General features: G+C 69.9%; 61 protein-coding genes, 1 tRNA gene and 1 pseudogene (2 of these 63 cut by a window edge). 34 read left to right on the top strand and 29 right to left on the bottom strand.

Annotated elements, in window-relative coordinates; translation table 11 throughout:
- Positions 1–68, bottom strand: the start of a protein-coding gene (locus tag VET29_RS06085) for a MarR family winged helix-turn-helix transcriptional regulator (protein ID WP_324915706.1). Its footprint begins 415 nt before the window's first position; only the first 68 of its 483 coding nucleotides appear in the window; its start codon is at positions 66–68; the stop codon falls past the left edge of the window.
- Positions 69–132: 64 nt separating this feature from the next.
- Here VET29_RS06085 and VET29_RS06080 point away from each other — a divergent pair, with 64 nt between their 5' ends.
- Both VET29_RS06080 and VET29_RS06075 read left to right on the top strand, forming a co-directional pair.
- Entirely contained in the window at positions 133–1,653 is a 1,521-nt protein-coding gene (locus VET29_RS06080) for an LLM class flavin-dependent oxidoreductase (RefSeq protein ID WP_324915704.1), read from the top strand.
- Positions 1,654–1,786: 133 nt separating this feature from the next.
- Positions 1,787–3,043, top strand: a complete 1,257-nt coding sequence (locus tag VET29_RS06075; protein ID WP_324915702.1) for a GGDEF domain-containing protein — start codon at positions 1,787–1,789, stop codon at positions 3,041–3,043.
- On the opposite strand, the gene VET29_RS06070 is transcribed toward VET29_RS06075, so the two are convergent.
- From VET29_RS06070 to VET29_RS06060, 3 genes are all read right to left on the bottom strand, one after another.
- Entirely contained in the window at positions 3,005–3,910 is a 906-nt protein-coding gene (locus tag VET29_RS06070; RefSeq protein ID WP_324915700.1) for a LysR family transcriptional regulator, read from the bottom strand. The genes VET29_RS06075 and VET29_RS06070 overlap by 39 nt on opposite strands.
- Before the next feature lie 574 nt (positions 3,911–4,484).
- The gene (locus tag VET29_RS06065; RefSeq protein ID WP_324915698.1) at positions 4,485–5,330 is read right to left on the bottom strand and encodes an SDR family NAD(P)-dependent oxidoreductase; all 846 of its coding nucleotides are present in this window, start codon (positions 5,328–5,330) and stop codon (positions 4,485–4,487) included.
- Entirely contained in the window at positions 5,330–6,067 is a 738-nt protein-coding gene (locus tag VET29_RS06060; RefSeq protein ID WP_324915696.1) for an SDR family oxidoreductase, read from the bottom strand. Before VET29_RS06060 ends, VET29_RS06065 begins: the two co-directional genes overlap by 1 nt.
- Positions 6,068–6,231: 164 nt before the next feature.
- On the opposite strand from VET29_RS06060, the gene VET29_RS06055 reads away from it, so the two are divergent.
- Positions 6,232–7,038: an alpha/beta hydrolase gene (locus VET29_RS06055; protein ID WP_324915694.1), complete on the top strand. Its 807-nt coding sequence runs from the start codon at positions 6,232–6,234 to the stop codon at positions 7,036–7,038.
- Here VET29_RS06055 and VET29_RS06050 read toward each other — a convergent pair.
- From VET29_RS06050 to ybaK, 3 genes are all read right to left on the bottom strand, one after another.
- Complete coding sequence (locus VET29_RS06050) at positions 7,021–8,301, bottom strand: deoxyribodipyrimidine photo-lyase (protein WP_324915692.1); 1,281 nt, start codon at positions 8,299–8,301, stop codon at positions 7,021–7,023. The genes VET29_RS06055 and VET29_RS06050 overlap by 18 nt on opposite strands.
- On the bottom strand, positions 8,298–8,654 hold the full coding sequence (locus VET29_RS06045) for a hypothetical protein (RefSeq protein ID WP_324915690.1): 357 nt from the start codon (positions 8,652–8,654) through the stop codon (positions 8,298–8,300). The genes VET29_RS06050 and VET29_RS06045 overlap by 4 nt, the downstream gene beginning before the upstream one ends.
- Before the next feature lie 246 nt (positions 8,655–8,900).
- Complete coding sequence (ybaK, locus tag VET29_RS06040) at positions 8,901–9,377, bottom strand: Cys-tRNA(Pro) deacylase (RefSeq protein ID WP_324915687.1); 477 nt, start codon at positions 9,375–9,377, stop codon at positions 8,901–8,903.
- Positions 9,378–9,624: 247 nt separating this feature from the next.
- Here ybaK and VET29_RS06035 point away from each other — a divergent pair, with 247 nt between their 5' ends.
- The 4 genes from VET29_RS06035 to VET29_RS06020 all read left to right on the top strand — a co-directional run bounded on the left by VET29_RS06035 (position 9,625) and on the right by VET29_RS06020 (position 12,054).
- Complete coding sequence (locus tag VET29_RS06035; RefSeq protein WP_324915685.1) at positions 9,625–10,224, top strand: ArsR/SmtB family transcription factor; 600 nt, start codon at positions 9,625–9,627, stop codon at positions 10,222–10,224.
- On the top strand, positions 10,214–10,927 hold the full coding sequence (locus VET29_RS06030) for an SRPBCC domain-containing protein (RefSeq protein ID WP_324915683.1): 714 nt from the start codon (positions 10,214–10,216) through the stop codon (positions 10,925–10,927). Before VET29_RS06035 ends, VET29_RS06030 begins: the two co-directional genes overlap by 11 nt.
- Positions 10,924–11,742, top strand: a complete 819-nt coding sequence (locus tag VET29_RS06025) for an alpha/beta hydrolase (RefSeq protein ID WP_324915681.1) — start codon at positions 10,924–10,926, stop codon at positions 11,740–11,742. The genes VET29_RS06030 and VET29_RS06025 overlap by 4 nt, the downstream gene beginning before the upstream one ends.
- 126 nt (positions 11,743–11,868) lie before the next feature.
- The gene (locus VET29_RS06020) at positions 11,869–12,054 is read left to right on the top strand and encodes a hypothetical protein (protein ID WP_324915679.1); all 186 of its coding nucleotides are present in this window, start codon (positions 11,869–11,871) and stop codon (positions 12,052–12,054) included.
- Positions 12,055–12,153: 99 nt separating this feature from the next.
- Here the strand turns inward: VET29_RS06020 and VET29_RS06015 are convergent, their stop codons facing one another.
- Entirely contained in the window at positions 12,154–14,877 is a 2,724-nt protein-coding gene (locus VET29_RS06015) for an alpha-amylase family glycosyl hydrolase (RefSeq protein WP_324915677.1), read from the bottom strand.
- A 175-nt stretch (positions 14,878–15,052) separates the two neighbouring features.
- Positions 15,053–16,624, bottom strand: a complete 1,572-nt coding sequence (locus VET29_RS06010; RefSeq protein WP_324915675.1) for a Na+/H+ antiporter — start codon at positions 16,622–16,624, stop codon at positions 15,053–15,055.
- Positions 16,625–16,677: 53 nt separating this feature from the next.
- Here VET29_RS06010 and VET29_RS06005 point away from each other — a divergent pair, with 53 nt between their 5' ends.
- The 3 genes from VET29_RS06005 to VET29_RS05995 all read left to right on the top strand — a co-directional run bounded on the left by VET29_RS06005 (position 16,678) and on the right by VET29_RS05995 (position 19,127).
- A complete protein-coding gene (locus VET29_RS06005; protein WP_324915673.1) occupies positions 16,678–17,667 on the top strand; it encodes an LLM class flavin-dependent oxidoreductase in 990 nt (329 codons plus the stop codon).
- 9 nt (positions 17,668–17,676) lie between these two features.
- A complete protein-coding gene (locus VET29_RS06000) occupies positions 17,677–18,375 on the top strand; it encodes a GAP family protein (RefSeq protein WP_324915671.1) in 699 nt (232 codons plus the stop codon).
- A gap of 347 nt (positions 18,376–18,722) precedes the next feature.
- Entirely contained in the window at positions 18,723–19,127 is a 405-nt protein-coding gene (locus VET29_RS05995; RefSeq protein WP_324915668.1) for a helix-turn-helix domain-containing protein, read from the top strand.
- On the opposite strand, the gene VET29_RS05990 is transcribed toward VET29_RS05995, so the two are convergent.
- Positions 19,128–20,342 carry a GGDEF domain-containing protein gene (locus VET29_RS05990; RefSeq protein WP_324915666.1) on the bottom strand — a complete coding sequence of 405 codons (1,215 nt, stop codon included), beginning with the start codon at positions 20,340–20,342 and terminating at the stop codon, positions 19,128–19,130.
- A 977-nt stretch (positions 20,343–21,319) separates the two neighbouring features.
- Here VET29_RS05990 and VET29_RS05985 point away from each other — a divergent pair.
- The gene (locus VET29_RS05985; protein ID WP_324915664.1) at positions 21,320–22,234 is read left to right on the top strand and encodes an SDR family oxidoreductase; all 915 of its coding nucleotides are present in this window, start codon (positions 21,320–21,322) and stop codon (positions 22,232–22,234) included.
- A gap of 470 nt (positions 22,235–22,704) precedes the next feature.
- Here VET29_RS05985 and VET29_RS05980 read toward each other — a convergent pair whose 3' ends face one another.
- The 5 genes from VET29_RS05980 to VET29_RS05960 all read right to left on the bottom strand — a co-directional run bounded on the left by VET29_RS05980 (position 22,705) and on the right by VET29_RS05960 (position 26,615).
- On the bottom strand, positions 22,705–23,709 hold the full coding sequence (locus tag VET29_RS05980; protein ID WP_324915662.1) for a helix-turn-helix transcriptional regulator: 1,005 nt from the start codon (positions 23,707–23,709) through the stop codon (positions 22,705–22,707).
- Between the two features lie 215 nt (positions 23,710–23,924).
- Entirely contained in the window at positions 23,925–24,359 is a 435-nt protein-coding gene (locus tag VET29_RS05975; protein ID WP_324915660.1) for an ATP-binding protein, read from the bottom strand.
- A gap of 57 nt (positions 24,360–24,416) precedes the next feature.
- A complete protein-coding gene (locus VET29_RS05970; protein WP_324915658.1) occupies positions 24,417–24,800 on the bottom strand; it encodes an STAS domain-containing protein in 384 nt (127 codons plus the stop codon).
- 799 nt (positions 24,801–25,599) lie between these two features.
- On the bottom strand, positions 25,600–25,815 hold the full coding sequence (locus VET29_RS05965) for an AarF/UbiB family protein (RefSeq protein ID WP_324915748.1): 216 nt from the start codon (positions 25,813–25,815) through the stop codon (positions 25,600–25,602).
- Between the two features lie 203 nt (positions 25,816–26,018).
- Entirely contained in the window at positions 26,019–26,615 is a 597-nt protein-coding gene (locus VET29_RS05960; protein ID WP_324915656.1) for a type 1 glutamine amidotransferase domain-containing protein, read from the bottom strand.
- Between the two features lie 138 nt (positions 26,616–26,753).
- Between VET29_RS05960 and VET29_RS05955 the strand changes: the two genes are divergently transcribed.
- Together VET29_RS05955 and mug are read left to right on the top strand one after the other, a co-directional pair.
- The gene (locus VET29_RS05955; RefSeq protein ID WP_324915654.1) at positions 26,754–27,611 is read left to right on the top strand and encodes a LysR family transcriptional regulator; all 858 of its coding nucleotides are present in this window, start codon (positions 26,754–26,756) and stop codon (positions 27,609–27,611) included.
- A 17-nt stretch (positions 27,612–27,628) separates the two neighbouring features.
- A complete protein-coding gene (gene mug / locus VET29_RS05950; protein WP_324915652.1) occupies positions 27,629–28,171 on the top strand; it encodes a G/U mismatch-specific DNA glycosylase in 543 nt (180 codons plus the stop codon).
- Positions 28,172–28,476: 305 nt separating this feature from the next.
- On the opposite strand, the gene VET29_RS05945 is transcribed toward mug, so the two are convergent.
- From VET29_RS05945 to VET29_RS05920, 6 genes are all read right to left on the bottom strand, one after another.
- On the bottom strand, positions 28,477–28,788 hold the full coding sequence (locus VET29_RS05945) for a hypothetical protein (RefSeq protein ID WP_324915650.1): 312 nt from the start codon (positions 28,786–28,788) through the stop codon (positions 28,477–28,479).
- Between the two features lie 32 nt (positions 28,789–28,820).
- Positions 28,821–28,970, bottom strand: coding sequence for a hypothetical protein (locus VET29_RS05940; protein ID WP_324915648.1), 150 nt, complete (start codon positions 28,968–28,970; stop codon positions 28,821–28,823).
- Positions 28,961–29,527 (bottom strand): tyrosine-type recombinase/integrase, encoded by a 567-nt coding sequence (locus tag VET29_RS05935; protein ID WP_324915646.1) that lies wholly within the window; start codon positions 29,525–29,527, stop codon positions 28,961–28,963. Before VET29_RS05935 ends, VET29_RS05940 begins: the two co-directional genes overlap by 10 nt.
- Positions 29,524–29,727, bottom strand: a complete 204-nt coding sequence (locus VET29_RS05930) for a hypothetical protein (protein ID WP_324915644.1) — start codon at positions 29,725–29,727, stop codon at positions 29,524–29,526. Before VET29_RS05930 ends, VET29_RS05935 begins: the two co-directional genes overlap by 4 nt.
- Before the next feature lie 93 nt (positions 29,728–29,820).
- Positions 29,821–29,893, bottom strand: a tRNA-Arg gene (locus tag VET29_RS05925).
- Between the two features lie 37 nt (positions 29,894–29,930).
- The gene (locus VET29_RS05920) at positions 29,931–30,767 is read right to left on the bottom strand and encodes an NAD(P)H-binding protein (RefSeq protein WP_324915642.1); all 837 of its coding nucleotides are present in this window, start codon (positions 30,765–30,767) and stop codon (positions 29,931–29,933) included.
- An 86-nt stretch (positions 30,768–30,853) separates the two neighbouring features.
- On the opposite strand from VET29_RS05920, the gene VET29_RS05915 reads away from it, so the two are divergent.
- The 7 genes from VET29_RS05915 to VET29_RS05885 all read left to right on the top strand — a co-directional run bounded on the left by VET29_RS05915 (position 30,854) and on the right by VET29_RS05885 (position 36,234).
- Entirely contained in the window at positions 30,854–31,546 is a 693-nt protein-coding gene (locus tag VET29_RS05915; RefSeq protein ID WP_324915640.1) for a helix-turn-helix domain-containing protein, read from the top strand.
- 72 nt (positions 31,547–31,618) lie between these two features.
- Positions 31,619–31,951, top strand: coding sequence for a metalloregulator ArsR/SmtB family transcription factor (locus tag VET29_RS05910; protein ID WP_324915638.1), 333 nt, complete (start codon positions 31,619–31,621; stop codon positions 31,949–31,951).
- On the top strand, positions 31,948–32,667 hold the full coding sequence (locus VET29_RS05905; RefSeq protein WP_324915636.1) for a DUF4440 domain-containing protein: 720 nt from the start codon (positions 31,948–31,950) through the stop codon (positions 32,665–32,667). Before VET29_RS05910 ends, VET29_RS05905 begins: the two co-directional genes overlap by 4 nt.
- Before the next feature lie 13 nt (positions 32,668–32,680).
- A complete protein-coding gene (locus tag VET29_RS05900) occupies positions 32,681–33,328 on the top strand; it encodes a hypothetical protein (RefSeq protein WP_324915634.1) in 648 nt (215 codons plus the stop codon).
- A 49-nt stretch (positions 33,329–33,377) separates the two neighbouring features.
- Complete coding sequence (locus VET29_RS05895) at positions 33,378–34,298, top strand: ATP-binding cassette domain-containing protein (protein ID WP_324915632.1); 921 nt, start codon at positions 33,378–33,380, stop codon at positions 34,296–34,298.
- Complete coding sequence (locus VET29_RS05890) at positions 34,295–35,503, top strand: ABC transporter permease (protein WP_324915630.1); 1,209 nt, start codon at positions 34,295–34,297, stop codon at positions 35,501–35,503. The genes VET29_RS05895 and VET29_RS05890 overlap by 4 nt, the downstream gene beginning before the upstream one ends.
- Positions 35,504–35,586: 83 nt before the next feature.
- Positions 35,587–36,234: a response regulator transcription factor gene (locus VET29_RS05885; protein ID WP_324915628.1), complete on the top strand. Its 648-nt coding sequence runs from the start codon at positions 35,587–35,589 to the stop codon at positions 36,232–36,234.
- A 326-nt stretch (positions 36,235–36,560) separates the two neighbouring features.
- Here the strand turns inward: VET29_RS05885 and rpmG are convergent, their stop codons facing one another.
- Positions 36,561–36,725 (bottom strand): 50S ribosomal protein L33, encoded by a 165-nt coding sequence (rpmG, locus tag VET29_RS05880; RefSeq protein ID WP_324915626.1) that lies wholly within the window; start codon positions 36,723–36,725, stop codon positions 36,561–36,563.
- Positions 36,726–36,903: 178 nt separating this feature from the next.
- On the opposite strand from rpmG, the gene VET29_RS05875 reads away from it, so the two are divergent.
- A complete protein-coding gene (locus VET29_RS05875) occupies positions 36,904–37,296 on the top strand; it encodes an ASCH domain-containing protein (RefSeq protein WP_324915624.1) in 393 nt (130 codons plus the stop codon).
- Here VET29_RS05875 and VET29_RS05870 read toward each other — a convergent pair.
- Positions 37,291–37,932, bottom strand: coding sequence for a histidine phosphatase family protein (locus VET29_RS05870; RefSeq protein ID WP_324915622.1), 642 nt, complete (start codon positions 37,930–37,932; stop codon positions 37,291–37,293). The genes VET29_RS05875 and VET29_RS05870 overlap by 6 nt on opposite strands.
- A gap of 64 nt (positions 37,933–37,996) precedes the next feature.
- Here VET29_RS05870 and VET29_RS05865 point away from each other — a divergent pair, with 64 nt between their 5' ends.
- The 7 genes from VET29_RS05865 (at position 37,997) to VET29_RS05835 (ending at position 46,116) form a co-directional block, all read left to right on the top strand.
- Entirely contained in the window at positions 37,997–38,314 is a 318-nt protein-coding gene (locus tag VET29_RS05865; RefSeq protein WP_324915620.1) for an EthD family reductase, read from the top strand.
- 55 nt (positions 38,315–38,369) lie between these two features.
- Positions 38,370–39,188 carry a 3-hydroxyacyl-CoA dehydrogenase family protein gene (locus VET29_RS05860; protein ID WP_324915618.1) on the top strand — a complete coding sequence of 273 codons (819 nt, stop codon included), beginning with the start codon at positions 38,370–38,372 and terminating at the stop codon, positions 39,186–39,188.
- Between the two features lie 10 nt (positions 39,189–39,198).
- The gene (locus VET29_RS05855; protein WP_324915616.1) at positions 39,199–40,371 is read left to right on the top strand and encodes a GNAT family N-acetyltransferase; all 1,173 of its coding nucleotides are present in this window, start codon (positions 39,199–39,201) and stop codon (positions 40,369–40,371) included.
- 42 nt (positions 40,372–40,413) lie between these two features.
- On the top strand, positions 40,414–41,103 hold the full coding sequence (locus tag VET29_RS05850; RefSeq protein WP_324915614.1) for a response regulator transcription factor: 690 nt from the start codon (positions 40,414–40,416) through the stop codon (positions 41,101–41,103).
- Complete coding sequence (locus tag VET29_RS05845) at positions 41,103–42,494, top strand: HAMP domain-containing sensor histidine kinase (RefSeq protein ID WP_324915746.1); 1,392 nt, start codon at positions 41,103–41,105, stop codon at positions 42,492–42,494. Before VET29_RS05850 ends, VET29_RS05845 begins: the two co-directional genes overlap by 1 nt.
- 579 nt (positions 42,495–43,073) lie before the next feature.
- On the top strand, positions 43,074–44,372 hold the full coding sequence (locus tag VET29_RS05840) for a S1C family serine protease (RefSeq protein ID WP_324915612.1): 1,299 nt from the start codon (positions 43,074–43,076) through the stop codon (positions 44,370–44,372).
- 184 nt (positions 44,373–44,556) lie between these two features.
- Entirely contained in the window at positions 44,557–46,116 is a 1,560-nt protein-coding gene (locus tag VET29_RS05835) for a thiamine pyrophosphate-dependent enzyme (protein ID WP_324915610.1), read from the top strand.
- On the opposite strand, the gene VET29_RS05830 is transcribed toward VET29_RS05835, so the two are convergent.
- Positions 46,109–46,714, bottom strand: coding sequence for a disulfide bond formation protein DsbA (locus VET29_RS05830; protein WP_324915608.1), 606 nt, complete (start codon positions 46,712–46,714; stop codon positions 46,109–46,111). The genes VET29_RS05835 and VET29_RS05830 overlap by 8 nt on opposite strands.
- 137 nt (positions 46,715–46,851) lie before the next feature.
- On the opposite strand from VET29_RS05830, the gene VET29_RS05825 reads away from it, so the two are divergent.
- Together VET29_RS05825 and VET29_RS05820 are read left to right on the top strand one after the other, a co-directional pair.
- Positions 46,852–47,529 carry a response regulator transcription factor gene (locus VET29_RS05825; protein ID WP_324915606.1) on the top strand — a complete coding sequence of 226 codons (678 nt, stop codon included), beginning with the start codon at positions 46,852–46,854 and terminating at the stop codon, positions 47,527–47,529.
- A 7-nt stretch (positions 47,530–47,536) separates the two neighbouring features.
- Complete coding sequence (locus VET29_RS05820) at positions 47,537–48,589, top strand: HAMP domain-containing sensor histidine kinase (protein WP_324915744.1); 1,053 nt, start codon at positions 47,537–47,539, stop codon at positions 48,587–48,589.
- A gap of 90 nt (positions 48,590–48,679) precedes the next feature.
- On the opposite strand, the gene VET29_RS05815 is transcribed toward VET29_RS05820, so the two are convergent.
- Entirely contained in the window at positions 48,680–49,810 is a 1,131-nt protein-coding gene (locus VET29_RS05815; protein ID WP_324915604.1) for an FAD-dependent monooxygenase, read from the bottom strand.
- A 106-nt stretch (positions 49,811–49,916) separates the two neighbouring features.
- On the opposite strand from VET29_RS05815, the gene VET29_RS05810 reads away from it, so the two are divergent.
- From VET29_RS05810 to VET29_RS05800, 3 genes are read left to right on the top strand one after another with little or no spacing between them, the layout of a single operon-like run.
- Entirely contained in the window at positions 49,917–50,828 is a 912-nt protein-coding gene (locus VET29_RS05810) for a TetR/AcrR family transcriptional regulator C-terminal domain-containing protein (protein WP_324915602.1), read from the top strand.
- Between the two features lie 19 nt (positions 50,829–50,847).
- Positions 50,848–51,342 (top strand): molybdenum cofactor synthesis domain-containing protein, encoded by a 495-nt coding sequence (locus VET29_RS05805; protein ID WP_324915600.1) that lies wholly within the window; start codon positions 50,848–50,850, stop codon positions 51,340–51,342.
- Positions 51,342–51,509 carry a hypothetical protein gene (locus tag VET29_RS05800; protein WP_324915598.1) on the top strand — a complete coding sequence of 56 codons (168 nt, stop codon included), beginning with the start codon at positions 51,342–51,344 and terminating at the stop codon, positions 51,507–51,509. The genes VET29_RS05805 and VET29_RS05800 overlap by 1 nt, the downstream gene beginning before the upstream one ends.
- A 516-nt stretch (positions 51,510–52,025) precedes the next feature.
- Here the strand turns inward: VET29_RS05800 and mscL are convergent.
- From mscL to VET29_RS05780, 4 genes and pseudogenes are all read right to left on the bottom strand, one after another.
- Positions 52,026–52,448 (bottom strand): annotated as a pseudogene (gene mscL / locus VET29_RS05795) (large-conductance mechanosensitive channel protein MscL); the annotation flags it as partial.
- 97 nt (positions 52,449–52,545) lie between these two features.
- Entirely contained in the window at positions 52,546–53,160 is a 615-nt protein-coding gene (cpaB, locus tag VET29_RS05790; RefSeq protein ID WP_324915594.1) for a Flp pilus assembly protein CpaB, read from the bottom strand.
- Between the two features lie 85 nt (positions 53,161–53,245).
- Positions 53,246–53,605 carry an FmdB family zinc ribbon protein gene (locus VET29_RS05785; RefSeq protein ID WP_324915592.1) on the bottom strand — a complete coding sequence of 120 codons (360 nt, stop codon included), beginning with the start codon at positions 53,603–53,605 and terminating at the stop codon, positions 53,246–53,248.
- A gap of 100 nt (positions 53,606–53,705) precedes the next feature.
- A complete protein-coding gene (locus VET29_RS05780; protein WP_324915590.1) occupies positions 53,706–54,314 on the bottom strand; it encodes a 5-formyltetrahydrofolate cyclo-ligase in 609 nt (202 codons plus the stop codon).
- A gap of 24 nt (positions 54,315–54,338) precedes the next feature.
- Between VET29_RS05780 and VET29_RS05775 the strand changes: the two genes are divergently transcribed.
- Positions 54,339–55,223: the 5' portion of a UTP--glucose-1-phosphate uridylyltransferase gene (locus VET29_RS05775; RefSeq protein ID WP_324915588.1), read on the top strand. 42 nt of this gene lie beyond the right edge of the window; 885 of the gene's 927 nt are visible here — the first part of the coding sequence; it begins with the start codon at positions 54,339–54,341; its stop codon lies off the right edge, out of view.

Genomic DNA, 55,223 nt, shown 5'->3' with positions numbered 1-55,223 from the left:
GTCGCCTTGATGTACGCGCGGAAGACCACGCCAAGGGTCCAGCCGAGGTCGCCGTCGAGTGCCGTCACCCGGCCAATGATAGCCCTCAAAGAACGTCTGCACGACAGAACATCTGCGTGGCATACTGTCGGCATGCCAGATTACGGCCACTCACTCGAGTTCGGCGTGTTCCTCCCGCCCGCCGCCGACCGCTTCGGCGAGGCGCTCCGGATGGCCCAGGCCGCCGACGTCCTCGGCCTCGAGCTCGTCAGCCTGCAGGACCACCCGTACCAGGCGGCGTTCCTCGACACGTGGACCTCGCTGTCGGTCATCGCCGCCGCCACCACGAACGTGCGAGTCTTTCCCAACGTCGCCAACCTGCCGCTGCGCCCGCCCGCGGTCCTCGCCCGCGCCGCCGCGAGCCTCGACATCATCACGGGTGGCCGTGTCGAGCTGGGCCTCGGCGCCGGCGGGTTCTTCGACCCCATCGTCGGGATGGGCGGCCCGCGCCGCACCCCGGCCGAGGCGGTCGACGCGCTCGCCGAGGCCATCGAGGTGATCAGGGCACTGTGGACCCCGGGCCGCGGTGTCCGGTTCACCGGTGAGCACTACTCGCTCAAGGGCGCGCATCCCGGCCCGTTCCCCGCGCACGACATCGGCATCTGGCTCGGCGCGTACAAGAAGCGGATGCTCCGGCTGACCGGCCGGTTGGCCGACGGCTGGCTGCCGTCCAGCCCGTACGCGCCGCCGGACCAGCTGGCCGGGATGAACCAGGTCATCGACGACGCGGCCGAGGAGGCCGGTCGCTCGCCCGCCGAGGTCCGCAGGCTCTACAACATCGGCGGATCCTTCACCGGCAACGGTTTCCTGCAGGGCCCGCCGAAGGTGTGGGTCGAGCAGCTGGCCGAGCTGGCGCTGACCGAGGGCGTCAGCGGGTTCGTGCAGATGGTCGAGACCGAGGACGACCTGCGGCGCTTCGCCGAGGAGGTCGCGCCGGGCGTGCGGGAGCTGGTCGAGCAGGAGCGGACCCAGGGGCCGCGCCCAAAAGCCCTGGTCGCTGAGCCGGTCGTCGAGCGACTCGGCGTGCTCCCGACCCAGGACGACGGCACCCGCCTGTCCGTGGAACGCCTGTGGGACGAGGAGAAGCGCCCGTCCGGCCCGGTGCCCGACCCGGCCACCGTCTACTCCGCGGCCGGTCGTGCGGGGAGCCAGCAGCTGGTCGACATCCACGACCACCTGCGTGCCGAGCTGTCCCGGGTCCGGTCGCTGGTTCGGCAGGTCGCCGAGGGCGTGGTCGACGTGGGCGCGGCCCGCTCCGAGATCAACACGATGACGATGCGCCAGAACAACTGGACCATGGGCGCGTACTGCGAGAGCTACTGCCGTCTGGTCACCCTCCATCACACGATCGAGGACACCTCGCTGTACCCGCAGCTACGGGACGGCGACCCGCGTCTCGGCCCGGTGCTCGACCGGCTGACCGAGGAGCACCACGTGATCCACGACGTGCTGGAACGCGTCGACGCCGCGCTCGTCGCGACGGTGGCCGAGCCCAGGCGGATCGAGGACCTGCGGGCGGCCGTCGACCTGCTCACCGACACGCTCCTGTCGCACCTGTCCTACGAGGAGCGTGAGCTCGTCGAACCGTTGGCCCGCATGCCGATGCGGTACTGACTCACTCGATTGGAGTCACGACACGTGATCAACCGCCCGTTACGGTGATACCTCCATTGCAAGGGGGAACGTAACGGTGGGTGCGATCCGGCTCTCGCCACGCCGGTGGCAACTGTGGCGCAGTCCGCGGCCCGTGGTCGGGCTGATCCTGACCGTCGAGACGCTCGCGGTCGCGGTGGCGGCGGTCAGCGTCACCGCGGTCCCGGTCGCCCGCGACCACTGGCTCTGGTGCGGCCTGCTGCTCCTCGGCTCGGCGGTGCACCTGGAGGCGGTGCGTGGCATCGACCGGATCCGGGACGTCGGCGAGGGTTCGGTCAACCTGCTGTCCGTGTGGCTGTTCGCCGGGGTCCTGCTCCTGCCACCGCCGCTGCTGTGCGGGTCGATCGTGCTCGGCTACCTGCACTCGCTGGCTCGGGTGTACCGGTTCCGGGTGCTCGTCCACCGCAAGCTGTACTCGCTCGCCACGCTCGTGCTGGGCGCGCTGGCCGCCTACTGGGTGCTGCACGCGGTCGAGCCCGCGACCGAGCCGTTCGCGACGACGCTCGACGGTCCGGCCGGGCTGCTCGCCCTGGCCGGCGCCGGGCTCGCGTACTGGCTGATCAACTACGGGCTCGTGGTCACCGCGATCGTGCTGACGAACCCCGACCGCCCGCTGCGCTCCTCGCTCGGCCCGGCCACCGACCAGCTGATGCTGGCCGGCGCCGTGGGCATGGGCGCCGGCCTCGCCGTGGTGATGATCACCCGTCCGTGGTGGACGCCGCTGCTGACCGTGACCGTGCTCGCCCTGCACACCGGCCTGCTGATGCCGCAGTTCCGCGCCGCGAGCCGCAACGACGCGAAGACCGGCCTGTTCGACGCGGTGTTCTGGGCGAAGCTGGTGAGCGACGAGCTGGACCGGGCACGGCGGACGGACGGCACGCTCGGCGTGCTGCTGCTCGACCTCGACCACTTCAAGCGCGTCAACGACGCCCACGGGCACCTCGCCGGGGACATGGTCCTGCGCGGGGTGGCCGACGCGATCCGGCGCACGGTGCGTGGGCGTGACCGGGTCGGCCGGTACGGCGGCGAGGAGTTCGCGATCGTGCTGCCCGGGGTGGGCGCCGACGACGTGCGCGCGACGGCCGAGCGGGTACGCGCCGCGGTGGCCGCGACGGCCGTGACCGTCGTCGACTTCGACGGCGAGGAGAAGGTCGTCACAGGCCTGACCGCGTCCGTCGGCGCGGCCGTCTACCCCGCGCACGGCGGCGACCGGACGGCATTGCTGCTGGCCGCGGACGCGGCACTGTACGTGGCGAAGACCGCGGGCCGGGACTGCACGCGCGTGGCGGGTTTCCCCACGGCTCGCGGGCCGCTACGTTTCGCCGGCCACCACCCGGACCAGGTCCCGTAGCCAGCGCTGCGCGGGGTCGTCGTCGAGGCGTGGGTGCCACGTCATGAGGTACGGCATGGGCTCGACCTCCGGTGGCGCCTTGACCACCCGCAGGTCCGGGTTGTCCAGTGTGGACACCAGGCGCGTCGGCAGGGTCGCCACGAGCCGGGTGTCGGGGACGGCCAGCACAGCGGCCGTGTGGTAGGGCACGGAGAGCGCGGCGATGCGGTGGCGGCCGAGTTCGGTCAGCCGCCTGTCCACCGCGGACTGCTCACCCTGCAGGACGTCGACCATGATGTGCGCGGCGCCGAGAAAGTCTTCCAGTGAGAGGGTTTCCCGGTCGGACAGGGGGTTCGACGCGGACATCAGGCAGACGAACCGCTCGTCGAACAGCAGCTCGCTGCGTAGTTCCGGATGGGTCGACACGGCCGCGAAGGCCAGATCCACGAGCCCGTGGGCGACGTCGTCGAACACGCCGTTGTGCCACTGCCGGAAGATCATCGACGCCCCGGGCGCCTCATGGAAGAGCCGGCGCGAGAGCCCGGGCCCGAGGACCGAGGTGGTGAAGTCCGTGCCCATCAGGCGGAAGCTGTCGGTCGCGGCCCGCGGGTCGAACCCCTCGGTGCCGAAGAGGACCTCGAGCCGGGGAAGGATGCCGGCCAGCTCACGCTGGATGCGTTCCGCACGCGGCGTGAGCTGGTAGCCGTCCCTGGTGCGCACGAGCAGTTCGTCGTCCAGCGTCCGCCGGAGCCGCTGCAGCGCCCGGCTGGTCGCCGGCTGCGACAGCCCGATCCGGTCCGCCGCGCGGGACACGTGCCGCTCCTCGAGCAACGCGGCCAACGCGACCAGCAGGTTCAGGTCGACACGCTGCAACTGGGTGGTCCGCACGACGGGCATTGTCGGTCCTCACCGATAGTCTGAAAGCCAGGGGGACCCCCTGACCCGCACGAACGGACTGTTCGTACGGTCTGGGCTGGGGGACGCCGGTGGCTTTGCTGAGCCGGTTGCGCGGCTGGATGGCGCCGAGGAAGTCGAGTCCCGTGCATGAGGAGGGGTCGACTCGTCCGGGCTGGCTCGTTCTTCGAGTCGTGCGAACGGACTGTTCGCCGGACCCGCGCGCCCAGGTCCGCGGGGGAGGGGTTGGCAACGGGGCTGGGTCTTCCGGGCTCGGTTGTCCGAGTCGCGAGATCGGTTTGTTTCCTGCCTGGTTCGCCTGTGCGCCCTGGGAGCGGGCCGGATTGGCCCAGGCCTGGTTCTTCGAGTCGCACGAACGGACTGTTCGTGCGACTTGTGCGGGTGAACCAATTGCCAGTTGCCGCTTCGATGGGCAGATCTGTCGGTCCTCACGGGTAGCGTCGAAACCGGGGGACCCCCCTGGCCGCGCGAACGGACTGTTCGTGATGTGCGGCACGGCGGCGGCACGCGGAGGCCCGGGCGGAGGCACGGCGATGGGGCCGGGCGCTCAGGCCACCGGGTGCAGCAGGTCATCCAGGCCGATGCGGCGCAGGAACTCCGACCGGACTCGGTCGGCGACCGCGTTGACGACCGCCGCCCCGTCATCCGACGGGTCGATGTGGACCCGGAACGGGCGACGCCCCTTCGGCAGATCAACCACCCGCACGATCGCGCGTGCCACCTCGGCGACATCCGCGTCCGCCGGTTCCAGCGCGGCAAGCGCGGCCCCGACCTGGTCCATCAGCCCCGGGTAACGAGGCTCGTACTCCGCGGCCACCGCGGTGTCCGACGGCGTCCCGCTGTGCGCGAAATGGTTGGTACCGCCCGTGAACGCCCCCGGCACGATGATCGACGTCTCGATGCCGAAGCGGGTCAGCTCCAGCGCGTAGCTCGACGCCAGCGCGTCCATGGCCGCCTTCGCCGCGAAGTACGGGGCCAGGTACGGCGGCGTGCCACCCCGCGTGCTGGAGCTGCCGACCCACACCACGAGCCCGTCGCCGCGGGAACGCATCGCCGGCAGCAGCCTGCGGTTGACCCGCTGCGCCCCGAGAACGTTGGTGTCGTAGAGGGACGCGTACTGCGCCGGCGTGAACGCCTCGGCCGGGCCGGTGACCATGTGCCCCGCGTTGTGCACGATCACGTCCAGCTCCGGCAGGTCCAGGGCGTCGACCGACTCGTCGGACGTGACGTCCAGGTCGACCGGAACGAGGCCGTGAGCGCGAGCCTCGTCGGCCTCCGGGCGCGAGTCCGCGTGCCGCATTCCCGCGTACACGGTGTGCCCCGCGTCCTTCAACGCGTGGGCCGTCAGCGCGCCGAACCCGCTCGACGCCCCGGTGATCAGGATGCTGGCCATCAGGCGATACCTCCGTTCGCGTACAGGACCTGGCCGTTGACCCACCGCGCCGGCCCGGCGAGGAACGCCACGACCTCCGCGATGTCCTTCGGCTCGCCGAGCCGCTCCAGCGGCGGCGCCGCGGCCAGCCGGTCGACGGCCTCCTGGGTGTTGTTGTCGAGGAACAGCGCGGTCGCCGTCGGGCCGGGTGCGACCGCGTTCACCGTGATGTCCTTGCCGCGCAGCTCGCGGGCGAGGATCAGCGTGATCGTCTCGACGGCGCCCTTGCTCGCGCCGTACGCGGTGTAGCCCGGCTGGCGGAGCCGTGTCACGGTGCTGGAGAAGAAGATGATCGACCCGCCACGCCGCAACCGGCGGGCCGCCTGCTGCGCCACGACGAACGCGCCCCGCACGTTGGTGCGGTGGATCCGGTCGAACTCGTCGAGCGACAGCTCGACCAGCGGGGTCCCCGGGTTCATCACACCGGCCGCGTTGACGACCACGTCGACACCGCCGAACTCCTGCTCGGCGCGGTCGAACACCGCCGACACCGCCTGCTCGTCCGCGATGTCCGCCTGGATCGCGATGGCCCGGCCGCCCTTGGCCGTGACCTCCTCGACCGCCGCCTGGGCGTCCGCCGAGCGTCCCGCGTAGACCACGACGAGCGCGACGCCGTCCGCCGCCAGCCGTGAAACCGTTTCCCTGCCTATGCCTCGTGACCCACCGGTCACGATGGCCACTCGTTGTGTTTCGTTCATGCCACCAATGTGCCCCGCGTAGGACTATGTGTCCAATGCAACCTCACGATGCCGACTATGCGTCGGGTGCATTGTGCGCCGCATGAGACCATGGCCCGCACACGCTGCCTGGCCGCGTACGTTGACCGGGTGTCGATCGAGAGGTGGGCCGTTCGCCGGTGGGCATGATCGCGACCTCGACCCATGGCTCCCCGGCGGACCCGGCGGTGCTGCTCATCGCCGGCAGCGGCTCGTCGATGGACTGGTGGGAGCCGGACTTCTGCGCACAGCTGACCGGCCGGTTCGTGATCCGGTACGACCACCGCGACACCGGGGAGTCACCCGGCTCCCCGCCGGGCCGGCCCGGCTACACCGGCTACGACCTGGTGACCGACGCGCTGACCGTCCTCGACCAGGTCAGCGTGACCGCCGCCCACGTCGTGGGCATGTCGATGGGTGGCGCGCTGGCGCAGGTCCTGACACTGGACCACCCGGACCGCGTCCTGTCCCTGACGTCGATCTCGACCACGGCGAGCCCCGGTGACTCCGACCTGCCCGGCATGTCGGAGTCGCTGGCCGCCGCGTTCGCCGCGCTGTCCGAACCGGACTGGACCGACGACGACGCGGTCGTCGCGTACGTGGTCGAGGCCCAGCGCGCGATGGCGGCGGAACCGTACGACGCCGAGGAGGTCCGGGCCATCGCCCGCATCGCCGTGTCCCGCACCGGCAACAACGAGTCGAGCCAGAAGAACCACCACGCGACCGACGGGGGCGCCGGCCCGTGGCGGCACCGGCTCGGCGAGATCACCGTGCCGACCCTCGTCCTGCACGGCGACGAGGACCCGCTTTTCCCGCTGCCGCACGGCGAGGCGCAGGCCCGTGAGATCCCCGGCGCGCGGCTGGTCGTCCTCCCACACACCGGACACGAGTTCCCGCGCCGCAACTGGCCGCTGGTGGTGCCGGAGATCCTGGCGCTAACCGCGGGCGGCTAGGAACCGGGCGCGGCCCTCGGCGAGGTCCACGATGGGCACCGGATAACCGTTGCGTGCCTTGGCGGGCAGCGTCCACGGCCGGCGCACGTCCGTCACCGAGGACAGTTCGGGGACGTAGCGCCGGACGTACTCGCCGTTCGGGTCGAAGCGTTCGGCCTGCCGCAGCGGGTTGAGCACCCGGTTCGGGCGGGTGTCGGTGCCGGTGCCGGCCACCCACTGCCAGTTCAGCTGGTTGTTGGCCAGGTCGCCGTCGAGCAGGTGGGTGTAGAAGTGCGCCGCACCCGCCCGCCAGTCCAGGTACAGCGTCTTCGTCAGGAACGACGCCACCACCATGCGCGCGCGGTTGTGCATCCAGCCCTCGGCGAGCAGCTGTCGCATGCCGGCGTCCACGACCGGGATGCCGGTCTCGCCTGTCTTCCAGGCGTCCAGCGCGTGGTCGTCGTCCAGCCAGCGGTCGCCGCGGGGGCGGTAGTCCTCGTGTGCCACGGCCGGCCGGGCGGCCAGCACCTGGTGGTGGAAGTCCCGCCACGCGAGCTGGCGGACGAACTCCGGCGCCCGCTCCGCACGCCGTGCCAGCTCCGCCGCGGAAAGGCAGCCCAGGTGCAGGTACTGCGACAGCTTGGACGTGCCGTCGACGGCCATCATGTCGTGCTGGTCCACATAGGACTCGGCGGCGGTGGCCAGCCACGACGTCATCCGCCGGCGGGCCGCGGTCTCGCCGCCACCCTGTGCGGGCGGCACGTCGCCGGCCTCGACGCGAGGGAGCGCGATGCGTTTCGGCGTGCTGGCCGGTGCCCGCCGGTCGTAGTCGACCCACTGCCGGTGGTACGCGCCGAACACCGCGAAGTGATCCCGGCCCGACGGGGTGATCGCGCCGGGCGGTACCACGGTGTGCACGTCGTCGTGCACGACGAGCTCACAGGTCAGGGCGTCTTCCAGCGCCTGTTCGCGGCGCCGGGCGTACCGCGAGGAGTCCCCGGCGATGTGCACCCGCGTCGCGGACACCTCGGCCGCCACCCTGCACGCCTCGGCGACCGGGTCGCCCTCCCGGGTCACGAGCCGGCCGCCCCGCTCGCGCAGTGAGCTGTCCAGATCGGACAGCGCCTCGTCGAGGAACCGCGTGCGGCGCGGGGAGAACGCGGTGACGGCCCTGTCCCGCACGAACAGCGGCACGACGTGCTCCGCGCCCCGGACCGCGGCGGCCAGCATCGGGTTGTCGCGCACCCGCAGGTCACGGGTGAACACGGCAACGGTCGTGGTCACTTGCGTGTCGTGAGGGCCGACAGCGCGCACGCCAGGCCCCAACCACCCGCGACCGCGAGGATCTTCTTCTGCTCCGGCCTACCCGCCAGGGCTCGGCTCAGCACCACGGCGTCACCCACGTCCGACGCGACCCGCACCCCGATCGCCAGCCGCATGGCCTTGCGCGACGGCGCCACCGCCATCGCGATGCCCGAGGCGAGATCCCGGGCGGCGAGGGTACGAACGACCGCGTCCAGGTCGTGGTCGCCATGGCGCAACCCGGACGGCTTGAGCAACAGCGCCGGCTTCACGAGCACGGCGACGCCATACGCGGCGGTGGCCACGCCGAGCAGGCGGGACAGCGTGAATCTCATCAGACGACTCCTCAGGTGGGATCCGCCCATCCTCGCCGAAGTCCACCAACCCCGCATCGCCAACCGGACGAGCCCGCGTCGTCAGCCGGCGGGCCTGCATCGTCAGCCGGCGGCCCCGCGTCGTCAACCGCCGAGCCGGCATCGTCACTGTCGAGCCTGCGTCGCCAGCCGTCGAGCCGGCATCGTCACTGTCGAGCCTGCGTCGCCAGCCGTCGGGCCCGCATCGTCAGCCGGGAGCCCGCGTCGTCAACCGGCGATGGGGGCCACCGTCGCCTGCGCCAGCCCGATCAGGTCCGCGGGCGCCACCTCGATCTCCAGCCCACGCCGCCCTGCACTGCAGAAGATCGTCTCGAAGGCGTTCGCCGAGCTGTCGACCACGACTGGCAAACGTTTGCGGTGACCAAGCGGCGAGATACCGCCGGCCACGTACCCGGTCGCGCGCTCGGCCGCGGTCACGTCCGCCATCCTGGCCTTCTTGCCACCCGCCGCCGCGGCCAGCGCCTTCAGGTCGAGGTGCCCGGCAACCGGCACGACACCGACCGTGAGCCGCCCGTCAACCTCCGCCACAAGCGTCTTGAACACCCGCTCGGCAGGCAGCCCGAGCAACTCACTCGCCTCAGTCCCGTAAGAGTCCGAACGAGGGTCATGCGTGTACTCGTGCACCCGATGCGCCACCTTCTGCCTGACCAGCAACGCCGTGGCCGGCGTCCCCTTACCCGCCATGCCCCGAGAACCTAGCCGACACCCCGCGAGTCCCGCGTTCGCACATAGCGAGTCCCGCGTCCGCGCACACCGAACTGCGGTTTCGTGCCGATCTTGGTCGGACCGGGATGCACGAAACCGCAGTTCGGTGTGTCCGAGTGCGGGACTCGCGGTGTTTGAACGCGGGACTCGCGACCTGGGGCTTGGGCGCCGCGCCGACAAGATGGACTGTCTTGACAAGAGATGTTGTCGGTGGGACTGTGTGCGCATGTTCGACGTCGCGGTTATCGAGGATCCGGCGGTCGCCGGGGTGTCGCTTGATCCGATGCGGGCGAAGCTGCTCGCCGCACTGACCGAGCCCGGCTCGGCGGCCACGCTTGCCGCGCGGGTCGGCCTGCCGAGGCAGAAGGTCAACTACCACCTCCGCGCCCTGGAGAAGCACGGCCTCGTCGAGCTGGTCGAGGAGCGTCGCAAAGGCAACATGACCGAGCGGGTGCTGCGGGCCACGGCGTCCTCGTACGTCATCTCGCCCGCCGCGCTCGCCGACGTCGCCCCCGACCCGGCCCGCTCGCCCGACCGCCTGTCCGCGCGCTGGCTCCTCGCCATCGCGGCAAGGCTCGTCCGGGACGTCGGGGCCCTGGTCACCGGGGCCGACAAGGCGAAGAAGCGCGTCGCGACGTTCGCGATGGCCGGCGAGATCCGGTTCGCCAGCGCACGGCACCGGGCCGCCTTCGCCGAGGACCTCGCTGCGGAGGTCGCCACGCTCATCGGTCGCTACCACGACGAGCATGCGCCGGGCGGCCGCACACACCGCCTCGTCGTCGCCATCCACCCGAGCCCCGGCGGGGAGGCGAACGATGGGGCATGAGTTCGAGACCGTCGACGAGCTGCACGTCGACGCCACGCCGGACCAGGTCTGGGACGCCGTCGCGACCGGCCCCGGCATCGACTCCTGGTTCATGGGCCGCAACGACGTCGACCCGGGCCAGACCATCCGCACCGCGTTCGGCGACTACACCCCCGAGCACCCGGTGACCGCCTGGGAACCCGGTCACCGGCTCGCCTACGGCACCGACCGGGTCGCCTACGAGTTCCTCATCGAGGGCCGGGACCGGGGCAGCACCGTCCTACGCATCACCGCGGCGGGCTTCCTGCCCGGCGACGACTGGGCCGACGAGTACGACGCGATGACCAAGGGCCACGCGATGTTCTTCCACACCCTGGCCACCTACCTGGACCACTTCGCCGGCCGCACCGCCACGCCGGTCACCGCGTTCGGCCCGTCGATCACCGACTGGCCGCGCACCAGGGGCAGGCTGATGACCGCCATCGGCCGCGACGGCGACCGGGTGCGGTTCGCGCCCAAGGGACTGCCCGGGATCGACGGCACCGTCTACTTCGAGAACGACGACACCGTCGGCATCCGCACCGACGACGCGCTGTACCGGTTCCTGCGCGGCTTCCGCGGCCCGGTCATGGCGTGCCACCACATCTTCGGCGAGACGACCGGGACCACCGAGACCACCGAACAGGCCTGGCAGGCCTGGCTGAACACAGAGGACCTGACATGAGCACCGTTGTCTCCGCAGACGGCACGAGGATCGCCTACGAGGTCACCGGCGACGGTCCGCCGCTGGTCATCGTCGACGGTGCGATGTGCTACCGCGACTCCGGCCCGTCCCGCCCGCTCGCGGCGGAGCTGGCCGCCGACTTCACCGTGTTCGCCTACGACCGCCGTGGCCGTGGCGACTCGCCTTCGGAGCGGAGCTCGCGGAGCGACCATTCTGATGTCGAGTCGCCGGCCCGCGAGATCGAGGACGTCGAGGCGCTGGTCAAGGAGGCCGGCGGCACGGCGTACGTGTTCGGCGCGTCGTCCGGCGCGGTGCTGGCGCTGGAGGCCGCCGACAAGGGCGTGGGCGCGACGAGACTGGCGATGTACGAGCCGCCGCTGATCGTCGACGGCACCCACGCGCCGGCCCCGGAGGCCGCGCTGGCCGACATGCGGCGGCTGGTGGCGGAGGACCGCCGAGGCGACGCGGTGGCGGCGTTCATGCGGTCGGTCGACGTCCCGGGCGCGATCGTCGCGATGATGAAGCTGTTCCCCGTGTGGAAGAAGCTGAAGGGCGTGGCACACACGCTGCCCAACGACCTCGTGCTGTTGGAAGGCCTGCGGCAGGGCAGGCCGCTGCCGCCCGACCGCTGGACGACCACGACGATGCCGACGCTCGTGGCGGACGGCGGCAGGAGTCCCGAGTACATGCGCAACGGCGCGGCCGCGCTCGCCGTGGTGCTGCCGAACGCCACCCACCGGACGATCCCCGGCCAGACGCACATCGTGAAGGCGAAGGCACTGGCGCCGGTACTGAGGGACTTCTTCCTCGGGTAAGGCACCTCAGCCGCCCCCTTACCCGCGGCGTAAGGCCGGGTCGTAGGTGATCTGCCGATGCCGGGGTGCCCACCTCAGGACGAGTCTTCTCTGTGTCAGCACAGAAGACCGGACGAGGAGAGCAAGATGAACTGGGCACCCGAGATCCTGCAGGCGGAGATGGACTACCGAGTCGAGCGTGCCCTGGGTGACCGGCGCACGACGCCCGAGCAGCGCCGCGCGGCACAGCAGGCACACCCGTCCTGGTGGCGCAGGTACCGCGCCAACCACGCCACCCACCACGACGAGACGGGCGACTCCCGGGCCGCCTGAAGGGCCCTCACGACGTCCGACGTCGCGAGGGGCACGCGTTCTCGTCCGTAACGGGGGAAGGGCCCGCGACCACACCGGTCGCGGGCCCCTCGGTTTCTGTCAGGTGGCCGGTTGGCTCGGGTAGACCGTCGGATCACCCTGTTTGAGCCACACGGTCGGGTGATCGATCGGCAGGAACGACCGGTCGCCGCCGGGCTCGCGCGTGTCCGGCACCGCGTCACCGCTGGGCAGATGCATGATGAAGTTCACCGGCCTGGTGTCGTCGGCGAGCGGGATCTCGTAGACCGCCCAACCGTTCTCCACCCGCGCCAGCGGCCACGGCTTGTCCCACGCGACCTGCGCGAGCACCGCGGGGTCGACCGCGTCGCCCCACAGGTGCAGGCCCCACTGCCCGTAGTCACCCGCCGGCCGGAAGTACCTCAGCTCGGTGACCTCGAGCGGGGGACCGGCGTACCGGACGGTCCTCACCTCGGACCGCGCCCCACCGAGCGAGGCCCGGTACGCGACCGTGGTCCCCGGCGCCAGGTTCAACGCGCCGAGGTCGTCGAACACCGTGTACGCGGGCGAGGTGTCGTCGCGGCCGATGAACGTCCACGGCCCGCCGCCCACACTCCGCTCGAACGACACGACGTTCGACGACTTCTCCGGGTCGGCGGTGGCCCGTACCTCGACCGTCCCACGGATGCCGCCACCCTCGGCGGGCGCCTCGATCGTCAGGCGGGGCTGGGGCACCCGGCCGCGGACCGTGTTGCTCGACCGCGTGTGGTTCCCGTTGTCCAGCACCACCGCGCGGTACTCGACCGGCGTGCCAGGAGCCAGGGTGGACACGTCGTGGAACACCCGGTACGGCGCGTTGTCGTCCGTGCCGATGGACTGCCACCGCCCGTTCACCCTGGCCTCGAAGGAAACCTCGTACAGCGAGGAACCGGCGACGGACGCGTCGACCTCGACCCGCCCCTGCTGCGTGGGCACCGGCGCGGCGAGGGAGATCGCCGGTGCGCTGGGTGACCGCGGGATCCGCCCGTCGAGTGCGTAGACCACAGTGGACAGTGCCGGCACGGTGACGGTCAGCCTCCCGCCCCGCCCGGAGGTCAGCCGGCCCGGCCCGGCACCGTAAACCCTGCCGTAGGAACGGTTGCTGGTGTAGGTGGGCACCGAGGCGGTCGCCGACGCCTCGCTGTTGTTGAGCGCCACCACATACTCGCGCTGTTGCGACCGGTCGATCCGCGAGAACGCGTACACGCCTGCGGACGGCGACGAGAGCCGGCTCTGCTGCACGCCGTCCCGCAGGGCCGGATGCCGCTCTGTCACCGACGCGAGCGAGGAAATGGCCTGGTAGAGCGGATGCCGCGGGTTGAAGTTCGCGACCGCGTGGGTCGAGCCGGTGCCGAGCAGGTCGTCGTCCAGGTACTCCGGCACCCGCGAGGCGAAGAGCGTCTGCCGCGCGTCCTGGTCACCGCCCGGCCCGGTGAACCCCTGCTCGTCGCCGTAGTAGATGACGGGGTTGCCGCGCGAGAAGTACATGAGCTCGTGCCCGAGCCGGTCCCGCCGCACCCACTCGGCGTCCCCGGCCCCGGGGTTGTCCGCGACGACGAACCCGCCGAACCGGCCCATGTCGTGGTTGCCGAGGAACGTCGGTAACTCGTAGACGTTCGAGTCGGCGTCGGTGTACCAGTCGTCGTCGGCGAAGAAGGACGCCAGCGCGTCGGTGGGTCCCCCGCCGGAGGCGAACTGGCGCGCCGCGGCCTGGAACGGGAAGTCGAGGACGGACTGCATCCCGTCGGTGGTCGTGAAGTGCGAGGTGTAGCTCCTGGTGGTGTCGAAGACCTCGCCGAACATGAAGAAGTCGCGCTTGCCGTGCGCGGCGGCGAACTTGAGGATGCGCGGGCCGAACTGCCGCCAGAACTCGTCGTCGACGTGCTTCATGGTGTCGATCCGGAAGCCGTCGATGCCGAAGTCGGCGATCCACTTCTCGTAGATGTCGACCATCCCGTCGACGACGCGGGGGTTCTCGGTGAACAGGTCGTCGAGCCCGAAGAAGTCGCCGTACTGGGAGTCCTCGCCGGTGAAGGTCGTGTCGCCGCGGTTGTGGTAGAGCGTGACGTCGTTGAGCCAGGCCGGAACCTTGAGGTTCTGCTCCGCCGGGTCGAGGACGGGGGTGTACGGGAAGGAGGTGGCGGGGTCGAGCGCCGGGAAGGACCTGCCGCCGGCGTAGTCGCGATCGTCGAAGACCCGCCCGTTGGACCGGTAGGGAGAGACGTCCTTGGTGACGTAGGGCCGCCGCGCCCCCTGGGTGTAACCGATGACGTCGGCGGTGTGGTTGGTGATGATGTCGAAGTAGACCTTCATCCCACGACGGTGCGCGTCCTTGACCAGTGCCGCGAGGTCGTCGTTGGTCCCGAGGTGCGGGTCGATCTGGGTGAAGTCCGTGATCCAGTAGCCGTGGTAGCCGGCGGAGGGCCCGTCCTCGAGCTGCACGGCCTTGTTCTTGAAACTGGGCGTGAGCCAGATGGACGTGGTCCCGAGTCCCTGGACGTAGTCGAGGCGGTTGCGCAGCCCCTTGAGGTCCCCGCCGTTGTAGAACCCCTTCCTGGTGGGATCGAACCCGGAGACGAGCGGGTCGTCGGGCAGCCCACCCCGGTCGTTTGCCGTGTCCCCGTTCTCGAACCGGTCGGCCATCACGAAGTAGAAGTTCTCGTCGGTGACCGGTCCCCGCAGGGAATGGCGGGCCTGCGGTCCCCGGTCCGCACCGGCCGGCACGGCGGCCATCCCGGCGGCGACGAACGAAGCCAACAACACGACCGCAAGACGACGGACTGACATCAGCGGGCCCTCCATTGGGTGCGCAACCAGCGCGCAGACGATAACCGCGCCCAGGCACGGCCTGACAGCGCCAACCAGACGAAATGTCAGTGCTCCCCGGTAGCGTTGAAACCGGGGGACCCCCTGGCGGACGAAAGTCCCATTCGTGCAAGCTTCACCCGATCGTGTCCGGCGGTTACTCGATCGTGGTCGGTGGGTTGTTTCGGTACTCCTCCGCGTCGAGCACCGCCTGGAGCCGCAGCAGGACCGCGTCGCTGATGATGTGCTCGTCACGCAACCGCACCACGGCCGCCCGCTTCACCGGCAACAGGGCGTCCCGCAGCGAGTCCATCTCCACCCGCTCATCCGGCTCGTCCGCATCCGCGGCCGTCTCGCCCGACAACCGCGACAGTTTCGCCTGGTAGTCCGCCGCCAGCCGGTCCGCCGCCACCGCCGACACCCCCAACCGCGCGGCCACCTCCGGCAGCGCCAGCAACCCCGCCTCCACCGACCGCCGCGTCGCGAGGGCGTACTCCTCCTCCAACCGCTGGTCCGCCGGCAGCCGCGCCCACCGCAGCACCGCCGGCAGCGTCAACCCCTGCACGACCAGCGTCACCAGGATCACCCCGAACGTCACGATGATCAGCTCGTTGCGGTGCGAGACCGAGGCGGGCACGGCCAACGCCGCCGCCAGCGACACCGCGCCGCGAAACCCCGACCACGCGATCGGCAGCCGCGCCCGCGCCCCCACCCGCCGCGCCCGCTGCGCCGGCCGCCGGTCGAGCGCCCGAATCACGTACGGCGTCGTGTAACTCCAGACCAGCCGCGTCACGATCACCGTCCCCGCCACGGCCAGCGCCATCCACACCGCGTGCGACAGCGCCCCGCCCACATCCCGGATCGCGCCGTTCAGCTGCAGCCCCACCAGCACGAACAGCGCGCCGTTCAGCAGGAACGTCGTGACCTGCCAGAACCCGTACGTCTGCAGCCGCGTCCGCGCCGTGATCACCCGCGGCCCGTACTGGCTCAGCGTCAGCCCCGCGACCACCACCGCGAGCACCCCCGACGCGTGGATCTCCTCCGCCAGCAGGAACGCCAGGAACGGCGTCAGCACGCTCAGCCCCGACTCCGCCACCGTCACCCCCTGCATCAGCCGGTGCGCCGCCCGCCGCATCCACGCGACCGCCAGCCCGACCGCCGCGCCGCCCAGGTACGACAGCGCGAAGTCGCCCAGCGGCCCGTACCACGTCAGCTCCCGCTCCCCGGTCGCGACGGCCACCGCGATCGCGAACACCACCAGCGCTGTCCCGTCGTTGACCAGGCTCTCCGCGCGCAGGATCGTCAGCTGCCGGTGCGCGAGCCGCCCGGCCACCGCCGCCACCGCCGTCGCGTCGGTCGGCGCCACCACCGCGCCGAGCACGAACGCGACCGGCCACGGCAGCCCCATCGCGTGCCCGACCCAGGCCACTGTCAGCACCGTGCACAGCACCAGCACCACCGACGCCAGCACCACGACCCGCAGGTTGGCGCGGATGTCGCTCAGCGACGTGGTCAACGCCTCCCAGTACAGCAGCGCCGGCAGGAACAGCAGGATGACCACCTCGGGGGCGAGATGGAAGTCCCGCAGCGCCGGCGTGAGGCTCAGCAGCACGCCCGCGACCAGCAGCACGATGGGCAGCGGCAGCCCGGCCCGCCTGGCGAGAGCCGTCGCGACGAGGATCGCGGCGACGACGAGCACGAGGAACACGAGGCCATGTGAGTCGTACACGGGCACAACCGTAAACGGGAAGAAACCACCGCCCGGCGAGGTTACTTGACTGCGTGACCCCGCTTTCCGTGCTCGAACTCGCCCCGGCCGCCCGCGACGCCACCGCCACCGACGCGTTGCGCAACACCACGGAGCTGGCCAGACGGGTCGAGGCCCTGGGCTATCGCCGCATCTGGGTCGCCGAGCACCACAACATGCCCTCCATCGCCAGCTCGTCACCGGCCGTGCTCATCGCGCACCTCGCGGCGTCGACGTCCACCATCCGGGTGGGCTCCGGCGGTGTGATGCTGCCCAACCACGCGCCACTGGTCGTGGCCGAGCAGTTCGGCACGCTCGAGGCCCTCCACCCGGACCGCATCGACCTGGGCATCGGCCGCGCGCCAGGCACCGACCAGCGGACGGCCCTCGCGCTGCGCCGCACGATGGCCGGCCTGTCCGCGGAGAACTTCCCGCAGGAGCTGGGCGACCTCATCGGCTACTTCCAGGGCGACGACGACCTCATCCAGGCGGTGCCGGGCAAGGGCAACGAGCCGGCCATCTGGCTGCTCGGCTCCAGCGGCTTCTCCGCTCAGCTCGCCGGCATGCTGGGCCTGCCGTTCTCGTTCGCGCACCACTTCAGCTCCACCAACACCGTGCCGGCGCTGCAGCTGTACCGGGAGAGCTTCCAGCCGTCGCGCTGGCTGTCCGAGCCGTACGCGAAGGTCGCCGTGAACGTGATCTGCGCGGACACCGACGAGCGGGCGCACTGGCTGGCCGGGCCGTCCGCGCTGGCGTTCCTCAAGCTGCGGACGGGCAAGCCCGAGGCGCTCGTGCCGCCGGAGGAGGCCGCCGAGTACCCGTACAACGAGGTCGAGAAGGTGTTCGTCGAGGACCGGTGGCGTGACCAGGCCGTCGGGTCGCCGGAGACCGTCGAGCGGCAGCTCAAGAACCTGCTGTCCCGCACGGGCGCGAACGAGCTGATGCTCACGACCATGGTCTACGACCTGGAAGACCGTGCCCACTCGTTCGAGCTTGTCGCGGAGAAGGTCGCGCCGGCCCTGTAACTTCACCGCGTGACGCTGCTCCTGTCGCTGGCTGTCCTCGCCCTGCTCGACAGCACCAGCATCGGCACCCTGTTCGTGCCGGTCCTGCTGCTGTTACGGCCTGGGCGACTGAGCGCGGCGCCACTCGTCGGCTACCTCGCCACGATCGCGGTGTTCTACCTCGCGCTCGGCTTCGTCATCGCGCTCGGCGCGGGCCCGCTGTTGGAGGGCGTCGCGTCGTCCCTCGGCGAGACGGGGTACTGGCTCGAGCTGGCCGCCGGCGTCCTGCTGTTCGGGCTCAGCTTCCGGCTCGACCCGAAGCGGCGTCCCGACGACAGCCAGCAGCAGGGCAGGAAATGGACGGAACGCGTCCACAAGGCGGCCTCGTCGCCGCGTTCGCTCGTGGTGCTGGCGTTGACGGCGGGCCTGCTGGAGGCCGCGACCATGTTCCCGTACCTCGGCGCCATCGCCCTGCTGGCCGGCACCGGGTACAGCCTGGCGACCACCGCCGCGGTGCTGGCCGGGTACTGCCTGGTCATGGTCCTGCCCGCACTCGCCCTGCTCGTCCTGCGGCGCACGCTCTCCGACCGGGTGACACCGTTGCTCACCAGGGTGAACGGCTGGTTCGCCAAGCACGCCGTCGGCGCGACGGGCTGGATCCTGGGAATCGTGGGGTTCTTCCTCGCCGCCGACGCCGTGACGCAACTGGGGTTGCTGAACTTCGACTGAAAGACGGTGGCCGCCTGAGGGGCGGCTCAGGCGGCCAAGGAATGCAGGCCGGCGGTGGCTCCGACAAACGTGGATGAGGATGGTCACCCACGGCTCGGATTGTCTGGCGCCACCGCCGTCCCGGCTCCCCGACCCGCAGCCGAAGTTGCCGCGGTCAGGTCTTTCGTACAGGGGAACACCCGGCGCACTGCAAGGTGCGTAGCCCGCCGACCTTCAGGTGTGTCGTCTCGACCTGCGATTATGTTGAGATCTGTTCACTCGTTTGGCCTAACGTGGCCGGGGGAACACGGAACGTCGCCGATCGGGCACACTTGAGATCCGCAGGGGCGTCGAGGCGTGGAGAAACGATGGCTGACGAAGGCCTGCCATATCGGCACGGCATACACGAGGCCATGGGCGTGCTGTCCGGTCAGTGGGTGACCGCTGTCCTGGCGTCGCTCACCGCCCGCCCCATGACCTACTCAAAGTTGCTCGAACACATCAACAACACCGAAGAGCGACTCGGATGGGTGACCCACGAGAGACCACTGAGACAGAAGGTGCTCACCGACACGTTGCACCGCATGCAACGCGACGGCCTGGTCGTCAAGATCGAACGCCCGAGCCGCTTCGGCTCGACCTGGTACCAGCTCACCCCGATGGGCCGCTCGCTGCTGCGGGCCCTCCTCCCACTCGCGAAGTGGGCGGAGGACAACCGCGGCACCCTGTCCGAGGCCCGTGCCGCCTACCTGGCGGCACAGTCCGAGCGTTAGCTATCGGCCGTTCAGGTCGCTGATCGCCGCCACGATCGTCTGCACCTGGTTGCGGCCCGAGTCCTTGGCCACGAACAACGCGTCGTCCGCCGCCAGTAGCACGTCCTGCAGCTCCGGCCCGAACTCCGGGTACAGCGCGATGCCGATGGACACGGTCAGTCCCTCGACGACCGCGTTCTCCGCGGTCACCCGCAGGTCCCGCACCTGGCCCCGGATCCGCTCCGCGATCGAGCGCAGCGTGTCCTTCGTCACTTCCGGGCACAGGACGACGAACTCCTCACCACCCCAGCGTCCGACCACGTCGTAGCGGCGCGCGGAGGTCATCAGCACGTCGGCGACCGCCTGGAGCACGCGATCGCCGACCAGATGGCCGTGGAGGTCGTTCACCTGTTTGAAGTGGTCGAGGTCGATCATCAGCACGCCGACCTTCGTGCCGTCACGTGCCGCCCGCTGGATCTCCGCGCTCGCGAGGTTCGTCCAGGCGGTCGCGTTGGTGAGCCCGGTCTTCTGGTCGGTCGACGCGGCCTCCTCCAGCTGCCGCATCAGCACGCTGTTGTGCAGCACGAGCAGCGCCGGCACGATCATGACCGCCCATGCGGGGCTGAAGCTGAGCAGCAGCGCGGTGATAGCGCCGAGCCCGAGCGTGCCGTACTCGAGCGCGGACTCCTTGAACGTGCCGAGCGCGCGGCGGGTGTCCCACTCGCGCTCGTGGAGGGTGATCGCGCACGCGACCAGGCCGGAGTTCGTCGCCGAGTAGGCGACCAACGCGACCGCGATCGCGAGCACCGCGCCCGGCGTCCGCCAGTCGGCGACGTCGGCCGGGGCGAGCAGGTGCCGGATCGTCCACGCGACGAACGCCGCGAGGGTGACCGTCGACGCGGTGAACACCAGCCGGTACGGGTGCACGCTGCGTACCCGGTACCAGCTGCGCCAGAACAGGTGCACGTAGAGCGCCACGATCACGATCGGGGTGAGCGTCGGTGGCAGCACGAGTGACGCCGAGAACGTCCACACCGAGGTCAGGTTGACGTGCGGGGTGTCGGTGAACCGCCGTCGCACTCGTTCGACGTGCCGGGTCGCCTCGCCCATCGCGACGCCGAGGCCGATGATGACGCCCAGCGTCACGAGGGTGTCGCCGTCGACGGTGCTCGCGGAGGCCAGTAGTGCGGTCAACGCGACAGCGGCGAACTCCACGAACAGGATGAATACGAGCACCCGTCGCGACTCGCCCCATAGCGCCCAGCGACGAGGTGCCCTGGACCGCTCAGAGGTCGACAGGGATGCTGGTTGGGCCGATTGGGCGAAAATGACCTGGTCAGCGCCCCCGTTGCCGTGCTCGGCGGCAGTCCCCTCGGGAGGAGGTGCCTCAGATGATGAACCGCGACTGGTGAGCCCCTCCTCCTGGCCCGCGGCCGTTACGTGATCCGCGTTGGCCAGGCCCGCACCGTCAACGTCGTGCTTGGCAGTCCCTGCTTGAGGAGGTGCCTGTGATGATGAACCGTGACTGGTGACATCACCCTTATCGTCGGTCTCGCGCCCGGCCGCCTGGGCGGACCGCCCCTGCCGGGTCCGGGCGCGAAGCCACGACGAACTGAACATCCCGGTGAACACCACGCCGGCAACACCTCCGGTTGCGACCGCGAGGACAGGATCGGCCGCGTCGGCGATCCCCGACGCGGCACCCCGACGGAGGTCGGGCACGCCGAGCACGAATGCCGCCTGCGCGAGAATCAAGTATGCCGTGGCGCGGGCCCCGGAGGTCATCCAGAGCAACACGACCACGACGAGTGCCGGGTGGAGGCAGACAACGAGCGGCGCCCCAACCGCGACCAGGTTGGTGTGTGACCGCGGTCCACCCGACGGAGCCGGCGTCGAAGAGGATGGCGAGCCCGACCCCAGCAAACCCGTCACCGGCGACGGAGGGCGGGTTCCCGGCCCGGGGCGCGCGAGACTCACGCACCGCGAGTACGTCGCGAAACCCCACCTGCCGCATTCATGCCGCCCTTGCCTCCGACGTGGGACAGGCCGTACGCCGAACGCGCACGACCCACCACCACCGACACTAGATCGAACTCAGAGCGAGAACGCGGTCACGCTGGTTGTCTACCCAAATGGCCGATCGGGGTGACGAAGGGTGACCCCAGACGAAACCTTGTCAGCGGTTGTCAGGTTTGGGCGGCACGGTAGAAGCCATGGATGACCTCAAGGGCAAGGTGGCGTTGGTGGCGGGCGCGTCAAGGGCGGCGGGGAGGGCCATAGCGGTGGAGCTGGGCCGCCGAGGCGCGACGGTGTACGCGACAGGGCGGACCACGAGAGCGGAACGCTCAGAAATGAACCGCCCGGAAACAATCGAGGAGACGGCGGACCTGGTAACGGCGGCGGGCGGGCAGGGAATAGCGGTCCGAGCAGATCACCTGGACCCACCCCAGGTGAAGTCCCTGATCGAGAGAATAGACGAAGAACAAGGCCGCCTGGATGTTCTGGTAAACGACATCTGGGGCGGCGACGTGTACTTGACGTTCGGAAAGAAAATGTGGGAACACTCCCTGGAGGGCGGCCTGCGAATGCTGAGGCTGGGAGTGGAAACCCACGCGATCACCAGCCATTACGCACTACCGCTGTTGATCCGCAACCCGGGCGGTCTGGTAGTGGAGATGACCGACGGCACAGCCGAGCACAACGCCCGGTACCGAGCCGATGCGGGCTTCTTCTACGACCTGGTGAAGACCTCCGTCCAGCGAATGGCACTGGGCCATTCCGAAGAGCTGAAGCCGTACGGTTGCACCGCGGTAGCACTGACCCCGGGCTGGCTCCGCTCGGAGGCAATGCTGGAAGCCTTCGGTGTAACAGAGGAAAACTGGCGGGAGGCAACGTCCAGGGTGCCCCATTTCGTGATCTCCGAGTCTCCGACATTCGTGGGCCGAGCCGCGTCCGCGTTGGCGGCGGACCCAGATGTGTCGAGATGGAACGGCCAGTCCCTGTCATCAGGCCAACTGGCAAAGATATACGACTTCACCGACGAGGACGGCAGCCGCCCAGACGCCTGGCGCTACATCGAAGAGGTGGAGAGCAAGGGCAAACCAGCCGACGCAACCGGCTACCGCTGACCCCCAGGTCACGCAGGGCACTGCTTACCCAACCACCCGGCAGTCCCGCTCGCGTTCTCATGCCGCAGTTCCACTCAACTTCGCATGCCGCAGTTCCCTCGGCTTCTCATGCCACAGTTTCGCTCGACTTCGCATGCCGCAGTTCCGCTCGGCTTCTCATGCCGCGGCCCACGGCGTTCTAGCCGCCCGGGGCCCGGCGCCGCTTGCGCCATGAGGTGCCGCAACCTCGCCCGCCCCGGCTTTGCGCGATTCCTATGTCGTGGCCGACGGGGTGTCGAGCCCACGTATCAGGTGTTGTGGGCTCTTTCGTGCCAGGGGTCGCAACCTCGCCCGCCCTGGCTTTTGCGCGATTCCTATGTCGTGGCCGACGGCGTGCCAGCCCACGCGTCAGGCGTTGCGTGCGCGTTCGTGCCAGCTGCCGTGTCCCGCGCTCCCAGCCGATCAGTGGGCGAGGTCACTCCACGTGACCGTCACGCAGGCCCCATCGGAGCGTCTCTCCGTTGCCGGTCCTCGACCGGTGTGTTGCGAGCCGCGATCGCCAACCCCAGCTCGGCGAGCGCGGTTCGCAACGCCTCCGGGGCCACCACCTCGACGCCGACCCCCAGCGACAGCAGTTGGGTGGCCGCCACCGGAAGGCTCTCCACCTCCAGCGACACCTCCCGCCACCCGTCCCCGTCCGGGGGTCCCGCAGTGGCGACGGCCATCGCCGCCGCGTCAGGATCGGTCACGCTCCGTAGCAACTTCAATGCCTGCCGGCTCAACCGCAGCCGCACCGTCTCTCGCAACAGCGACTGCTCGAACCGTGCCGAAGCCTCGTCCCACCAGGCCGGCAACACGAAATCCGCCGGTCTGTCAAAGGAATCGGCCAACACCTCGGCTGACACGACCCGGGCCACGCGGTACGTCCGGATGTCGTCGCCGACCCGCCCGACCAGGTACCAGACCCCCGCCTTCACCACCAGCCCCAACGGATCCAGCTCCCGCGTCACCACCGTCGACCCACGCTGGTACTCCATCCGCAGCCGCCGAGACCCCGCCACAGCCTCGGCGACGACCGTCAACTGCGACGCCGACTCCGCCTGCTGGAACCACCCAGGCGCGTCGAGGTGGAACAGCGAAGCGACCCGCGACGCGTACTCCCGCAGTTCCGCCGGCAGCCCAGCCAGCACCTTCGCATGCGCGGCCGACAACGCCGACCCCAATCCCACGTCCGCCAGCAGCGACGGCATCGCGAAGATCGCCGCGGCTTCCCGACCGGTCAACCCGTCCAGCCGCGAACGCCACCCGTCGAGCAGCCGGATGCCACCGGCCCGCCCCTGCTCGGTCCACAGTGGCACACCGGCGGCGAGCAACGCCTCGACGTCCCGGTACACGGTCCGCTCGGACACCTCGAGTGCCGCCGCCAACTCGGCGGCGGTCGCCCGCTTCCGCTGCTGCAACAGGAACAGCAACGCCACCAGCCGCTCAGCCCGCACCCGTCGATTGTGCCCCAGCCGTCACCGGGTATTGCACACGGACATACCGCCACGGCCGCCGTTCACAGGAAAGTCCACAGTGGACATTACGGCGCGGTGCCTTCTTCCAAAGGTCTCGGTCCCTGCTGCTGCCCGGTCTAGGTCGGAGGCAATTGGCCTACCCGTGTGGATGGTCGTCACCGAACCTGGGCGTCCGAACTCCGCCGAGGAGCCGGCTACTTCTCGGCAGCGGGCAACGGCCAGAACATCGTCACCGTGGTGCCACCGGCAGTCGGTGTGATCGTCGAGGTGTTCGTAAGCCCCTGGATGAGCGACAGGCCGCGTCCCCGCAGCCCACCACTCAGCTGTGGTGGCTTCCACTGCCCGTAGTCGGTCACGGTGACGACGACGCGCGACTGCGCGCCGTCCAGCCGCGCCTTGAGATCCAGCAGGCCTTGTGTCTGGTCGTGGTATGCGTGTTCAACGGAGTTCGCCATCGCCTCGTAGCTCGCGAGCACGAGCGCCTCGGTGTCCTCCTCCGGCAACCCGATCCGCGTGGCCCACTCGGCGAGCGCATGCCGCAAGCCGGCGAGCCGGCTGGGCACAGCAGGAACCCTGAAGTGCAGGTCCCCCTCCGGGACGCTGTCCAGGTCCTGCTGCCCCAGGTTCACGGCCGAAGCTCCCAACTTTCAGCCCCCGGTCACCACTCGCACGACCGGCTTGGTCATTCAGTCGGCGGCCAGTGCCTCATCGCGAGTGTGGTAGATCGAGATCTCTTCTGTCATCCCGGTCAGTTCCATCGGCCGGAACGTGGCACTACCAGTGGCGACGATCCGGAACCGGAGGTTGCCCTGGGCCTGCTGATGGCAGCCGATCAGGACCGCCATGCCGGCGGACGCGAGGAAGTCGACGTCACTCAGGTCGACGACCAGTGTCTCGGGCCGCTGTTCCATGGCGGCATTGATGGACTCCCCGAGCTGGGGAGCCGTGGCCAGGTCGATCTCCCCAGCCACGTTCAGCACGACGGCAGCGCCGTGCGGTTCCACCAGAACGGACAGTCCCGGCGAGGCGGGCTGGACAGGACCAGCGTCTTGGAACGGCTCTGAACTCACCACACCATCATCCCGTATGTCGCAAGCCGATGTGTCGACCCCATGCGGGTCGCACAGACCACCCATGCGGAGCAGATGCCCCGTGAGTCCACTGGGGACCTCCTCAGCAAGTCACCATGCAGCGTCGCCGGACACACCACCCGGCGAGATTCGGGGAATAACCCCCCTAATCACGTTCAAACCTCCCGATCCAAAGTTCCTTCTCGAAAAGTGTGCTCCTCGACACACCCTTCGGGTCGCAGCGACACTCCCTTAGCTATCAGTGACATCTCAGTGACCTTCAGCCACCTACTCCAGGCCATGGTCAGCCGCATCCGCCGCATCCGCCGTCGTGCGCTGCCGTTGACCCGCCAAAGGTCGTGCCTGGCAGGCCGCAGGGCCGCACGTCGACCGACACCGCGCCAGCGCGGACGTCGCACTGTCAAGCCGCCGAGGCGCACGGGGGAAGAGGCATCCGCTCCTCCGCAGCCGCGTGCCGCAGGGAGTTCGGCTGCATGCGCTCGCCGACGAGCCGCCACGGAACCCCCAGAGCCCTCGGACCCCCAGAGCCCTCGGACCCGCGGAACCCGCGGAACCGTCGACCCACGGGACTTCACCAGGATGTTGAACCCAGCGACAGAACGCACGCGCCCTCCATCGTCGCGAGCGCCCGGAACACCGCGACGATCGCAGGCGGAACCGTCAGCCGGAACTCCGCCACGACCCGGGAACAGATAGGTGAAGGTGCCGAGGCGCTGCGCCTGCGAGACGAGCTTGGCCATCAACGCGACCGCGCCCGCTCCAACCGCTGTTCGTCGATCTAGTCCGGCCGGTCCACGATCTTCAGCAATCCGTCCCACAGCCCGGCCGGCGAACCCGGTCGACGGCCGCGAGCACGTTCCGCAGCCCTCCACGCAACTCGGCGTCCACCCTGCCCACCGACCCGAAGCCCAGAAACCGAGCCGAAGTCCAGAAGACTGAGCTGACCGTCGGCGAGCAGCAACACGTTCCCCGGACGCGGATCGGCGTGGAACACGCCCTGCAGCAGCACTTGCGGCAATACAGAGTCCAGCAACGCCCGCGCGAGCACCCCGCCGCTCGCCCACCACGGTGCCGATGGCCGTCCGTACGGGCTTGCCGCCGAGCCGGCACATCACCAGAACCCGTTCGCCCGACAGCTTCATATGGACAGGCGGCAACAGATCCGACCTCGTCTACAAGACCAGCGCGCGAAGGTGGCTAGCCGTTTGCCTTGGTCATCAGGCGCACCACCTCCTCTGCCGCTCGTGTCGCACTCGCCGGGTTCTGTCCCGTGACCAGGCGCTCGGATACCGACACCTGACACTCGAAGTTCGGCGCGGCCACGTGCTTGGCGCCGCGGTCCTCCAGCGCGGTCTGTAGTCGGAACGGCACCACATCGCCCAGGTGAACCGCGTCCTCCTCGGCGTTCGTGAAGGCCGAGACCTCCTTGCCCTCGACCAGGTACGAGCCGTTCGACAAGGTCAGGTTGACCAGCGCGGATAAGCCATGGCACACGGCCGCGACCACGCCGTCCGCCTCGTAGATGTCGCGACCCAGGCGCGCGAGATCGGCGTCGTTCGGAAAGTCCCACATGGTGCCGTGACCACCGACGTAGAAGATCCCGTCGTAGCCGACGGCGTCGACGTCGGCGGCTCGTCGCGTCGCCGCGAGGTCGGGGAGATGCGCGAACTCATGTTGCGTCGGATCCTTCCCGTCGAAGCCATCCATGGGTGGTCGTCCGCCGCGGACACTCACCAGGTCGACGGCGAAGCCCGCGTCGCGAAAGACGCGCCAGGGATGCGCGGCCTCCGGCACGTGGAAACCGGTCGGGCGACCGCCGCCCAGGTCATCGTGGCTGGTCAGGGCCAGCAGAATTGCTTTCATGAGGACAGGTTGCCATGAAGGAGGTATCTGTCGCCAATAGGACGTGTGTGGCTTACTATCAGTTTCCTGATGACTTCACTCGACCTGCTCAGAACCTTCCTGGCCGTGCACCGCGCCGGCTCCGTGACGGCCGCGGCGCAACTCCTCGGCCTGTCGCAGCCCGCCGTCACCGCCCAGCTGAAGGCCCTGGAGAAGACCGTCAAGAAACCGCTGTTCCACCGGCACGCACGTGGTGTCACGACCACCGCGGCGGGGGAGGACCTCGCCCGCAGGCTCGCCGGCCCGCTCGACGACCTGGTCGCCGCCGTCGGCGACTTCGTGGGCGGCAAGGTCGCGCTGCACGTCGGTGGCCCCGCCGAGTTCATGAGCCTGAAGGTGGTGCCGGCTCTGGTCGAACTGCCGGACACCGCGCTGCGAGCCACCTTCGGCGCGCCGGAGGACCTGCTCGACGAGTTGGCCAAGGGCGGGCTGGACCTGGTGATCTCCTCGGTACGTCCACGTGGTCGCGGCATCGTCTTCGCGCCGCTGCACGTCGAGGAACTCACCATCGTCGCGGCGGAGCGCTGGTACTACCCGGACACGTCCGGCGTACTCGGCGACGCTCCCTGGGTGGCGTACGCCGAGGACCTTCCGCTCATTCGCCGCTACTGGCAGACCGTGTACAAGACGCCGCCGCCCGGCAACGCGGTCGTCGTGGTGCCCGACCTGCGGGCCGTGCTGACCGCGACCCTCGCCGGCGCAGGCGTGACCGTGTTGCCGAGATACCTGTGCGAGAACGAGCTCGCGACGGGTGAGCTGCGCGAGGTGATCATTCGGGGTGAGCTGCCGACCAACACCATCTATCTCGCGGTCCGCACCGGCGCGTTCGCCGAACCGCACATCGTGCGTGCCCGGGACCTGCTCATGGCACGCGCGGCCGACTGGTGACCGTAAACTGCCCTGACGTGCCAAATCCCACCGCGGCCGAGTTGGCCGCCGCACACGCGAAGACCCTGCCGGACGTGGTCGCGCCTGGCCTTTCCGTGTTGTTCTGCGGTATCAACCCCGGCCTCTACTCCGCGGCGACCGGACATCACTTCGCCCGTCCTGGCAACAGGTTCTGGCCCGCCCTGCATCAGTCCGGGTTCACTCCGCGTCAGCTTCATCCGTCGGAACAGGACGAACTGCTGACCTACGGGCTTGGCGTGACGAACATCGTCCCTCGCGCCACCGCCCGCGCCGACGAGCTGACGCGTGACGAACTACGGGCAGGCGCGGAGACGTTGACGGCGTTGGTGGCCAGATACCTGCCGGGGACCGTCGCCGTGGTCGGCATCTCCGCCTACCGCACCGCTTTCGATCGTCCAAAGGCGAAGATGGGTGAACAGGACGAGCGGATCGCCGACTCGCGACTGTGGGTGCTGCCCAATCCGAGCGGACTCAACGCGCACTACCAGGCGCCCGACCTGGCTGCCGCCTTCCGTGAGCTGCGCGTCGCGACGGAGTGACCCGCACGACGACGAGGAACGTCATCGCGTTGGGGTACCTGGTAGTTGGTCGGGTGTGAGTGTGCAGGTTTGCAACAGCTCCTGGTCTTGGGCGAGCCAACGCTTGGCGTCCTGGGTTGTCATCCCGGACAGGGTTCCGGCTGGTGTTCCGGTCGACAGGTAGTCGCCGATGTTCGCCGCTGACATCCGGCCCGGCCTATCTATGCCCGACGGACTCCAAGCCATGACCGAAGCACTCGCCGTGCTCGCGCCACCGGCGGTGGTCGCGGCCCCGATCGCGGTCGGCGGCGACCGAGCCATGGGCGTCAGGCCGACCAGGCGCCACCTGTCGGCCGTGCCGACCGATCGCTGACGGCCTTCTTCGCCCGGCGGGCCTTCGCCGAGGCGGCGGCCATGCGCCGGAAATGCGCCTTACGGGCGGACTCGGCACGCTGCCGCCGCACCTCGGGCGCCAGCAGCCCGTCCGGGTCGACCTGCTTCTCGAACCGGTCCGCGGCGGCCTTGCGGGCGGCAGCCGTACGGGCCGTGCGGTTGGACTCGTTGGCCCACTGGGTGTGGGCGGCGATCTGGGCGCGGAGGGTGCGCTGCTCCGGCGTCATGTTCTTTGCGGCGGCCATACCGCTAGCGCAGCGCACCCATGTCACCGGCGTTAGAGCCGGTCGCCGAGCGCGAGCTTCCGGTGGGCGTGGTGCGCCCGCTCGTCGGCCGCCGACGCGCCGTACCGGTGCAGCATCTGGGACGACTTCCACCCCATGATCCGCATCAGGGCGGTGGGGTCGCCGCCCTCCTTCAGCCCCATGTGCGCGAGCGTGTGTCGCCACTGGTGCACGTGCGTCCCCAGCGAGCTGGAGCGGCGGGCGAGCATGAGCCGGATCGCGTTGCCGTCCGGCTGGATCGGCCCCCGGTTGCGGTCCGACAGCCACAGCTTTGCGTGCCCGGCGTGCTTCCCTTCGCCCGCACGCGCATGTAGCGGGCGAGCGCCTGCGCGGTCTTCGCGCCGAACGGGATCGCCCGACCGCGGCGGCCCTTGCCGACCACGTTGATCACCGACAGGTCGAAGTCGACGTCGTCGACGTTGAGCGCGGCGAGCTCGCCGAGTCGGCACCCGGTGTCAAGCAGCAGCCGGATGATCGCGGCGTCGCGGCGGGAGATCATGTCGCGGCCCTGGCAGGTGCCGAGCAGGCTGCCGGTGAGGTCGTCGCGGACGATCGGCACGGGCTGCTCGGGCACGATGGGGGCGGTGGTCTTGTCCATCGGGTTGATGTCGATCTCGTCCTCGCGGACCAGCCACCCGAAGAACGTGCGCAGGCTGCGGTACTGAGTGTGGGCGTTGCCCGCGCTGGTGCGTTCGATCACGTCGCCGATGAGCCGCGGATGTTGTCGGGGGTGACGTCCTCGGGGTCGACGGGGTCGGGCTGGGTGCGGTCGAGCCAGGCGCGGAGCTGGGCGACAGCAGTGAGGTAGATGCGGATCGTGTTGGGGGACTTGTTGCCGGACTTGAGGTCGGCTTCCCAGGAGGCGGTGAAGAGTCGCCATGGGTCGGGCGCGGTGGTCATGGGCGCATGCTCCAGTTGTTGTGTCACTGAGCGCTGCGCTAGCGAACGCGCGTGTTCGACCAGATGCAATTATCGCTGGTCAAACACGGTTTGTGCCCCCGGCAGGATTCGAACCTGCGACCTGCCGCTTAGGAGGCGGACGCTCTATCCCCTGAGCTACGAGGGCGCTACCTGACAGCCTAGCGGCCGGCAGGAGCGGGGCGTCACCGCATTACTGTGAACGCGGGTTTGTGATCCGTTGCCCACTGTTCGAACGTCCTGGCCGGGCGGTCCAGGATGCGGCTGACCTGGTCACTCACGTACGCGGCGCCGCCCGAGCGGGCCCAACCAACGCCCGTTGTGATCGTCGTGATCACCTCTGGGGGCATGCCGGCCGCATCGAGGTGGGGTCTTGCGGCGACCTCCACGGTCTTCACCGGTCGGTTCAGCACGCGCTCCAGGATCGTCGCCTGGTCGGCGAAGGTGAGCAGCTCAGGGCCGGTCAGGTCATACCTCTGTCCGTCATGCGCGTCATCCAGCAGTGCCTCCACCGCGACCGCCGACACGTCGCGTGGGTCTACGACGGCCTGTCTTGTCGGGCCGAGCATGTCCGGGATCGGCTCGCCGGCGTTGATCAGTTCTTTGAAGGACAGGAAGTTCGACGAGAAGCTGGTCGGGCGGAGGATCGTCCATGCCAGACCGCTCTCCTCGATGGCCTGCTCGGCGGCCAGGTGCGCGGCCCCCACGACCGCCCCCTCGAACCGCTCGCCGGTGCCGATGGCCGACAGTTTCACGATCTTGGCGACGCCTGCCGTGCTGGCGGCCTCGAGCAGTGCGAGGTCGTGCGCCGGTGACGGGGTGGGTGGCACGGTGACCAGGAAAACCGTGTCGACACCGGCTACCGCCTCGGTCAGTGACGCTGGGTTCGCGAAGTCCGCGCGGACGGGGTTGGGCAGGCCGTTCGGGTTGCGGGACATGGCGCGGAACGGCATGCCTCGTTCCTCAAGTAGCTGGACGACGGTCTTGCCGATGGTGCCGGTGGCACCGGTAACGAGGATCATGCGCGAACTGTCGCAACCGCCCGCCATCCGGCTATAGGAAGTTTCGGCACAGCTCATTGTCGGTGGTCGCGGCTACCGTTGGTCGGGTGAGTTCGTTCGTGGTGCCGGACGTGCTGCGGCCCTGGGTGGCCGGGATCGACATGACCGCCGCGGTTGGCGCGGCGGTCGTTGACGTGCCCGATTCCGCCACCACCCTCGTCGTTCGGACGACGCCTGCGCGGCGCGAGGTCATCGTCATGGGGCCGCGGACCCGTGCCGCCTACCACCTGGGTGAGCCGGGGCCTTCTTGTGTGCGGATTCGCATGCGGCCGGGGCGGGCGGGTGAGTTACTCGGCCGGCCGGTGCGGGACTTGGCCGACCGCGCCGTGCCGGTACGAGAGCTGCCTGGGCTGGACCTCGGCCGCCTTCTGGACGATCCGGTCGACGCGCTCGTGGCGGCGGTCGCGAACCGGTCCGTTGACGACGGTCTGGTCGCGGTGGCCGCGGAGTTGCTGGCGGGCGGGAACGTCGCGGGCACGGCCGCACGGCTGCACATCAGCGAGCGCCGGCTGCGGGCGTTGTTCGCCGACGGCGTTGGGCTTTCGCCGAAGCACTTCGCGCGGATCGGGCGGGTTCGGCGGGTGCTCGCGACGGCGCCGCACCTGCGGTGGGCGGATGTCGCCGCGTCCGCCGGCTACTACGACCAGTCGCACATGACGGCGGAGTTTCGGCAGCTCATGGGCGTTCCACCGGCCGCCTACGCGGCGGGGCGGCGGCCGGTCGCCCGGCCCTGCGGCTGACGAATCCCGACGTCCGGGGGCAGGACCCCACCCGACTTGACATACTTAACGACAGCATTAATAGTTATCAACGTGCGAACTGAAGTGGACGAGGTGCTGGTAGCTCTCGCCGACCCCATCCGGCGGCAGGTGGTCGACGAGTTACGGCAGGGACCCAAGCGGGCTGGGGAACTGGCCGACTCCGCGGGGATGAGCTTCCCCGCTATCAGCCGTCACCTTCGGGTACTGCGTGCCTCCAGGTTGGTGGAGGTGCGTGCGCTCGACGAGGACGCGCGAGTGCGCGTCTACCAACTGAGGGCGGAGCCGTTCCTGGCGCTCCGGGCCTGGCTCGACCAGGTCGAGGGGTTCTGGACCGACCAGCTCGACGCCTTCTCCGACTACGCGAACAAGAGGAAACAGGAATGACCGAGGCCCACGTGACGGTCGAGGTGGAGGTCGACCCCGCCACCGCGTTCGACCTGTTCACCAGGGACATCGCCGCATGGTGGCGGGCGGATCGCTCGCTCTGGGGCGACAGCGAAGGTGAGCTTCGCTTCGAGGACGGACGGCTCATGCAGGGCGCCGCGGAGATCGGCCACGTGTCGGTCTGGGAACCGGGGCCGAGGTTGGCCTTCAGCTACGGGCCGCCCGGCGTCGACCCCGCCGAGCGGACTGAGGTCGACGTGCGGTTCGAGGCCGTCCGTGGCGGCACCCGCGTCGTCGTGCGGCACGGTGGCTGGGAGAAAGCGAACTGGGCGGGGCTTTTAGCCGGCTTCGCCCGGCACTCACTGGAACGGATGCTGCTGGCTCGGCTGGGGGACTTCCTCGACGCGATCGGACGCGGGGACGTCGAGTTCTTCCAGCGGAACCTGACCGACGAGGCGATGTTGATCTTTCCGGGTGAGCGCAACACGTACACCAAGGCCCAGTGTGTCGCCGCGATGGCGGGCCATCCCGTCTACCACAAGTACGACCTGACCGATCCGCACATCGTCCACATCGGAGAGTCGACGGCGGTGTTCACGCACCACGCCACGCTGATGCACGAACAGGACGAACGGCCGCGGTCGGTCATGGTCTCGACGGTGCTCGTCCAGCGCGACGGTGACTGGCACCTGGCGCTGCACCAGTGGACCGAATGACAAAGGAGAAACGATGTACTACGCGATTCACACGCCAGACCCGGTGCGGGCCAAGTCCTTCTACGCGACGGTGTTCGGTTGGGACTATCGGTCCGACGACCACATCGACGGCAGTTCGCCTGCAGGAGGTCTCGGTGTGGGCCCACCGAGAGCCGAGCTGTACTTCGAGGTGTGGGACATCGCGGTGGCCGTCGCCAAGTTGCGTGAGCTGGGTGGGGTGGCGCCGGACCCGGTGCGGTCGGAGTCGGGATGGAGCTGTCTTGCCGAGGACGGTGGCCTCGCGCTGTGGCAGCCAGCCGAGGGATATGCCCAGGACGATCCCAAATGCGCGGAAGGCGACCTTTTCTACTACGTCGTCCCGGTCGCGGACGAACAAGCCAGGACCCGGTACGCGACCGTGCTCGGCTGGGAGTTATCGCCCGGCTCTCACGCGAACGGGTGGAACATCGAGAACTCCACACCGCCCGGCGGGGTGTTCGTCGATCACGCCGGCTCGCCCGACCTGTACTTCCGGGTGGCCGACGTCGACGAGGCCGCGGAGCGTGTCCGGCGCGCCGGCGGCACGGCCGGCGACAGGCAGCCCAACTCGGCTGGCTGGCACGCGGAGTGCCGTGACGATCAGGGGGTGAGGTTCAGCGTCGGTTCGTTACGTCAGAACTGATCCCCCGTACTAGGGTTCCTCCAACGGCTGGGTAGGGGAGGAATCCGCGGTGGGTGACGGGCGGCTGGAGATCGACCACATCTCCAAGCGATACGGCGACGTGGTTGCTCTGCAGAACACGACCTTCGACGTGCGTGCGGGCGAACTGTTCGGGTTTGTCGGGAGCAACGGCGCGGGTAAGACGACGACGATGCGCATCACGCTCGGCGTCCTGGCGGCGGACGCGGGCGAGGTGCGCTGGGACGGGGAGCGGATCACGCTCGACACCCGCCGGCACATCGGGTACATGCCGGAGGAGCGTGGCTTGTACCCGAAGATGAAGGTGGGTGAGCAGCTGGTCTATCTGGCGCGCATGCACGGACTGTCGGCACAGGACGCCAAGCGATCGATGGCGGAATGGACCGAACGACTCGGTGTCGCGCACCGGCAGGGTGACGACGTCCAGAACCTGAGCCTGGGCAACCAGCAGCGGGTGCAGCTCGCGGCCGCGCTGGTGCACAACCCGAGCATCCTCGTGCTTGACGAGCCGTTCTCGGGGCTCGACCCGATCGCCGTCGACGTGATGAGCAAGGTGCTGCTCGACAAGGCGGCCGAGGGCATCCCGGTGGTGTTCTCGAGTCACCAGCTCGAGCTTGTCGAGCGGCTCTGCCATCGCGTCGGGATCATCCGCAACGGCGAGATGGTCACGATCGGGGAGGTCGACGAGCTGCGGTCGAGCGGTGCGGCGGAGCTGGTCGTGGTCGCGCCGAACGCCGCGGACGGCTGGGCCTCGGGACTGGCCGGGGTGACCGTGCGCGAGCAGGAGGGCAGCCGGACCGTGCTGGAGCTCGGCGACGGTGCCGACGACCAGGCGGTGCTGCACGCGGCGCTGGCGACCGGGCCGGTGACCGAGTTCAGCAGGCGACGGCCGTCGTTGACCGAGCTGTACCGCGAGGTCGTGACGCAGGAGACCGAGGAGGACGCGGCATGACCAACACGGATGTTCGGCTCGGGTCGTGGGAGGCCGTGGGTCTCGTCGCGAGCCGTGAGGTCAAGACGAAGATGCGCTCCAAGGCGTTCATCATCACGACTGTGGCGACGCTGGTGCTGCTCGTCGGCTTCGCGTTGGTGATGAAGCTCGTCGGTGGCGGTTCCGACGCGACGGTGGGTGTCACGACGCAGACCGGTGCGCTCGCCGAGCCGGTCAAGGCGACCGCGAGCCGGATCGGTGTGAGCGTCGACGTGAAGACCGTCGACGAGAAGGCCGGGCGGTCACAGGTGGCCGACGGCTCGTTGGACGCGCTGGTCGTCAGTGACGGCACGGACGGCAAGCTCCGGGTCGTCGTCAAGAAGGACCTCGACGGCAACCTGCGCGACGCGCTCAACGTGCTCGCCGGACAGGTCGCGCTGAACGTCTCGATCGCCGACCTGGGGGGCGACCCCGCGCAGGTGCAGGCGGCAGTGGCGAAGGCCTCGGTGGACGTCGAGCCGTTGGAGAAGCCGTACCCGTACCAGTCGGGGCAGCTGGTGCTCGGCATCGTCGCCGGCATCCTGATCTACATGTCGTTGCTGCTGAACGGACAGATGGTGGCCCAGGGGGTGGTCGAGGAGAAGTCGAGTCGGGTGGTCGAGCTGCTGCTCTCCACGATCCGGCCGTGGCAGCTCATGGCGGGCAAGGTGCTCGGCATCGGGTTCGTCGGGCTCGTGCAGATGGTGGTGATCGGCGGGGTCGGCATCGTCGCGGCGCTCGGACTGGACGTGTTGTCGATCTCCACGTCGGCGGCCGTCGGCACGGTGGTCTGGCTGGTCGTGTGGTACCTGCTCGGGTTCGTCATGTACTCGCTGGTGTTCGCCGCGCTGGGAGCGCTGGTGTCCCGTCAGGAGGACGTCGGCGGGGTGATCACGCCCGCGTTGATGTTCGTCATCGTCGGCTACGTCATCGGCATCTCGGTGTTGCCGTCCGATCCGGACAACACGCTGGCGGAGGTGCTGTCGGTGATCCCGGTGTTCGCGCCGACGCTGATGCCGATGCGGCTCGCCATGGGCGGGGTGCCGGTGTGGGAGGCGGTCGTGTCGGTCGGGCTCGTGCTGGCGCTGATACCGGCGTTGGTGTGGTTGTCCGGACGCATCTACGCCAACGCGGTCATGCGCAGCGGAGCGCGGGTCAAGCTGAAGGACGCCCTGCGTCCTGCCTAAAGCAGCTGGTCACTTACGGCGACGGGGTAGAATCCGAAGGTCAAGTAGACCCACCATGACCGCCCACTGTCGGGGAGGCGTTCGTGATAAAGGTTCTGCTCGCGGACGATGAAGACCTTGTCCGCTCAGGGCTTCGCACAATACTGACCAGCGCCGGCGACATCGAGGTGGTCGCCGAGTGTGATGACGGCGTGCACGTCGCCGACTTCGCGCGGCAGCATCGGCCGCACGTTGTGCTGCTCGACATCCGGATGCGTTCGGCGGACGGCATCGTCGCGCTGCGTAAGCTCCGGGCTCTGCCGGAGCCGCCGGTGGTGGCCATGCTGACCACGTTCGATGTCGACGAGTACGTCCAGGAGGCGCTGCGCATCGGCGCGAGCGGGTTCCTGCTGAAGGACACCGAGCCGGAGGTGCTCATCAAGGCGGTGCGTGACCTCGCTCGCGGTGGGGCGGTGCTGGATCCGAAGGTGGCGGCGCGGGTGCTGTCCGCGGTCGCGGACGGTGAACGTGCCGCCGAGCCGGCGCGCCGGTTGCTGTCCTCGTTATCCGACCGGGAACGCGAAGTTGTGGCGCTCATCGGGCAAGGACTGTCCAACGCGGAGATCGGCGGGGCGCTGCACCTCTCGGAGGCGACGGTCAAGGGCTACGTCTCCGCGGTGCTCGGGAAGATCGGGGCGGTCAACCGGGTGCAGGCGGCGTTGGTGGCCTATCGGGGCGGCCTGATCGCCTGATCGCCGCGAAGGCGTGGGCGCGGTGCAGACGCGGTGGTAGTGGATAGGCGGTAGTAGTGGACAGGCGGTGGCCCATCGCCGGTTGGGTATCGCTTTTCGTGGCGCCGCTGGGTGATGGGCGCGCCGGGCATCGCTGGGTGATGGACCCAGTCGGTTGGTTTGGCGCCATCGCCGGATAGGGCGCCGGATGGGGCGCCTGCCAGGTCCATCGACCCGTTGCCGGTTGGGGCGGCTGCCGCGTTGTTCGACCCGTTGCCGGTTGAGGTGGTTGTCCACGCTCAACCGGCGGGTGGTCGGTCGTGGGCTGGCTGTGCCGGCGGTTCGCGTCAGCGTTCTTCGCGGAACTCGACGTGCTCGCGGGCCACCGGGTCGAACTTGCGCAGGACCATCCGGTCCGGGTCGTTGCGGCGGTTCTTGCGCGTGACGTACGTGTAGCCGGTGCCGGCCGTCGAGCGGAGCTTGACGATCGGTCGGACTTCGTTGCGTGCCACTGGACTCGTTGTCCCTTCGCGGGTAGCTGGTGACCGCCGGCTCGATGACGGAGTGGCGATCTTCGTCCTCTTTCGGGAACGATTTTCATCTCCGGATAATTCCGCGCCCATACATGACAGATCGGGTGGCAACGTGGACCGCCGTGGCCTGGCGGACGCTCTTGTAGCGTCACGTGGCATGTGGCTTCGGGTCGACGGGCTCCGCACGTTCGAGATGGGCACCCCCGGTGAGATGCGTCAGAGGCTGAACGACCTCATCCTCACCGGCCGCAAGCGGGCCACCGCCGGTCTTCTCGCCTACGACTACGAGGCCGAGTCCGAGGAGGTCGAGCGCGTCGGCGAGCGGCTCGCGCTGCTCGACAACGGTCGGCACAAGATCGCCGAGGTCGAGGTGACCAGGGTCGATGTCGTGCCATTCAGGGAAGTCACGTGGGAGTTCGCCGACGCGGAGGGGGAGGGCGCCCGCTCGGTCGAGCACTGGCGGGAGGGACACCTGAGGTACTGGACGGCCCGCGGCTACGAGGTCGGCGACGACACGGCCGTCGTCTGCTTGTGGATCCGCCTGCTATAGCTGCTTCGTGCCGTCCGGCGAGTCGCGCCACTGCGCGAACGGCTCGTTCAGTTGCCAGCGATCGCCGTCGTGGTCCAGTATCCGGATCGCGCAGTGCGGCGGGTTCGACAGGGACTCGAACAGGTCGATGCTCCACGAGAACATCCGCCGGCACAGCAACCGCATCGTCAGGCCATGGGACACCACCAGCACGGTGTCCGGGTGCGACGGGTCCTTCGCGATCCGCAGCTCCAGCTCGTTCAGGAACGACGCCACGCGATCGTCCACGTCGGCGCCCGACTCCCCGTGCGGCAGCCGGTAGAAGAAGTGCCCGAACTCGTTCCGCCGCCGCTTCTCCAGCTCCTGCTCCACCGGATCCTGCAGGTTCCCCCAGTCCTGCTCCCGCAGCCGCGGCTCGGGCACGACCCGTTCGGTCGGCACGTCGAGCAGTGCGAACGTCCGCAACGCGCGAACGTACGGGCTGACGTACGCGGCCAGCGGCGGGTCGTGCGGCATCGCCCGCACCGCCGCGCCGGCCGCCCGGGCCTGCACCTCGCCACGCACGGTCAGCGGCAGCGCGTGGTCCGGCGTCCGCGTGTACGCCAGCTCGTCGACGTTTCCCAGGCTCTCCGCGTGCCGCAGCAGGATGATCCGCACGGCGCTATCGTGCCTTCTCGCCAGCTATTACAGTTCGTCCGGCGACCAACGCGAGGAGTGTCACATGATCAAGTATGTCGCGCTGTACAAGCAGCCCGCCGACGCCGAGGCGTTCGACAAGGCGTACTTCGGGTCGCACAAGCCGCTCATCGACAAGGTTCCTGGCCTGGTGCGGCAGGAGATCGCCAAGGTCTCCCGCACGTTCGTGCCCAACTTCCTCGAGAGCAACGAGCCCTACCTCATCGCCGAGTTGTACTTCGAGTCCAAGGACGCCATGAAGACCGCCTTCGCGTCCCCCGAGTGGCAGGCGTCCGGCGCGAACCTGACCGAGATCGGCGGCATGGAGCTGGTCGCGATGTTCTCCGCCGAGGTCGTCGAGTGAACGGAGCCGGCGGACCGAACCGTTGGCACCCGCGAGAAGAAAGTAGGGCGCGGTCGTGAAAGCAGCGGTCGTCGGTGGCGGAACCATGGGAGCGGGCATCGCGCACGTCCTTCTCGCCGCCGGCAACCACGTCACGGTCGCCGAGGCAGGCGAGGAACGCGCGGCGGCCGCGAAGGAAGCCGTGGCGGCCTCGCTCGACAAGGCCGAGCAGCGGGGCAAGCTCGACAGGCCGGCGGGCCAACTGCTCGAACGCCTCGACGTCGTCGCGGCCGTCGACCAGCTCCCCAGCACGACCGAGCTGGTCATCGAGGCCGTACCGGAGGACGTCGCGCTCAAGCGGCGCGTCCTCGCCGACGTCCGCAAGGCCTGCCCGGACGCCCTGCTCGCCTCCAACACATCCTCCCTGTCGATCAGGAGTCTCGGCGACGACGTCATCGGCATGCACTTCTTCAACCCGGTGCCCGTGCAGGCGCTCCTGGAGCTGGTCGTGCACGACGACCTCGAACCGGCCCAGGTGGTCAGGGCCCACGACTGGGCCGAGTCGCTGGGCAAGACCGTCATCGAGGTCCGCGACTCGCCAGGGTTCGCGACCTCCCGGCTCGGTGTGGCGGTCGGGCTCGAGGCCATCCGCATGCTGGCGGAGGGCGTGGCCTCCGCCGAGGACATCGACACCGGCATGCGCCTCGGCTACGGCTGGCCGATGGGCCCGCTGCGCCTCACCGACCTGGTCGGGCTGGACGTGCGCCTGTCCATCGCCGAGCACTTGACCAAGGAACTCGGCCCCCGCTTCACCCCGCCGGAGCTGCTGCGAAACAAGGTGGCGCGCGGTGAGCTGGGCCGTAAGACTGGCCGGGGATTCTTCGACTGGTCATAGGAGCGCAGACGTGATCATCCGCCCGCCGCGGGATGCCGACGACGAGCAGATCTACGAGATCGGGCGGATCGCCTTCGGCGGACCGCGGGAACCGGTGCCGGAACGGCTGTGGTCGAAATATCCGGGCTGGTACGGCCTGGTGGCCGAGCTGGACGGCCGCATCGCCGCCACCCTCAAGGTCCGCGAGTACCGGCAGTTCTTCGGCGGCTCCGCGGTGCGGATGGGTGGCCTCGCGAGCGTCGCCGTCGCGCCGGCGGGCCGGGGACGGGGTGTCGCCACCGCCCTGCTCGACGCGGCCATGCCCGAGATGCGGGACCGAGGGGACTGCATCTCGGCGCTGTACCCGACGGTCCCGTCGCTCTACCGCGGCCGCGGCTGGGAGCAGACCGGCAACTACGAGCGGGTCGCGCTGCGCCCGGAGCTGTTCGCCCTGCTGCCCAAACCCGCCGAGCGCCCGCTCCTGCGTCGCGCGACCGAGTCGGACCTGGCGGCCATCCACGACTGCTACCTCCGGTTCGCGCGGACCGTCGACGGCATGCTCGACCGGTCGACGGCGGCGTTCGAACCCGAGAAGCTGCTGGAACTGGACATCGTCGACATCATCCCGGGCGTGGACGGCACGGTCCGCGGTTACCTGACCGGCGAGCGGTCGGAGTTCGAGAAGGTGGTCGTCCATGACCTCGTCGCCGACGACCGGGAGACCGCGCTGGGGCTGTTCGCGAACCTCGGTCGCTGGGCGGGGACCTCGGAGGAGATCTCGCTGCGGATCAACGACCCGGGCTGGTGGCAGCTGCTCATGGCGCTGCCGGTGGTGCACGACGTGCACAACCACCCGTGGATGCTGCGGGTGGTGGACCTGCCGGCCGCGGTCGCCGCGCGGGGCTGGCCGAACGCCGCTCACCTGACACCGACCAGCGTGGACATCGAGGTGGTTGACGAGCACGCGCCGTGGCAGGCCGGCAGGCACCGGCTGGTCGTGGACGGCGGCAAGGTCGTCTGCGAGCCCGGCGGTGACGGGACGGTCCGGCTCCCGGCCAGGGCGCTCGGTCCCTGGTACGCGGGATCGGCGGACACGGCCATGCTGCGTCGCGGCGGCCTCATCGAGGGCGACCTCGCGGCCGCGAGGGTGCTCGACCTGCTGACCGGCGCCCCGCGGCTACCACGAATGGCCGATTCGTTCTGATCCTCTCAGGCAAGTCTCAGCACCCTGCGTAACACTGACCGCATGCGCATCCTCGTTGTCGACGACGACCGGGCCGTTCGCGAGTCCCTGCGGCGGTCGCTGCAGTTCAACGGCTATCAGGTCGACCTGGCCAGTGACGGGCAGCAGGCACTGGAATCGGTGTCCACCGCCCGGCCGGACGCCATGGTGCTCGACGTGATGATGCCGCGGGTCGACGGTCTGGAGGTGTGCCGCAGGCTCCGCGGCATCGGCGACGACCTGCCCATCCTCGTGCTGACCGCGCGGGACACCGTGTCCGACCGGGTCGCGGGCCTCGACGCGGGCGCCGACGACTACCTGCCGAAGCCGTTCGCGCTGGAGGAGCTGCTCGCGCGGCTGCGTGCGCTGCTGCGCCGCCGTACGTTCGACGTCGCGGGCCCGCCGCCGCAGACTCTGAGCTTCGCGGGGTTGGAGCTGGACCCGGGCACGCGCGAGGTCAAGCGCGGTGACCGGTCGATGAGCCTGACCAGGACCGAGTTCGCACTGCTCGAACTGCTGCTCGCGCACCCGAAGCAGGTGCTGACCCGCGGCCGCATCCTCGAGGAGGTCTGGGGCTACGACTTCCCGACCTCCGGCAACGCGCTCGAGGTCTACATCGGGTACCTGCGGCGCAAGACCGAGTCCGAAGGCGAGCCGCGGCTGATCCACACGGTGCGCGGCATCGGTTACGTGCTGAGGGAGACGCCGCCGTGATGTTGGTCGGCGCGCCGCCCTCCGGCAAGAAGCGGGTGTCGCTGCGGTCGCGGGTGACCCTGCTCGCGGCCAGCTGCGTGGCCGGTGCGGTGGCGCTCGTGTCGCTCGGCGCGTACTTCACGGTGTACGAGAACCTGTACCAGCAGGTCGACGACACGCTGTGGCAGAAGGCCCAGGACACCGTCCAGTCGAAGTGGATCGCGCAGACGCCGTCCGGTGACTTCCCCGTCGGGCTCTTCGGGCTGTCCGGGGTGGAGGTGGCGCTGGTCGACGCCGAGGGCACGGTGATCATCAGCGACCCGCGGAACATGCCGCCCATCAGCTCGAAGGAGCTGGCCGTGGCGCGCGACCCCGAGCACCCGAGCATCCGCACCGACGGGAAGACCGACTCCCGGGTCGTCGCCGTTGGCTACCAGGGTGACGTGCTGGTGATCTCGCAGTCACTGGCGCCGACGAAGAAGCAGCTCGGCGACCTGGCGCTGGTGCTGTTCCTGATCGGCGGCGCGGGCGTGGTCGTCGCGGCCATCGCCGGCACCGCGGTGGCCAGGACGGGCCTGCGGCCGGTGCAGCGGCTGACCAGGGCGACCGAACGCGTTGCCCGTACAGGTGACCTGCGACCGATCCAGGTGGACGGCGACGACGAGCTTGCCCGGCTGTCCCACAGCTTCAACCTCATGCTGGGGGCGGTCGCGGACGCCCAGATGCGGCAGCGGCAGCTGGTCGCGGACGCCGGCCACGAGCTGCGCACGCCACTGACCTCGTTGCGCACCAACCTGGAGCTGCTGCTGGCGGCGGAGAAGCCGGACACACCCCAGCTGTCGGACGCCGACAAGTCGGAGATCCACGACGACCTGCGTGCCCAGCTGGACGAGCTGACGCAGCTGATCGGCGACCTCGTGGAGCTGGCGCGGGAGGACGCGCCGGCGCTGACCCACGAGCCGGTGGACATGTACGAGGTGGTCGAGCAGGCACTGGCCAGGGCACGGCGGCGCGCCGGCGAGGTGACCTTTGAGGTGGACCTGCAGCCCTGGTTCCTGTTCGGCGAGCCGCACACGCTGGAGCGGGCCGTGCTGAACCTGCTGGACAACGCGGTGAAGTTCAGCCCGCCGGGCGGGACCGTGCGGGTGGACCTGCGGCCGGCGGCGCCGGGCTACGCGTTCCTCCAGGTCGCCGATGCCGGGCCGGGGATCGAGGACACGGACCTGCCGCACGTCTTCGACCGCTTCTACCGGTCGGACGAGGCACGGACGCTGCCCGGCTCCGGTTTGGGGCTCGCGATTGTCAAAAGCGCGGCCGAACGGCACGGTGGAGCTGTGTTCGCGGGTAGGTCGGCCGACGGCGGGGCACTCATCGCGATGAGACTGCCCGGAAGTTCGGAGCCGATTCTCTAGCTCCGCAAAGGTTGGTCTCAGGCCGTTCTCAGGACCGAGGCGGAAGGTGGTCACATGACCGAGGACAACCGGCCGACGACTCCGGCGGAACAGCCGGAGCCGGAGGGACGACCACAGACGGAGTCGGGGAGCGCTTCTTCGGGGGAGCGCGCCAGGAGGAGTGACTGGTTCGCCGGCATGGCGAGCCTGGAGACCTCCGGGGAGGTGTCTGGGGCCGGCTCGGGAAATGAGGAGTCCGTGGGGGACGGACGGTCGGGGAGCGATGGGGTCGCGCCGGCAGAGGCTCGTACGACGGAGGGAGAGTCTTCTGCCGGCGCGGCGAGTCCGGAGACCGCCGCGCCGGGGACGGCGGGTGCCGGGGACGCGCCGACGGGTGCGGCGGCCGCGTGGCTGGCCGCGGGGGAGGCGGTGCCTGCTCAGCGGTTCGGGGCGGCACCGGGGCAGCAGGTGGCGGGGGAGGCGCCCGGCCGGCCGGGGGTATCGGGGGATGCGCCGGTAGGTTGGGTCGCGGGAACGCCGGGTGAGTTGCCGGGCTCGCCCGGCGTCGCGCGAGTGCCAGGACAGTCGGAGGGATTCGGTATGCCGCAGGGCGAGTGGAGCACCGGGCCGGCACAACCGAGGAACGAGTGGACCGGGCACGCGCAGCCGGGCAACGAGTGGGCTCGGCCGGCGCCGGAGACGGTGGTCTTCGGGTCGGCCGCGGGGCAGGGCGGCGGCGGTGGCACGCCGCCGGACGGCTACTACCTCCGCCGGCCGCCCCAGCCTCAACCGCAGCCGCAGCCGCAGCCCGAGTCGCAGCGAAAGGGCAGTGGCGCGCTGGTCGCGGGCGTCGCGGTGCTGGCGTTGCTCGTCGGGGGCGGTGCCGGTGCGCTCGGCGGCTACCTCGTCGCCGACTCGTCCAACGCGCCGGTGACCAACGCGCTGGACCAGCCGACCGCCGACCAGACCTCGTCCTCCGCGCCGGCCGGTTCGGTCGAGGCGGTGGCGCAGAAGGTCTCACCGACCGTGGTGCAGCTGCAGGTCGAGGGCCGGCAGGCCGCGGGAGAGGGCTCCGGCTTCATCATCAGCTCCGACGGGCTGATCGTGACCAACAACCACGTCGTCGAGGTCGCCGCGGACAACGGGAAGATCACCGCCGTCTTCGCGGACGGCTCGCAGGTGCCCGCGTCGATCGTCGGCCGGGACCCGACATCGGACGTCGCCGTGGTCAAGGCCGAGGGCAAGACGGGCCTGCCGACCGTGGAACTCGGCAGTTCCGACGCGCTCAAGGTCGGCGAGGGCGTGGTGGCGATCGGCTCGCCCTTCGAACTGTCCGGCACCGTGACCTCCGGCATCGTCAGCTCACTGCACCGCCCCACCCGCGCCGGCGGCGAGGACGGCTCGCAGGCAACGGTGATGGACGCGATCCAGACCGACGCGGCCATCAACCCCGGCAACTCCGGCGGTCCGCTGGTCAACATGCAGGGCCAGGTCATCGGCATCAACTCGGCCATCTACTCGCCGCAGTCCTCCGCCAGCAGCCAGGGCGGCTCGGTCGGCATCGGCTTCGCCATCCCGATCGACCAGGCGCGGCGCACGGCCGACGAGATCGTCAAGACCGGCAAGGCGACCCAGACCATCCTCGGCGTGAGCGTCCGGGACAACCAGGACGGCGGTGCGCTGATCGTGGACGTCACCGGTGGCGGGGCGGGCGAGCAGGCGGGCCTGAAGTCCGGCGACGTGGTGACCAAGCTCGACGACCGTCGGATCGACACGTCCGACGCGCTCGTGGCCGCGGTGCGGTCGCACAAGCCGGGCGACAAGGTGCGGCTCGAGTTGAGCAACGGTTCGCGCACAGTTGACGCCACGCTTGCCGGTCAGACCGTCGAACCACAATGATTGGTCGGGAACTGCTCGAGTTCCCACCACGAACGCTCGGCCGCAGGACAGCGGCCGAGACCAACTCCGGCTCGATGCCCCCGAGCCGGGAGAGCTCCAAGCGGGGCTCTGCGACGCCGTACGCGGACGGTCAACCCCTCGCTCGCCCGCGTGCGGCGTCGCGTCGTCTGCCAGACTTCCGTCAATGCGCCTAGCCGGTCACGCCCTCGTCGAACAACTGCTGGCGTACGGGGTCGACCTCGCGTTCTGCGTGCCGGGGGAGAGCTACCTTCCGGTACTCGACGGGCTCTACGCCCACCGGGACCGCGTGCGGCTGGTCACCGCGCGGCAGGAGACCGGGGCCGCGATGATGGCCGCCGCCTACGGAAAGCTCACCGGGCGGCCGGGAGTCTGTCTCGTCACCCGCGGGCCCGGCGCGACCAACGCCAGCGGTGGGGTGCACGTCGCCCGGCAGGACGCGTGTCCGATGGTCCTGCTCGTCGGGCAGGTGCCGACCACCAACCGGGACCGGGTGGCCTTCCAGGAGGTCGACATCCGGGCGATGTTCGCGCCGCTCGCCAAGGCCGTGATCCGGGTCGACGTGGCCGACCGGGTGCCGGAGCTCGTCGCGCGGGCCATGGTGACGGCCGTGTCCGGCGAGCCGGGACCCGTTGTGCTGGAACTACCCGAGGACGTGCTGTCCACCCCGACCGGCGCCGCGGTCGTGCCGCCGGTGCCCGCGGTCGTGCCGGCGCCGGCGGCCGAGGATGTGCGGGAGTTCGTGCGGACGCTACGGGACGCCGAGCGGCCGCTGCTCGTCGTCGGCGGCACGGGGTGGACCGTGGACGCGACCCGTGCCGTCCGGGACTTCGCCGAGGCGGCGGGGATTCCGCTCGCCACCGCGGTGCGCCACCAGGATCTCGTCGACCACCGGTCGCCCGTGTTCGTCGGCACGCTCGGGCTCAACACCACGCCCGGACTGGCGAAGGCGGTCGACGACGCCGACGTGCTCGCGTTCGTCGGCACCCGGCCGGATGCCCTGACGGTGGACGACTTCCAGCTTCTGGCGGTCCCCACGCCCCGGCAGAGGATCCTCCACGTACACCCCGATCCCGAGGTGCCGCAACGGGTTCACCGGGCCGACCTGGCGATTGTGGCGGGCCCGGCGCGGTTCGCCGCCGCGCTGCCGGTCGCCCAGGGACCGCCGTCCGCATGGCTCGAACGGTTGAGGGACAACTACTCGCGTGGACCCGCGCCCTCGGCGGCCGCCGACTTCATGCGGGTGCTGGACGAGCGGGTGCCCGACCCGATCATCAGCACCGGCGCCGGCGCGTACACCGCCTGGCCGCAGAAGCACCACCGGTTCACGAGCTACCCCTCGCAGCTCGGCACCCAGTCCGGGTCCATGGGTTTCGGCCTGCCCGCGGCCATTGCCGCGCAGTTCGTGCACCCGGACCGCCAGGCCGTCGCGTTCGCGGGGGACGGGTGCTTCCTCATGACCGGGCAGGAGCTGTCCACCGCCGTCCGCTACGGGCTCACCCCGCTGGTCGTCGTCGTCAACAACTCGTCCTACGGCACGATCCGCGACCACCAGACGCGGCGGTTCCCGGGGCGGGAGTACGGCACCGACCTGGTCAACCCGGACTTCGCCGCGTACGCCCGCGCCTTCGGTGCCCTCGGCGAGCGTGTACACACCCCCGACGAGTTCGCCGCCGCGCTCGACCGGACGCTCGGGCACGCCGCGCTGATCGAGATCGTCAGCTGACCTCCGGTCGCGTGCGGGCGCGCTTCAGCTCGAAGAACCCCGGCGTGCCCGACACGAGCAGAACGCCGTCCCACAGCCGCCCGGCGGCCTCGCCGCGCGGGGTGGGGGACACGACCGGGCCGAAGAACGCGTTGATCGAACCGTCCGGCATGGTCACGTGGATGGCCGGCGTGCCGAGGTCCTCGCCGACCGGGGCGAGCGCCTCCCGGTTGCCGGTGAGCATGATCTCGTCGTACACGGTGGACTCGGCGGCGTCCGCGAGCTCGGCCGGCAGGCCGGCCTCCGCCAGCGCGGCCAGGTACACGGGCCGCCCGAGCGGCTGCTTCTCCAGGTGGATGCGGTTGCCGAGGGCCGTGTAGATGCCACGGGGGTCGCCGAACTCCTGCTCGACGGCGGTCGCCACGCGGGCCGGGCCCCATGCGGTGTCCAGCCATTCGCGGTACCAGGCCGCCACCTCGCGGTCCTCGTTGAGCACGGCGAGGCTCAGCACGTGGAACCGGACCCGCACCTCCCGCACCCGTTCCACCTCGAGCAACCATCGCGAGGCGATCCACGCCCACGGGCACTTCGGGTCGAACCACATGTCCACGTTCGTCATGGGGCCCACCCTAGGAAGCGGATTGGTCTCTCCCAAGAGCCAATAACGACATAGTCGATTGGGCCAATCACGGTGTGTCGGCCCGCCTCGTTAGGCTCGTGGTGACCGGCCTTCCCGGTCACCACGGGAGGTGGCGAATGGCGACGACGGTGCTGGTCGTGGACGACGACCTGACCGTGCGCGACGTCGTGCGCAGGTACCTGGAGCTGGCCGGGCACCAGGTCGCACTGGCCGACAACGGGGAGGACGCGCTGAGCTGGGTCGAGGCGAACCGGCCGGACCTCGTCGTGCTCGACCTGATGCTGCCGGGCATCGACGGGCTGGAGGTGTGCCGGCGGCTGCGGACGACCAGCTCCGTGCCGGTGGTGATGCTGACCGCGATGGGCGAGGAGGAGAACCGGATCGCGGGCCTGCAGCTCGGCGCGGACGACTACGTGACCAAGCCGTTCAGCCCTCGGGAGCTCGCGCTGCGGGTGTCGTCGGTGCTCCGGCGAACCGCGCCCGCGCCGCCCGCGGGCGAGGTGGTCGACGGTGACCTGCGGCTGGACGTGACCGCACGCCGCGCCACCCGCGCGGGTCTCGATCTCGCGCTGACCACCCGGGAGTTCGACCTGCTGGCGTTCTTCCTGACGCACTCCGGCGAGGCGTTCACGCGGGAGCAGCTGCTGGAGAAGGTGTGGGGTTGGGACTTCGGCGACCAGTCGACGGTGACCGTCCACGTGCGACGGTTGCGTGAGAAGATCGAGACCGCGCCGGCGAAACCGACCCGCATCGCCACGGTGTGGGGAGTGGGGTACCGCTATGACCGCCGGTGAGCCCGGGATCATCGACCCGAGCGAGTCCTTCGGGGACATGATCGAGCACGCCCTGCACATCCTGCCGGTGGCGCTCGCGCTGGTGCTGCCGGTGGTCGCGGTCGGTACCGCGCTGCTGTACTGGGTCCGCCGCGGCTCCCTGTCGACGACGATGACCGTCCTCGTCCTGGTCCCGATCGTGGCCATGCTGACCGGCGTGCTGGGCGTCAGCGGCTTCATGTTCAACGCGACGCTGACGACGATGTCGCTGGTGTGCCTGCTGGTCATGGTGGTGACGCTGCCGGTGGCGCTGTTGCTGGGACACGCGATCGCGCGGCGGAGCGTGTGGGAGCGGGAGGCACGCGAGCGCGAACGCGCGGCGGAGGCGTCACGGCGCGAGCTGGTGGCGTGGATCAGCCACGACCTGCGCACACCCCTGGCCGGCATCCGCGCGATGGCCGAGGCGTTGGCAGACGGTGTCGTGTCGTCGCCGGGCGAGGTGGCCGGCTACGCGACCCGCATCGGCGGCGAGACCCGGCGACTGTCCGGGATGGTCGACGACCTGTTCGAGCTGTCGCGGATCACGGCCGGGGCGCTGCAGCTGACGATGTCGCAGGTGGCACTGCGCGAGGTGGTGAGCGACGTGCTGGCGGCGCAGGTGCCGGTGGCACAACGGAAGCGGGTGCTCGTCCGGGCCGAGGCGCCGACGGCGCCGATCGTGCTGGGCTCCGATCCGGAGCTGGCCAGGGTGGTCGGGAACCTGGTGTCGAACGCCATCCGCCACACACCCCCGAACGGCACGGTGGCCGTACAGCTCGCGATCGACGGCCACGACGCGATCCTGGCGGTCGACGACGCGTGCGGCGGGATTCCCGATGCCGAGCTGGGTCGGGTGTTCGAGGTGGCGTTCCGGGGGAGCGCGGCCCGGACCCCGTCACCGGCTGGTGAGGAGCAGGCGGGCGGAGGCTTGGGCCTCGCGATCGCGAAGGGCTTGGTGGAGGCGCACAAGGGACGGATCAACGCGCACAACCATGGCCCGGGCTGCCGCTTCGAGGTCCGCATCCCACTCGCGGCGGTCTGACTGCTGCTGGCGGTCTCCGGTGGTTTCCGGTCGTTTCCGGTTGTCCCCGGTGGCCGGCGGCGGTTCGGGGCGCCGCCGGCTTTCGGGTGGTCAGTGGACCTTTGTCGCGTAGTTCTTCAGGTTCAGGTTGTCCATGGTGTCGTCGCCCGTGCCGGCGGCCGCGATGGCGTCGAACAGTTCCTGCGACGGTGGGAGGTTGAACGAGTCCCTTGCCATGCGTCCCATCTCGTGGGTGCTGGCCACGTAGTCGCGCAACGCTTCCTCGTACTCCGCGAACGCCTTCTCCAGTGTGTCCTGTGTGGACAGTTCGCCGGCCAGAACGTATGCGCCCAGTAGGGCCTGCGAGGTGCCGCGGCCGGACATGGGGGACGCGCAGTAACCGGCGTCGCCCACCAGTGCCACCCGGCCGGTTGACCAGGCTGGCATCGTGATCTGGCTCAGCTCGTCGAAGTAGAAGTCCGTCGCCTCGGGCATTCTTGCCAGCAGGTTGCCGGCCTCCCAGCCGACGTGCTGGTATGCCGTACGGATTGCCTTCTCCTGTGCTTCGCGCGTTCTCGGCACGTCCTTCGCCGGGAACATGAACAGGACGCGGGCCGCCCTGTTCTCCTTGCTGGCGAACACGTTCAGCGAGCGGTCGCCGGACACGTGCGACGCGCCCGCGTGGTCCAGGTCCAGGTAGTTCGCGGTGCTGAAGGACGCGAACGCGTACCCCATGTGGTTGGTGAACCGCTCCTTGGGGCCGAACGCCAGCGCCCGGACCCGTGAATGCAGGCCGTCGGCGCCGATCACGACGTCGAACTGTCGCGGTGCGCCCCGGTCGAACTCGACCCGCACGCCGTCCGCCTCCTGCGTGAGCGTGTCGATCGAGTCGCCGAAGACGTACTCGGTGTCGTTCTTCGTCAGGTCGTACAGGATGCGGGTCAGGTCGGTCTTCAGGACCTCCAGCTCGCCGGCGAAGATCGCGCCGGGCATGATCGCGATCTGGTTGCCGTCCGCGTCGACGACCTTCGCGTCACCCGAGTGAGTGGCGTGGGCGCGTAGCTCGCCGAGGATGCCCATCTCGTCGAGCACGCGCATCGCCGTGCCCCGGAAGTCGACGGCCAGGCCGCCGGGGCGCACCTGCTCCGCGCGCTCGACGATCGTGGCCTGGATGCCGTGGCGATGCAGCCAGTACGCCAGGGCCGGCCCCGCGACGCTCGCCCCCGAGATCAGCACGTTCATGGTTCTCTGCTCCGTCTTGCCGGTGTATGTACACTGTATCTGCCCTAGTGCACGTGCCTCCTGCTCGTGATGTAGGGACAGGTGCACTAGTACGGAAGGAGATGTCATGGCCGAGTCGGCGGAGATCCTGGCCAGCATTCGGCGGGTCATCGCGTCCGGTGAGCTCAAGCCCGGCGACCGGGTGCCGTCCACGCGCCAGATCACCAGGAGGTGGGGCGTGGCCATGGCGACCGCCACCCGAGTGCTCACGATCCTCCAACAGGAGGGACTGGTCGTCGCACGGCCCGGGATCGGCACCGTGGTGGCGAGCGCGCCACCGCCGGTCACGGTGACGCCGCGCACGCGGAACCCACCGACGGAGGTAACCCGGGAGGACGTGGTGCGCGCGGCCATCGCGATCGCCGACGCGGAGGGCTCCGGCGCGCTGTCGATGCGGCGGGTGGCGACCGAACTGGGGGTCGCGACCATGTCGCTGTACCGGCACGTACCCAGCAAGGACGAGCTGATCGAGCGCATGGTCGACACCGCGTTCGCGGACCACCGGCTCACCGAGCCCCCACCGGACGACTGGCTCGACGCACTCCGGGCCGGGGCGCGCCGGCTGTGGGCGATCTTCCGGCGGCACACGTGGGTGCCCGTGGTCATGTCGCTCACCCGGCCGCAGGTCACGCCGAACGTGCTGGCCTACAGCGAGTGGGTGCTGAGCGCCATGGCCGGCGCCGGGTTCGCCCCACAGTGGATCTTCCAGGTCCACCTGACGGTGTTCAGTTATGTGCGTGGGCTGGCCGTCAGCCTGGAGCCCGAGGTGGTCGCCGAGCAGGAGACCGGGCTGACCTACGAGGAGTTCATCGACACGCGGGACACGACGTTCGCCGCGATCCTCTCCTCCGGCGCGTTCCCGACGTTCCAGACGGTGATGGCCGGCGCGGACTTCGACCTCGACCTCGACGAGCAGTTCGAGTTCGGGTTGCGGCACCTGCTCGCCGGGCTGGCCGGGGTGCCGCCGGCTGATCGGTAGACACAGCTACGGTGAGCGCATGGAACGGAGCGCGCAGCGGCTGGGCAGGGCACTCATCGTGATCGTGGACGACCGCGTGGCACACGGGGAGCACGAGGACAACGTTGGCCCGCTGGTCACCGAGCTGTTGGAGGAGAACGGGTTCATCGTCGACGGGACGGTCGCGGTGGCCGGGGAGATCGTGGACATCCGCAACGCGCTGAACACCGCGGTGATCGGCGGTGCCGACGTGGTGGTGACGGTGGGCGGCACCGGTGTGTCCCCACGCGACGTGACCCCGGACGCGACGCAGGGCGTGCTCGACCGGCCGATCCCCGGGATCGCGGAGGCCATCAGGTCGTCCGGCCTGGCCGCGGGCGCGGTGGACGCCGGCATCTCGCGCGGGCTGGTCGGGATCTCGGGCAGCACGCTGGTGGTCAACCTGGCCGGCTCCCGCTCGGCCGTACGCGACGGGATGGCGACGCTGTCGGCCCTGGTCCCACACGTGATCGACCAGCTGTCCGCACTGGACTGATGACGGACCCGGACGCGGACCGGCAGCCGAGCCGGGATCGCACCCTGGAAGAGATCTTCGGCGACGTCCTGCCGTCGACGACCTCCGACGAGCGCGATCCCGAACCCCCGGACAGCCGCGACGACTGGTACGAGCAGGAACGCCCACCCCACCACGACCGCGACTAGCCGCGCCGACGTCGCGGTGGCTGCGCCTGGCGTCGCGGTCGCCGCGGTGGCGTCGAGGGGCGCCCGGCCCGGCTTGTGCCGCGCCGGGCCGGGGTGGTTCTACGACAGGCCTCGTGAGTGCGATCGTGCTGGGCTTGGTTGAGGGGTAGGCCGGCGGGGCCGGATCGTGCTGAGGTTGGCCGCTGTGGGTGGCGAACTGCAGATCGGGTGTCTGCGTGGACGTGAGCGGATCGGCGCGGGGGTTGAGAGTCTGGGGCCAGACGAGCACGGGTGTGGCCGCAGCAGAGCCCCCTTGGAGGGCTCCAGACGAGTCTCAAGGCGCCGCTGGGTCGCTGGGGCCGCCTGCGGCGGGCATCCCGGCATCGTGTGGGCTCAGTAGGGGCGGTTCGGGGGCTGCTGGGGTGGCGGGGGCTGTTGCGGGCGCGGTGGCTGGCGTAGCTGTTGGGTCTGCTGGTAGCCCTGCTGCTGTGGTGCCTGCTGCTGAGGCGCCACTTGCTGCCCAGCCTGCTGCTGCGGAGCCTGCGGGTGCGCCGCCTGCTGGTGCGGAGCCCCGGCCTGCTGGCGGAGGAGGTCCCGGATCTCGGTCAGCAGTTCGACGTCCGTGGGTTCGGTTGGGCCGGCTTCCTCGCCGCGCTTGCGGCGTTCCTGGATCTTCTTCATGGGGAGGACGATCAGGAAGTACACCACCGCGGCGACGATCAGGAAGTTGATGGCGGCGGAGATGACGGCAGCGAAGTCGACCCTGGCGTCGGCGTTGCCGCTCACGATCTGCCAGGACAGGCCGGTCACCTTGGCGCCGCCGATGGCCGCTATCAGTGGCTTGATGAAGCTGTCGGCTATGGCGGTCACGATCGCGGTGAACGCGGTGCCGATGATCACGGCCACGGCTAAGTCCACGACGTTGCCGCGCATCAGGAAGTCCTTGAAGCCCTTTAACACCAGCAGCTCCTTTCGCGTCGGTATGCGGAGGCAGCGTAATGAGCTACCTGGGCGGACCGTGCACTGGCTTGGGTGCGATGGCCCAGGGAGAGCACACTTAGCGAAGAGTCACCGCCACTCGTTGGTCCAGTGCCGCTGCCGCGACGAGCGTCGCGTCCTCGCGGGGCAGGGCGATCACCACCAGGCTCGAGTCCTCGTCCGCGCTGCGGACCGTCAGCACGGTCGCGTTCGTCGCCAGCACAAGCGGGTCCGCGCTGCTCTGTGCCACCGTCACCACGTCCACCCGCGTGCCCGGCCTCAGCAGGCCCGCCACCGCCGGGTCTGCCAGCCGGAACGGGACGGCCGACGCGGTCGGGTCACCCGTGGACAGGCGGGCGTTCTCCGGGCCTACCAGGCGGGCACGCGTCAGCGGCTCGCCGGCCGTCGTCGCGCTGGCAAGTACCCGGCCGGTGACCTGCGTGGGGGTGGTCAGGGCCGCGGGTGGGCGTAAGGACGGCGGTAGCCGGGACACCTCGACGTCGCCGGCGCGCAGGGTCGTGCCCGGTGGCAGGTCGTGGGCGGCGACCAGCATCGGGACCGTCGAGTCGGCCTCGCGGCGTGCGGGGCGCAGGGCGAGCACGGCCGCCAGCAGCACCAGTACCAGTGCCACCAGCCGGCGTACCGCCAGCCAGCGAGGCCAGCGGGCCAACCGTGAGTTCAGTCGGGAGAGCATGGCGACGACGGTACGGCGGGAGGACGATGCGACCGCCCTTGTTACCGGGCGGTTGTGGATAACTCAGCGGGTTGTGGACAACCCGTCAGGAGGCCTTCTTCTCCGAAGACGAAGAGGACGACGAAGACGAAGAAGCCGTCGACGAGGACTTCGTCGAGGACGACGACTTCTCCGTTGACGTCGACGTCGACTTGTCCGAGGACGAAGACTTGTCCGAGGACGACGGCGAGGTGGCCGGCGTGGACGCCGCCGCCGCGGACTTGCTCTCCGAACGGCTGTCCGTGCGGTAGAAGCCGCTGCCCTTGAACACGACGCCCACCGAGCCGTACAGCTTGCGCAGCTTGCCGCCGCACTCAGGGCACTCGGTCAGCGACGCGTCGCTGAAGGACTGCACCACGTCGAAGCGGTGGTCGCACGCCGTACACGCGTACTGATAAGTGGGCACCGGTGGCTCCCTCTCCCCAATCGCTGGCACTCGTGACGATGGAGTGCTAACCGCAATAATGCGCCAGAGCGGGTCCGGAGCGCAAATGGCGGATCGCGTCTCACACGAACCGCAGTAGCCCCCGGTTCGGTGTGAGGACCGCCGTCATCCGGATGTCGTGCGGCTCGGACGGCAGCTGCTCGAAAATCTCCTGGTCACGGACGACGGCCACCAGATGCGTTCCGGTCGACGTGTCCGCCAGCGACCGATCATAGTGACCAGCGCCACGTCCGAGTCGAACGCCGTTCTTGTCCACCGCGAGCGCCGGCACGAGCACGAGGTCGGCGATCCGCAACGCGAAGGACCCCAACAGCTCCCCGATCGGCTCCCGCAACCCGTGCGGGCCGGGCCGCAGTGCCTCCTTGCCCGCATACCACCCCCAGTCGAGCGGCCCGTCGCCGGTGACGACCGGCAGCAGCACGCGCGCGCCGAAGTCGTTCAGGTCCTCGAGCATCTGCGCCGACCCCGGCTCCGACCCGATCGGCACGTACGCGCACACGGTCTGCCCGGGCCGCACGATTCTGCCGCTGGTCAGATGGGTCGACAGGGACATCGCCTCGGCGAACCGCACCGCCGCGGGCACCCGACGGCGTTCGGCGAGCAGCTCCTTGCGCCACCGCCACTTGGTGTGTGCGGCTTGCTGGTTCGGATCACTCCCCGGCCTGGCCACGTCATGAGGTTAGAGTCGCTGTCCATGGCGCAATCCACCGCAGTCACTTCCGGCCACGACTCTGCCCGGCGAGCCGGCATCCGAACCGCCATCGTGCCGGCCGCCGGACTGGGTACGAGATTCCTCCCGGCGACCAAGTCGGTGCCGAAAGAGCTGCTCCCGGTGGTCGACACACCAGGCATCGAGCACGTCGCGACCGAGGCCGCCGAGGCCGGTCTCGACCGGCTCGTCATCGTCACCTCACCGGGCAAGGACGCCGTCGCACAGTACTTCCGCGCTCAACCCGAACTCGAGGCGGAGTTGAGGAGCCGCGGCAAGGACAAGCTCGTCGAGAAGATCCGCCGCGCCCCGAACCTGCTCGCGAAGGTCGAGACCGCCATCCAGGAGAAGGCGCTCGGCCTCGGGCACGCCATCGGCTGCGCCGAACCCAACCTGGACGACGACGAGCAGGCGGTGGCCGTCCTGCTGCCCGACGACCTCGTCCTCCCGCGCGGCGTGCTCCGCCGCATGATCGACACCCGCGCCCGCTACGGCGGCACCGTCCTGTGCGCCTTCGACATCCCCCTGGACGAGATCTCGCCGTACGGGGTGTTCGACGTCGAGGACACCGACGACGCGGACGTCAAGAAGGTGAACGGCATGGTGGAGAAGCCGTCACCCGAAGAGGCGCCGTCGACCTACGCCGCGGCCGGCCGTTACCTGCTCGACCGGGCGATCTTCGACGCGATCAGGCGCACCGAGCCGGGGCGTGGGGGCGAGATCCAGGTGACCGACGCGATCGCGCTGCTGATCTCCGAGGGACACCCCGTACACGTGGTGGTTCACCGCGGCGGACGTCACGACCTGGGCAATCCTGGGGGCTTCCTGCGCGCCGCCGTGGACTTTGCGCTCGAAGACCCCGAATATGGG

Source organism: Actinophytocola sp. (assembly GCF_035634895.1).
GTDB lineage: Bacteria > Actinomycetota > Actinomycetes > Mycobacteriales > Pseudonocardiaceae > Actinophytocola.
Note: the sequence above shows the minus strand (reverse complement) of the source record. Positions and strands in the feature narration are given on the sequence as shown.

Bases quoted from the DNA above. Each gene is read 5' to 3' on its own strand.
- VET29_RS05900 (WP_324915634.1), top strand. From the start codon at position 32,681: ATGTACTACGCGATTCACACGCCAGACCCGGTGCGGGCCAAGTCCTTC.
- VET29_RS05955 (WP_324915654.1), top strand. From the start codon at position 26,754: ATGACTTCACTCGACCTGCTCAGAACCTTCCTGGCCGTGCACCGCGCC.
- VET29_RS05840 (WP_324915612.1), top strand. From the start codon at position 43,074: ATGCCGCAGGGCGAGTGGAGCACCGGGCCGGCACAACCGAGGAACGAG.
- VET29_RS05800 (WP_324915598.1), top strand. From the start codon at position 51,342: ATGACGGACCCGGACGCGGACCGGCAGCCGAGCCGGGATCGCACCCTG.
- VET29_RS06065 (WP_324915698.1), bottom strand. From the start codon at position 5,330: ATGGCCAGCATCCTGATCACCGGGGCGTCGAGCGGGTTCGGCGCGCTG.
- VET29_RS05945 (WP_324915650.1), bottom strand. From the start codon at position 28,788: ATGGCCGCCGCAAAGAACATGACGCCGGAGCAGCGCACCCTCCGCGCC.
- VET29_RS06020 (WP_324915679.1), top strand. From the start codon at position 11,869: ATGAACTGGGCACCCGAGATCCTGCAGGCGGAGATGGACTACCGAGTC.
- VET29_RS05930 (WP_324915644.1), bottom strand. From the start codon at position 29,727: ATGACCACCGCGCCCGACCCATGGCGACTCTTCACCGCCTCCTGGGAA.
- VET29_RS06015 (WP_324915677.1), bottom strand. From the start codon at position 14,877: ATGTCAGTCCGTCGTCTTGCGGTCGTGTTGTTGGCTTCGTTCGTCGCC.
- VET29_RS05830 (WP_324915608.1), bottom strand. From the start codon at position 46,714: ATGACGAACGTGGACATGTGGTTCGACCCGAAGTGCCCGTGGGCGTGG.
- VET29_RS06045 (WP_324915690.1), bottom strand. From the start codon at position 8,654: ATGAGATTCACGCTGTCCCGCCTGCTCGGCGTGGCCACCGCCGCGTAT.
- VET29_RS05835 (WP_324915610.1), top strand. From the start codon at position 44,557: ATGCGCCTAGCCGGTCACGCCCTCGTCGAACAACTGCTGGCGTACGGG.
- VET29_RS06025 (WP_324915681.1), top strand. From the start codon at position 10,924: ATGAGCACCGTTGTCTCCGCAGACGGCACGAGGATCGCCTACGAGGTC.
- VET29_RS06055 (WP_324915694.1), top strand. From the start codon at position 6,232: ATGATCGCGACCTCGACCCATGGCTCCCCGGCGGACCCGGCGGTGCTG.
- VET29_RS06080 (WP_324915704.1), top strand. From the start codon at position 133: ATGCCAGATTACGGCCACTCACTCGAGTTCGGCGTGTTCCTCCCGCCC.
- VET29_RS06030 (WP_324915683.1), top strand. From the start codon at position 10,214: ATGGGGCATGAGTTCGAGACCGTCGACGAGCTGCACGTCGACGCCACG.
- VET29_RS05995 (WP_324915668.1), top strand. From the start codon at position 18,723: ATGGCTGACGAAGGCCTGCCATATCGGCACGGCATACACGAGGCCATG.
- ybaK (WP_324915687.1), bottom strand. From the start codon at position 9,377: ATGGCGGGTAAGGGGACGCCGGCCACGGCGTTGCTGGTCAGGCAGAAG.
- VET29_RS05815 (WP_324915604.1), bottom strand. From the start codon at position 49,810: ATGAACGTGCTGATCTCGGGGGCGAGCGTCGCGGGGCCGGCCCTGGCG.
- VET29_RS05845 (WP_324915746.1), top strand. From the start codon at position 41,103: ATGTTGGTCGGCGCGCCGCCCTCCGGCAAGAAGCGGGTGTCGCTGCGG.
- cpaB (WP_324915594.1), bottom strand. From the start codon at position 53,160: ATGCTCTCCCGACTGAACTCACGGTTGGCCCGCTGGCCTCGCTGGCTG.
- VET29_RS06060 (WP_324915696.1), bottom strand. From the start codon at position 6,067: ATGAACGAAACACAACGAGTGGCCATCGTGACCGGTGGGTCACGAGGC.
- VET29_RS05890 (WP_324915630.1), top strand. From the start codon at position 34,295: ATGACCAACACGGATGTTCGGCTCGGGTCGTGGGAGGCCGTGGGTCTC.
- VET29_RS05865 (WP_324915620.1), top strand. From the start codon at position 37,997: ATGATCAAGTATGTCGCGCTGTACAAGCAGCCCGCCGACGCCGAGGCG.
- VET29_RS06035 (WP_324915685.1), top strand. From the start codon at position 9,625: ATGTTCGACGTCGCGGTTATCGAGGATCCGGCGGTCGCCGGGGTGTCG.
- VET29_RS05940 (WP_324915648.1), bottom strand. From the start codon at position 28,970: ATGGGGCTGAAGGAGGGCGGCGACCCCACCGCCCTGATGCGGATCATG.
- VET29_RS05905 (WP_324915636.1), top strand. From the start codon at position 31,948: ATGACCGAGGCCCACGTGACGGTCGAGGTGGAGGTCGACCCCGCCACC.
- VET29_RS05810 (WP_324915602.1), top strand. From the start codon at position 49,917: ATGGCCGAGTCGGCGGAGATCCTGGCCAGCATTCGGCGGGTCATCGCG.
- VET29_RS05920 (WP_324915642.1), bottom strand. From the start codon at position 30,767: ATGATCCTCGTTACCGGTGCCACCGGCACCATCGGCAAGACCGTCGTC.
- VET29_RS05805 (WP_324915600.1), top strand. From the start codon at position 50,848: ATGGAACGGAGCGCGCAGCGGCTGGGCAGGGCACTCATCGTGATCGTG.
- VET29_RS05875 (WP_324915624.1), top strand. From the start codon at position 36,904: ATGTGGCTTCGGGTCGACGGGCTCCGCACGTTCGAGATGGGCACCCCC.
- VET29_RS05850 (WP_324915614.1), top strand. From the start codon at position 40,414: ATGCGCATCCTCGTTGTCGACGACGACCGGGCCGTTCGCGAGTCCCTG.
- VET29_RS05825 (WP_324915606.1), top strand. From the start codon at position 46,852: ATGGCGACGACGGTGCTGGTCGTGGACGACGACCTGACCGTGCGCGAC.
- VET29_RS05985 (WP_324915664.1), top strand. From the start codon at position 21,320: ATGGATGACCTCAAGGGCAAGGTGGCGTTGGTGGCGGGCGCGTCAAGG.